Origin of the sequence: Imperialibacter sp., assembly GCF_040222385.1 — a bacterium.
GTDB lineage: Bacteria > Bacteroidota > Bacteroidia > Cytophagales > Cyclobacteriaceae > Imperialibacter.
This window is the reverse complement of the sequence record NZ_JAVKDF010000027.1, coordinates 230686-288356: the sequence shown is the minus strand read 5'-3', so window position 1 is coordinate 288356 and position 57671 is coordinate 230686. Positions and strand designations below refer to the sequence as shown.

The window sequence follows — 57671 nt, the reverse complement described above, 5'->3', positions numbered from 1 at the left end:
AGCCCATAACGGTGACATTACAGTAAGTTCAACACACGGTAGGGGAACGACTTTTCAAATCAAAATCCCAGTGGTTCATGAAAAATAGGCCAAAGCTGTTGTTGGTAGAGGATGACCCAAGCCTGGGCTTCGTGCTAAAGGACAATCTGGAGCAAGGTGGCTATGAGGTGGTTCATGCCACAAACGGGCTGGATGCTCAGCAATTTTTTAAAGCCAACACTTTCGACCTATGCCTTCTGGACATTATGCTGCCAAAAGTAGACGGGTTCACATTGGCAAAAAGCATCCGGGCGACCAATTCATCCGTTCCAATCCTTTTCATCACAGCCCGCTCGCTTCAGGAAGACAAGCTGAAGGGCTTCTCCATTGGAGCAGATGATTACATCACCAAGCCATTCAGTATGGAGGAGTTGCTTTTTCGTGTCGCTGTGTTTGTTAAAAGAACCACGCCTACCGAAGAAAGGCCAACTTCTCAGCAGCTAGGCATTGGCGAGTATACACTCGACACCGACACGCTCCGCTTGCGATTCAAAGACGGTGAGACCAAGCTAACCCGAAGAGAAAACGACTTGCTTTTCATGCTGGTGTGTCGCAAAAATCAGCTGGTGAAAAGAGACGAAATTCTTTTACAGCTCTGGGGCGACGACGACTATTTTGCCGGAAGAAGCCTTGACGTATTTGTATCACGTCTCAGAAAGTATCTCCGACACGATCCGAATGTTCAAATTGAGAACCATCACAGCGTCGGCTTTCAGCTTAGAGTAAAATAAAAGCGCAGCGGCTACTTTTTCACTGTTGGCAGGATCAATTTGGAAGTATTCTTACCACCCACATAGACTTTATTGACAGCCGGAATCAGGTTTGTTTCTGTGGCAATATTAGTTCCTGTGTTCGGGTTCGGGTCGTAATGCGGAAAGCTGCTGCTGGTAATGTACAGCCTGATACGGTGTCCCGCCTTGAACAAATTAGCCGTCGCCATGTTGTCGATAGATATTGGGTAAACCTTCTCCGGCTCCATCAACACCTGCTTGTCAAACCCTTCCCGGTAGCGCATCCTTAAATAGCCCGCATCCAGCCCACTCAGGTTAATTGACTTGCCGTCGGGATAGACATCGCAAAGCACTATATGAAAATCAGTGTCTTTAGCCGATGAGCTAACCGCCAACGCAGCCTCCACCAGGCCGATTACTTCGATGTCCTCCTGCAAAACTTCAGAGGTAAACACCAACACATCCTCCCGGGCTTCGATTGCTCTTTGGTCGAAGGGATAGCTTTTTTCGAAACTTTTATCATACACGGGATTATTTGGATCAAAGGTGTAAGACATGGCTTTCGCCCTTTTTGACGGCTGCAATACAAGTTCACCACTTTTGTTGTTGGCACCGGCGACCAAATAAAACGTGGTGCTTTCGATATTGGGTACGGGCCAGTCGCTAAACGTTTTCCATTCATTAGCGCCCATCACAAAAACACTCACAGGGTCAGGCATGGGAGCCTCCTCTTCTTTTAATTGAATGGTGAACCAGTCGATCAAAACCCTGTCGAAGTCAAAGCCAGCCGACGGCCCAAAGCTGACTTCTCCGAAATCTGTCTTCCTCACGGTTACCGACGTGTGGTTCCATGGGCCAAGAATCAGTGTGGTTTGTTCTCTGGCTACCTCGGTAGCGGCTTTTGTTTTCATTTCCTGAAAAGCCTGAATAGCACCTAGGGGCCCATAGGCAGCATCGTACCAGCCACTGAGAAGCAAAGCAGGTGCCTGCATTTTCTCAAAGTCTTTTTCTACCGAGGCAAAGTCCCACCAGTCTGATTTGTCAGGGTGCGAGAGCCAATCGTAATAATATGGGGCGTACTTCTGAAGCAAGGGCATTTCAGCCAGAGGCCTGTACTTGTACCATTGATCCCGGTCTTTCGCCCACGGTTCGTAGGCGTCGTTATCCAGCCAAGGGCCAGAGGTGTCATTGGCTTTTTTACGAAGGTCAGGGACTATGAACGGCATAAACCAGTCGAGCCAAACAAGAGAAAAGGCTCCGCCGAAATAATAAAAATAGTGGCTATTGATAGGGGTCATGTCGGGTGCCGCAGCTTTAAGCGCCCCGGGTGCCTCTGACAATGACAACCACTGAACAATGCCCGGGTAGGAGCCCCCATAGGTGCCGACTCTTCCGTTCACATAGGGCTGTTTGCCCACCCATTCTATTAAATCATAGCCATCGGGCCGCTCCTGATGATAAGCTCTGAATTCCCCCTCGCTCCCGAAACGCCCCCTAACGTCCACCAGAAAGACGGCAAACCCTTCTTTTGCTGCAGCAAGCGGAAACATGGCGTAACCATCATACTCATCTTTGCCATAGGGCGTCCTGTACACAATGGCGGGAAACCTGCCTTCTCCTGCTGGCTTATACAGAATAGCCTCCAGGTTGACTCCGTCCCTCATGGGAATTTTGACCACTTCTCGTTGAATGTTCCATGCTTGTGGCTGAGCCACCAGTGGGATTGCCAAAAAACTGAGAAGAAAAGAAAAGATCAATTTTTTCATCGCACAACGGGTTAAAGTCATGTCAAGTAAATCATTGAAACCGGAAACGAAAAATGATATTTGACTCGTTGGGAAAAAATAGAGCATAAAAAAAGCCCTCTGCGAGGGCTTCTTCATTTCACAAGGGTGGAAGACCGGGTTCGAACCGGCGACCTCCTGAACCACAATCAGGCGCTCTAACCAGCTGAGCTACAACCACCATGTAATTTTGGGACTGCAAAGTTAATGGCATTCATCAATTTTGCAAAGCACTTAGTCCCTTGTAAATAATAATCTTTCACCTTTTTTAGTTTCATCCAATTGGCCTTTGTGATAGGCTCTGTGCCCCGAAACAAGGACAGTGTCAATTTTTGAATGAAAAATTTGCCCTTCAAAAGGCGACCATCCACATTTGGCCAGGATATTTGATTTCTCCACCATCCAGGTTGAGCTAGTATCGGCAATCACCAAATCAGCAAAATAGCCCTCTCTGATAAAGCCCCTCTTTTCTATTTGAAACAAAATAGCTGGGTTGTGGCACATTTTTTCCACCAGCCGCTCCATGCTTATTTTACCCTCCCGGTGCTTTTCAAGCATGGCCACGAGCGAATGTTGAATCAACGGCCCCCCGGAAGGTGCATTGAAATAACTATTTTGTTTCTCTTCCCAGGTGTGGGGCGCATGATCAGTAGCCACCACGTCGATTCTGTCTTCCAACAAAGCTTTCCATATCTGTTCCCTGTCGCTTGCCTTTTTCACAGCCGGGTTCCACTTAATAAGTGTTCCTTTACTCGCATAGTCTTCATCCGAAAACCAAAGGTGGTGAACGCATGCCTCAGCCGTTATCCTTTTTTTTGCCAGAGGAATTGAATTGTCGAATAGCGCCGTTTCCTTTCCCGTAGAAATATGCAGGATGTGTAGCTTGGTGCCGTGCTTCTTTGCCAAGCCAACTGCCATGGATGAAGAGAGATAGCAAGCTTCTTCACTCCGAATGAGAGGGTGGCATTCAATAGGCACATCTTCACCATACTTATTCCTGAATATTTCGGTGTTAGCTTTGATAGTGGCTTCGTCTTCGCAGTGCGTGGCTATGAGCATGTCTACCTTGCTGAAAAGTCCTTCCAGCACCTTCTCATTGTCTACCAACATATTACCTGTGGAAGAACCCATGAACACCTTGACGCCGCACACATTCTTTTGATTTGTTTTCAATACTTCCTCCAGGTTGTCGTTGCTGGCTCCCATGAAAAAAGAGTAGTTAGCCAGAGATGTTTGCCGGGCAATTTCATATTTGTCCTCCAGCAGCTGCTGAGTCAATGCATTGGGCACTGTGTTCGGCATTTCCATAAATGATGTGACTCCGCCGGCCACAGCCGCCCTGGCCTCTGTATAAATGGTAGCCTTATGAGTGAGTCCCGGCTCACGAAAATGCACCTGGTCATCGATTACCCCAGGCAACAGGTATTTGCCGTCGGCATCTATCACCTCGTCAGCGTCATCGGTCAGGTGCGAACCTATCTTTTCGATATACTGCCCCTTCACCAACACATCTGCGGCACGTACCTTGCCTTCGTTCACTATATTTGCATTTACAATCAGCTTCGTCTTCATAGGATGGACTATTTGATGTGCAAATTTACATTTATATACCCAAACAGGGGGCTCTGGCATGATAGATAACAAAAATTTTATGGAGGAGTCGGCTGGCTTCGAATCGTTCAAGCTGAATAAGCAGCTCCTGAACGCTATCGCCGATTTGGGTTATAAATCGCCCACTCCTATTCAGGCCAAGGCCATTCCTGTGGCGAACGCAGGCCACGACCTCTTCGGAATAGCGCAGACGGGCACGGGCAAAACAGCGGCCTACCTGATTCCCATTCTATTGAAAATCAAGTATGCGCAAGGCAACGACCCGAGAGCACTCATTCTGGCACCCACCCGGGAGCTTGTAATGCAAATCGAGGAGAATGCCCGAAAGCTGGCTACCTACACCGACCTTCGGGTAGTGGGCCTCTATGGGGGAAAAGGGCCAAAGCTTCAGATCGAAGAGTTGAAAAAAGGTGTGGACTTGATCGTGGCCACCCCCGGTCGGTTCACCGAGCTTTATCACGCAGAGGCAATTCATCCACGCCAAATTAAAACACTCGTGCTGGATGAAGCTGACCGAATGATGGACATGGGCTTTATGCCGCAGATAAGGAAGATACTGGAGGTGATTCCCGTCAAGAGGCAAAACATGTTGTTTTCTGCCACCATGCCCGAAAAAGTAGTGAAGCTCTCAGAGGAGTTTCTGGAGTTTCCTCAAACAGTTGAAGTAGCCCCTCAGTCGAGTACGCTCGAAACAATTGAACAGCGGGTGTATCTCATACCTAACTTCAAGACGAAGATTCACATGCTCAACTGGTTTCTGCATCAAACAGAAGCCATCGACAAAGTCATCATATTCACCAAAACAAAAGACACTGCCAACAACCTTTATAAATTTATACACCGAAAAATCAATCCATCTGTAAAGGTGATTCATGGCAACAAAGACCAGAATGCCAGAATCAACTCTTTTGAGGCCTTTAAAGCTGGCGACAGCAAAATCCTGGTAGCTACGGATGTGAGCTCACGAGGCCTCGACGTGAGCATGGTGAGCCATGTTATCAATTTTGATGTGCCTGTGCTGTACGAAGATTATGTGCACAGGATAGGACGAACAGGGCGAATTTACAAGGCAGGCTCAGCCTGGACTTTTGTTAACCCTGCTGAAGAATATCACCTTCGAAAAATAGAAGAGCTTATCCGAAAACAAATTCCCGTACACCGCTTGCCGAAAGATTTGATCATTGAAGAAACCCCTTTCGAAGAGCAGCAAGACATGGCCAGGGAAGTGGATCATCAGAAAAGAAAAGATGACCCGGATTTCAAAGGTGCCTTTCATGACAAGAAGCATCCGAAAGGTCAATTTAAGAAGCCAACACCCAAAAAGAACAAAAGGAAAAAACGTTGATCTGTGAATCTACAGAATTCATCGAAGAATTTGGGTGGTTCATCTAATCGAAAATTTTGTTTGAGGTGAAAAGCATACATTTGATACAGAAAGATGGATAAGTCTTTCTTTCCATAGCTGGTTGAAAAGATCTTGGGGGATGTGGCTTTGCCGATCCCTCAAGTTGTTTCTAGACCACACTAAAAAGGCCCTTGAACTGAAGTTCAAGGGCCTTTTTCTTTTTTGGTGCACTAAGTGATCCTAAGTAACGGGTGTGGCGAAGGGGGCCGTTTAATCGAGAAAACACCAATATGCACAAACTTAAAGTTATAGCTAACGAGTAGGTCAACAGACTATGGAAAAGAGTAATTAGTTGACTATATTTAGTCAGTGTGCATTCAATTTCAGCTTTTTAAAAATTTGCATGGGTACCCCTATCTATAAAATATTACAGTATATCAATGAAAATGATGGTGTTGTGCCGTCCGGACAGTTGGTAGCTTTCGCTAAGGAAATTAAACTCGATTTTTCTGAATTCAGTAGAATAATGGATGATCTCAAAGCCAATGGATTAATTAAAGATGCTGGCATAGATTTCAAAGAGCAAAACGGAGATATTTTGTTCTCTGGAAGAATGCCTGAGTTTATTTACTTAACAGCCGACGGTAAGGCTCTTGTAGCAGCCACAAAAAACAAGACGTCCACCAAAGTCAAAACGAATCTCAGCCAACCATTACTGCAAAACATCTTTTACCCAGTGCTTGCCACCATTTTAGGGGGCATTTTACTCTTCTTCATCATGAAAATGCTTGGACTCAATCCAACCTAATCCGCTCCTCCCTGTTCGCCACTTCCCAGGCTGTAAAGAAAACCAGCTTTGTGATAGCGGTCATCTTGTCGAACGCTATTTTCTCGATCGTGTCTGTGGGACGGTGGTAATCAGCGTGCACACCATTAAAATAGAAAATGATCGGCACGTTGTTCTTGGCGAAGTTGTAGTGGTCGGAGCGATAATAGAACCTGTTCGGATCGTTCTCATCATTATAGGTATAGTCCAGCGCAAGGTTGGTGTAATCTTTATTGGCCTTTTCGGAAAGCAGATGCAGGTCTTGCGACAACTTGTCCGAACCGATCACATAGATATAATTCTCATTGTCTAAATGAGCATCATCTACCCTGCCTATCATGTCGATGTTCAAATTGACAACGGTTTGGCTGAGCGGCAGCGCCGGATGATCAGTATAGTATTCCGACCCTAGAAGGCCTTTCTCCTCACCTGTCACTGTCATAAATAAAATGCTTCTCCGGGGGCCATTTCCTTTCTTTTTTGCCTCGCTAAATGCTTGCGCAATTTCCAACACGGCACTCGTGCCCGATCCGTCATCGTCAGCGCCATGGTAGATAACACCATCTCTTTTTCCAAGGTGGTCGTAGTGGGCCGTTACCACCAGCACCTCCGCCTTCTTATCCGTTCCCTCAAGAAATCCGAGTACGTTTTCTGTCATTACCTCTTCAGTAGTTCTTTCTGCCTTGAAGCTAATGCTGGCCTTTGGAGCCTCTGGGCCAGCGGCACTCTTCATGAGTTCGTCAACAGGCGAGCCAAAGACAGCCTTTGCCGCATCGGGGGAAACAATAAAAACAAAAGGGCCTTCACTACTGCTACGACCTTCGCTACTGAGGCCTAGTCGTGAGGCAGTAATGTAATTTTTGTACCGATCAACGGCGGCCTTGAACTGAGTATCCGACTCGCCACCAAAAACAACAAAGCCTTTAATGTCAGCGTCTGCAAACTGCATGCTTATGGCTCGCCATGACCTGCCGTCCTCTGCTCGCACAGCAACAATTTTATTCTTAAAAGCCCCACTCTGGATGACGCCAGCCGCCTGTGCCAAATCTCCGATAAAAACGACTTCAGCGGTTACTTCTTCAGCAGTACTGGCAGCCCCAAAATATAACATATCGGTTCCGTTCTCCAGTTTGGTGCCACCTGCCCTTACGTAAACATCGGTCCATTGAGATTTTTGCAGAGGGAAACGCTGAAAGTAAGATTTTGAATCCGCTTCAGGCACAATTGGCTGTAGTCCGTACTGCTTGAACTGGCCTGCAATAAAAGCTGCTGCTTTTCGCTGACCTTCTGTGGCAGTTTCCCTACCCTCCAGGCTGTCGGAAGTTAAGACTTCGAGACGGGCATAAAGGTCTTCCTTGGTGATGGTCTTCGAGGTTTTTATCGCCTTTTTATCCTGAGCAAACGCTGCACAGCTAATAACCACGGCGAGCACAAGTAATGAAAATTTCTGAATCATGATTGCTTTGGGTTAACCGGGGCAATTTTATTCTTTTCGTGTAAACCTCCCACACCAATTCCACATTTTATTTGAAAACCGGAACAAAATATCTTCACATTAAATTATACCTTTGCAGTCAGAAATAAGGTTCATATCACTACACATTTTCAGGGGGTAACTTAATGAAGATCAACGTTAACCAAAGGGTTAGTTTTGAGAGTCGCCATCACGGCAAAGATGATCAAGAGCTGGCCACAATGCTTCAAACTGTTGGAGTGTCGTCTATTGATGAATTAATTGACCAAACTGTTCCAAAAAAGATACGGCTGGAGCGGCCGCTGCAACTTCCGACGCCAAGAAATGAATATCAGTTCCTGAACGAGTTCAAGCAACTTGCAGCAGGTAACAAGGTGTTCAAGAGCTATATCGGGATGGGTTACCACAACTGCGTGGTGCCTGCAGTTATCCAGCGAAATATCCTTGAAAACCCAGGCTGGTACACAGCCTACACCCCCTACCAGGCAGAGATCGCTCAGGGGCGTTTGGAAGCACTTATCAACTTCCAAACCGTGGTATCTGATTTGACAGGTATGGAAATCGCCAACGCCTCCTTACTCGACGAAGGCACAGCCGCCGCCGAAGCCATGACTATGCTGCATGAGCTAAGGAAAAAATCGAGAAAAGACGCTCACAAATTCTTTGTGGATGAAAACACCTTTCCACAAACCATTGACCTACTTGTCACAAGGGCTGAGCCTTTAAACATCGAGCTGGTTATTGCTCCTTTTTCTTCTTTCGACGTCACCGACACTTCGTTCTACGGTGCTTTGCTTCAGTATCCGGATGCCAACGGCGAGGTAAAAGACCTGAAGCCTTTCATAGCCTCAGCTAAGGAGAGCGACCTCATGATTGCTGTAGCTGCTGACCTTTTGAGCCTCACTCTGTTGACTTCTCCGGGAGAAATGGGTGCTGACGTGGTAGTCGGAAACAGCCAGCGCTTTGGCGTTCCGATGGGTTACGGCGGGCCGCATGCCGCCTTCTTTGCTACAAAAGACGAATACAAAAGACAGATACCCGGAAGAATCATCGGAGTATCAGTTGATAAGGAAGGCAACAAAGCTTACCGAATGGCTCTCCAAACCAGAGAGCAACACATTAGAAGAGAAAAAGCTACTTCCAATATTTGCACGGCACAGGTGCTTCTGGCCGTTATGGCTGGCATGTATGCCGTGTATCACGGCCCACATGGCCTGAAAGAAATCGCCGCAAGAGTTAATGGTTTGGCGAGACTACTGAATGCTGGTCTGGCTCACCTTGGTTTCAAGCAGCTGAATGCCGAGTTTTTTGACACACTTAAAGTAGAGGCGGCCGGGAAAAAAGAAGCGATCAAGTCCCTCGCTGAATCCAAGGGGGTAAACCTTAGGTACTTCTCTTCCGATCATGTTGGTATCTCGCTGGACGAAACCACTCAGCTTGAAGACCTGAAAGTCGTTTTCTCAATTTTTAGCGAAATAGCAGGCAAACCAACTTCCGGATTTGACCTTGAGGGCCAGTCGAGCAGTGTGGATGTCAGCTTCTCTTCGCCTCTGGAACGCAAAAGCGACTATCTGACTCATCAGATTTTCAATGTGCACCACACGGAGCACGAGCTGCTTCGCTACATGAAATGGCTTGAAAACAAGGATCTTTCTCTGGTGCATTCCATGATTTCCCTTGGCTCGTGCACAATGAAGCTTAATGCCACATCGGAAATGATTCCGGTAACGTGGGCCGAGTTTGGGAACATTCACCCATTTGCTCCGGCAAGCCAGGTAAAAGGCTATCAGCAGCTGGTAAACGAGCTTTCGGACTGGCTAAAAGAGATCACTGGCTTTGCGGCAGTTTCTTTGCAACCAAATTCTGGCGCACAGGGAGAGTATGCCGGTTTAATGGTAATAAGGGCTTATCATCAGAACAGGGGCGACAACCACCGCAACGTGGCGCTTATTCCTTCGTCAGCGCATGGCACCAACCCAGCCAGTGCAGTAATGGCAGGTATGCAAGTGGTGATCGTAGCTTGCGACGAAAAAGGAAATATCGACCTCAACGACCTTCAAACCAAAGCCGAAAAACACAAAGACAATCTGTCGGCGCTGATGGTTACTTATCCGTCCACTCACGGTGTGTTTGAAGAGGAAATCATAGATATCTGTGACATTATCCATCAAAATGGTGGACAGGTGTACATGGACGGCGCTAACATGAATGCCCAGGTTGGTTTGACCAGCCCGGCACGCATTGGCGCCGACGTTTGCCACCTCAACCTCCACAAGACATTTTGTATCCCTCACGGCGGCGGCGGACCCGGCATGGGGCCGATTGGTGTTGGGGCTCACCTGGCCCCCTTCCTTCCCGGCAACCCGGTAGTAAAGGCAGGCGGAGACAAAGCCATTACCTCCATTTCATCGGCACCCTACGGTAGCGCCAGCATCCTCACCATATCGTACGCTTACATTGCTATGATGGGAAGTGAAGGATTGACCAACGCAACGAAAATGGCGATTCTTAACGCCAACTATATCAAGGAGCGATTGAAGGGCGATTACAAAATTCTTTACACCGGAAAAAATGGCCGGTGCGCTCACGAAATGATTGTGGATTGCAGAGAGTTTAAGCAGTTTGGAGTGGAAGTGGAAGACCTCGCAAAAAGGCTGATGGACTACGGCTTCCATGCGCCTACCATGTCGTTCCCGGTGCCCGGTACCATGATGATTGAACCAACAGAGAGTGAGTCAATTATTGAGCTGGACAGGTTCTGCAATGCAATGCTCAGCATAAGGGAAGAAGTGAGGGAAGTAGAAAAAGGTCTGGCAGACCGTGAGATCAACGTGCTGAAAAATGCGCCACACACCCAGAAAGTAGCACTGGCCGAAGCATGGCAGCTACCGTACAGCAGGGAAAAGGCAGTATTTCCACTTGAATATGTCAAAAACAGCAAATTCTGGCCAAGCGTGAGCAGGATTGACAACGCCTATGGCGATAGAAACCTTTTCTGCAGCTGCATTCCAATTTCAGAGTTTTCGGAAACTCTGGCAGAAGCCTAAGGAACGGAAAAGGGAGTTAATCGCTCCCTTTTTTCATTTGGCAGGTCAATTGAAAACAAGGAGCAGTTGCCGAAAAAAGCTAAAAATTGTGTAATCTTGTTAGCCTGTTAATGTCAAGCATATTTTTTATAGTGCCTTCATTGAAGGGTAACATATTGTTGAAATACTAATCTCAGTAAAGATTATGGCGTCTCAAAAGGATCTTTTAGAAAAATGGTCCAGCCGCATAAAGGCAGAAAAACTTGATGAAACAATTGCAGTAGTTAAGAACGCCCTGGCTGGCTATAAAAGATTCCCAAAATCTGTTAGAGTAGCCTACTACCTCCATGGCTCTCACCTCAATGGCACCAATACTCAATACAATACCCCGGTTGACGTAGCGATTGAGCTGACCTCAATAACAGGCTCCAGCAAAAGCAACGAAGACCCTTTTGCAGGAAAAGGCCTTAGCTACAAAAGCTTCAGAGAAAACATCCTTGAAAGCATGCAAAATGCTTTTGGCGAAGGGTCGGTGCAGGATGGAGACAACGCCATTCATATCATTGGCTCTCCTAATCGCCTCCCCGTCAATGTGCTGGTATGCTTCAAATACAAGCTGTTTATCAAGCACGGAAGAGATGAAGTAGAAAAACTGGGTGTGGCGTTTTACACGAAAAAAGGGAAAGAGCTCATCATTAATTTTCCAAAGCAGCACAATGCTTACGAGGCAGTGAAGGAAAGCGGCTCACAGGGCCAGTTTCTTGCTACCGTAAGGGTTTTCAAAAACATCAGAGACCGGCTGGTGCAGATGGGCCATATGGACGAGAACAGAACTCCATCCTATTTCCTCGAAAGCTTTATCTGCAATGCCCCTACTGGCATGTTCACCAAAGACTATATTTCTTCCATCGCCAACTTGCTAGACTTCTGGAAGAAAAATGCCTGGAGGAATTATATCACCATTGACGGCTTCAGGTCTCTTTGGGGCGACTCACCGCAATCGTGGAATGTTGAGGATGCAAAGTTCTTTTTGGAAGCCATTCGCAAAGTGGGCAAAGACCCCGCTTTCTGGCAGTCAGGCACTGATGCTTGATTGACTCTTATTTGAAGTAATTCTCCCACCATTTCTGAAAAACATATAAGGCCCACGTGGTAGCATGCGCATCTCCCGGGTTGTTGCTGTGCAGTTGTTGCCTAAGCAAAACTAGCTGCTGAGGGCAGAAAATTCCCTGCTCGTTTAACTTATCTTCATTAAAAACAATGCTGTCCAGCGTGCTTTTCATCTCGTTTTGCATCCATTTTAGCAGGGGCACTTCAAAGCCTTTTTTGGGACGATTGTAAAGCTTCTGAGGAAGAAAATCTTTAAATGCATCCTGCAAAATCCTTTTCCTTGTGCCGTTGTGAATCTTAAAACTTTCGGGTAGCCCAAAAGCAAAGTCCACCACTCTGTGATCCAAAAATGGCACTCTTACTTCCAGCGCATTCGCCATCGACATCCGGTCAACCTTCGTCAGCATGTCGTCAGGCAATACTAGCTGGGTATCTGCCAAAAGAAAGCTGTTTAGCGAAGAGGATTTGTGCAGCGGAAGCAACCAATCTCCCTTATGTCCAAGGTAAGTATCCATAACAAGTTCTTCCTTTGCTGACTGGCTCAGGTAGCCCAGCGCCTGACTTTCTGCCATATAGCTGGCCCACCGCCAATACCTGTCTTCGGCAGATAGCTTAAGCCCTTCCCCGTATTTACTCAGCTGCCTTACCTTGTTTCCTAAAACCGACGACCTTGACGCAGGGAGACTTTTCCACAGTGGGAGTAGGCGCTTTGCCATGACATTCGAAAAACTCGAGTTAACGCTTTTTTGCCAGGCCAGGTGCTTGTTGTAGCCCCCAAAGAGCTCATCAGCTCCATCGCCGGAAAGCGCCACTGTTACGTGCTTTCTGGTCTCTTCACTAAGTATGTACACCGGCAATGCCGACGAGTCTGCAAATGGCTCGTCGATATAACTGATCATGCCATCCAAATGATTAAGCAGGTCATCGTTTGACAGCTTGAAAACATGGTGCTGAGTGTTGAAATGCCTGGCCACCAACTCAGCGTACTCCGTTTCATCAAAAAAAGGGTCGTCCTTGTATCCAATGGAGAAGGAATGAATGCCAGGATGCAGTTTCGAGGCAATGCCTGCAATGACAGAAGAGTCGGTACCTCCGCTAAGAAATGTGCCAAGAGGAACGTCCGCCACCAGCCTCTGTTTTACGGCACCGGTGAGAAGCTCCCTCAGCTCCCTTTGCTTGTCGGAATAGCTATGACGCCCAACAGTTCTACTTGCCTCGAATGGAACCTTGTACCACTGCTCAACCGTCACCTCATTCTTTTTACACTCGATGAAATGCCCAGGGGGTAACTTATGGACGCCTTTGAGGATAGTCAACGGAGCTGGAATATAATTGAGCTGAAGATACGTAAGCAACGATTCGAATGATAGCTCTTTCTGAATACCATAGCGCATAATGGCCTTCATTTCTGAGGCAAAAATCAGCTTGTCCTCGTCGTGGTAGTAATAAAGCGGCTTGATGCCCAACCTGTCTCTGGCGATAAATAGAGAGCCGTCAACTACATCAAATATGGCGAAAGAAAAAAAACCGTTCAGGTGGTTCAGTGCCTTTTTGCCAAATAATATATACAGCTGAAGAAGCACTTCGGTGTCACTTTCGGTTTGGAACGACACTCCTTTTTCCTGCAGGCCTTTCCTTAGCTGCTTGTAGTTAAATATTTCCCCGTTAAATACGATTTGATATCGGCCGGAGGCATCCGACATCGGCTGGTGAGCGCTTTCAGAGACGTCGATAATACTCAAACGACGGTGCCCCAGCCCAACAAAATGGTCGTAAAAGAGCCCCTGATTATCTGGCCCTCTTTTGGCGAGCGATTCAGTTGCGGCGGCCAGGTGAATCATATTGATCCGCCCGACCTCATTAAATGCCTTAATTCCTGTTATCCCGCACATTATTTGAGCCTCTTTTCAAATGTTTGTGTAATTTTAAAGTAATTCAACGGTTCTGAAAATTCGTCAGATAAATATGTCCAAGTTAAGGCCCTCTTTTGTTCTTTTCATTTTTTCCTTTCTTATTCTCACGGGCTGTGCTGGCTCCAAAAAATCCAGAGCAAAAAAGGTAGATGTCATTATTCAATCTGCCAGGTCATACACTGGAACCCCCTATAAATACGGCGGCACCACCCGGAGCGGCATCGACTGCTCAGGGCTAATTCTCCGTTCGTTCGAGTCAGCAAACATTCAGGTGCCCAGAACATCCAATGCGCAGAGCAAAATGGGCCGAAAAGTTTCGCTGAATGACCTGGAAGAAGGAGATCTCATTTTCTTCGCCATGGGCAAAAGGAAAAGAAAAATCACTCACGTTGGTATGGTGACTGACGTCAGGGGCAAAACCGACATCCGCTTTATTCATGCCTCAACAAAACTTGGCGTGATGGAAACGAACCTAAAATCCGACTATTATTGGAAAAGGATAGTGCAAGCCCGCCGACCTTTTTGAGAATACAATTTCTTTCCTATTTTTGCAGTCCCCAATTCAAGACTTCAGTGTGAGCCTGCTCGTTGCGGTTCGATATTTCTTCTTTGGTGTTTTAATGGGGCATTAGCTCAGCTGGCTAGAGCGCTTGCATGGCATGCAAGAGGTCATCGGTTCGACTCCGATATGCTCCACTTCGATATTTAACTCAAGAGGAAGGCGCAAGTCTTCCTTTTTTTGTCCATCTTCCTTTCTAATTGTGTTCACAATTACGCCAGCTATTACTTCAGTTCATTTTTTGGAACAAGAATCCACCTCATTTAGTAGTTTTTAGCGACTACACTGCTAATAAAATTGAAGCTTATAGCTAAACAATTGAAAAATAGGTATTTTAATTTCCAGAAACACGTAAGAGATGGCAAAGCTCAAGAACATTATCAAACAACTCTCCGATAAAGACTATCAGGCTATTTATAACAGCCTCAATGAAAGTGCGGCCGAAAAATCGGCCTCGTTGCTCAAGGGCATTAGAGAACGAAGCCTTGGCGACAACAAGATCATGGAGGAGTTGGGTGTCAACCCCAATGCGTACTATACGCTGCGCTCACGACTAAACCAGAAAATTGAAGAGTATCTGGTGGAGCAAATGGAAAACCCCCGTACTGATATTCTTAAAAAGGTAGCTAACGTGAACGACGTTGTGTTCACCAAGAAACGAGCCATTGCCCTTGCCACGCTAAAGAAACTGGAGAAAGAGCTAATAGACTACGATTTGTCGTCGGAGCTAACGGTCGTTTACAAATATCTCAAGCGCCTGCACATGCACTCGCCAGAGCAGTTTAGTTACTCTCAGCTCTATAACAAACACGTCGCCTTTATGCTTGCCACCGACAAGGCTGAAGATATTCTGGCAGATTATTTTAAAAATTATGGCGACTACTACCTTACCGGAGATGAGACGTCAAAGCTGGGACTTAGTTACTTGCTCAGAGAGCTTACCAATGTGAGTGCACTTCATGATTCGCACAGGCTATATGTGTACAAGTCGGCGGTAAATATTTTTCACAGACTTTTTGTGGACGACAAGGAAAGTGAACTTAATCAGGATGAAGAGGCTATTGAGGATGTTCTCAAAAAAGTAGAAAGCTACTTCTCGGTATATACCCTTGATTCTATCTACCACCATTTATCGCTTTTGTTCGACTACCTAAAACTGGAGTATTATACTCACTATCAACTTTATAAAAAGTCAGAAGAATTTTTCGATGAAGTGAACGATGCAGTGGCAACGCTTCTGATGAACTATCCCACGTTCACTTTTTCTTCTCAGCTGCTCATTACAAAGCTGCGAAGAAGCATCCGTCTGAAAATAGAGGACACGTTGGAAGAGGAGAACCAGCTTCAGTTTTCGGAATATGAGCCAAATCCTCTCAACGTACCCGCCTATATTACCTATGTCACTTACCGGGCCCTGAGCTGCTACTATGCCGGCAACTATGACGAGGCGGCTAAATGGATCAACAATTTTCTCAACGAAGTAAGTCTTAAGAAGTACCCGCTTGCCCAGCTTGAAATCAAATCGGTGCTGGCCCTGCAGTACTGTATGATGGGCGACTATGATTTATTCAGTCAGCTAATGAATAGCGTTCAAAGACAGGTGAGACTAATGGGCAAAGAAAACATTGACCACGTCGTTATCTTCAACAAGATTCTGAAAGTAGCTACCAGCGAAGCAAAAAAACAGAAGGCAGATAAGATTTCGGTATTGGCGAGGAAATTCAATTCCTCCAATATTTCAGTTTATGCGCCAACCACGCTCATTAGAATGGATGAAAAATTCATAAACGATCTCAGTTCTGTGTCCGTGGTCTAGAACTTTATCTTCTCGAGCGTATCCTGTGTCAGGGGTTTGTTGATATATTTTTTAACGTAGTTGTACTTCTTCGATTTGTTTACGTCCTGAGGGTTGATTGACGAAGTAAGCATAACGATATTGCAAATATCCTTCGTCTCCACTCTGAACTTTTCAAACTCATCCAAAAATTGGAATCCGTCCATCAGCGGCATATCGATGTCGAGAAAAATGATTTGAGGGAGAATGGAATGCCCTGCCGCACCAAGCTTTTCTATATTTCTTAAAAACTCTATGGCGCTCTTGGCACCGGTGTGCACATAAATATTTTCAGATAACGTTGATGCCTCAATCATCTTTTGATTGATCAAATTATCGATCTCATTGTCATCAATAAGCATCACTGCTTTGAATCTGGGGGCTACAGTCACTGCCATATTAAGTTATTAGTTGGTGCCATAGCCTGAGGTAAAAGGGCTAAGACACCAAATGTTACTAATTTTTTGGTAAAATACACTGCTAAAGATCAAATTTTATCCCTTGAGCCAAAGGTAATTTTGCGCTGTAGTTGATTGTGTTGGTCTGACGGCGCATATAGGCTTTCCATGCGTCGGAGCCCGACTCCCTGCCGCCACCTGTTTCTTTCTCTCCGCCGAAGGCTCCTCCTATTTCAGCTCCAGAGGTCCCAATGTTGACATTGGCGATGCCACAGTCACTTCCCGCCTGTGACAAAAACTGCTCCGCTTCCAGCAGATTATCTGTGAGAATTGCGGAAGAAAGGCCCTGGGGCACACCGTTTTGAAGAGTGATGGCATCAGCGACATCACCAGAATATTTAATCAAATACAAGATTGGAGCAAAGGTTTCGTGCTGAACAATTTTGAACGTATTCTTTACTTCGAAAATGGCTGGCTTCACGTAACAACCCGACTCATAGCCAGCGCCTGAAAGAACGCCACCTTCAACGATGGTTTTGCCACCTTCCTTTTCTACCTCTCTGATGGCGCTCAAGTAATTTTCAACGGCGAGTTTATCTATAAGCGGGCCAACATGATTTTTCTCACTCAGCGGATTCCCTATTTTCAGTTGAGAGTACGCCTTAGTCAACCTGGTCTTCATTTCATCAAAAATACTATCGTGCACAATGAGCCTTCTGGTGGTTGTGCATCTTTGCCCTGCGGTGCCCACAGCTCCAAACACGGCTGCGATAATAGCCACGTCCAAATTAGCATGCTGCGAAACAATGATGGCATTATTACCGCCTAGCTCCAGCAGAGACCTGCCTAGTCTTCTACCTACAGCTTCGCTCACCTTCTTGCCCATGCGGGTAGAGCCGGTGGCAGAAACCAAAGGCACTCTTGCGTCGTTGGAGAGAAGCTCGCCAATTTTATAGTCGCCGATAACGAGGCTGCTGATGCCTTCTGGTAAATTATTTCTTTCGAACACTTTCGCCGCTATCTTCTGACAGGCAATAGCTGTGATCGGGGTTTTTTCTGAAGGCTTCCAAACGCAGACATCGCCACATACCCAGGCCAACATAGTGTTCCAACTCCACACGGCCACTGGAAAATTGAAAGCCGAAATGATGCCTACAATACCCATTGGGTGCCACTGCTCATACATGCGGTGGCCAGGTCTTTCGGAATGCATACTCAATCCATACAGCTGACGAGAAAGGCCCACGGCAAAATCGCAGATGTCGATCATTTCCTGCACTTCACCATAACCCTCTTGCAAGGATTTACCCATTTCGTAGGAAACCAGTTTGCCAAGGTGCTCTTTATTTCTCCGCAGCTCGTCACCGATTTGCCTTACAATTTCTCCACGCTGAGGTGCTGGCACAAGTCTCCAACTTTTGAATGCCTCCTCAGCCTTTTTTATCACCTGCTCATAGGTTGCTGCCGTCGCAGACTCCACAGAGGCAATCAACATTCCGTCCGCCGGAGAAAAGCTTTCTATCACCTCTCCACCGGAGGCAATCCAGCTTTTGCCGGTTGAGGATCCGGCATTTTTATTTTCAATCCCAAGCTTTTCAATAGCTTCGGCAATTCCGTAAGTATCTTCAATTGTGACCATTTTTGAAATTATTAGGGGGTTAATGGAACCGCAAAATTGCTAACATTTAGGGCGTTTTCAAAATAATACTAGCTGGGAAACTGAACGGTAATGATGCCCGACTTTCTATTGCCTTTGGGATAAGTCTTTTCCGTGTATTCCACACGACCATTGTTGTCAACCGTAATAACTGTAGTGCAGCAGGTACCATAACTTTCAGTCTGAATGCACATAGCCGACAGCTGTTTTTCCCAGTCAGCTGAAACCCCGGTAGCGGGCAACTGCTCATCCGGCGCCAGCTCCCCATCGCCCATCCATTCGATCATTTCAGCGGCGCTGGGATGATCCTTTTTCAAGGTGGCTTCAAAGTAGCCCTTTGCCTTTTGCACTTTTGGCCACGGTGTGTCGAGAAAAGCATTGGAAAGCCCATACATACCAGGCTTCACCTGTATCAACTCTTTTTGAATATTGTTAAAGTAATGTAGCTCCCTGCTTTCAAGCGTAAGCAAGTTGAATCCGTTGAAAAGATCAAGCTGCCCCTTTACACCCTCATAAAACGACGGCGACGACTGGCTACCGGTAAGAAAGCCCTTCGTTAGGCTCCCCCTCGAAGGAGCTGATCCCTTTATATTGGAGAGGCCTCTGTGGTTGGTAATCGCCGTAAGTCGGCCAGATCGATGCATGCCCATCCATGTGCCCCCCTCTTTCAAATCACGACCGCCAAGGAGATCCGGGTTGTCGTGCCAATAGCCAAGCGGAGCAGTGGGCCGCTGGTAAAATTCGTCCCTGTTGGCCACCAAAATCAGCTGATAGTTGGGATGGTGTTTCCAGGCAAAGGTGATCAGGCACATATTATTGTTATTGCTTTCAAATTCACAATACTAAAACAACTCCTCCAATCAATGATGAATTTGAGAAATAGGTTCCGTTACTTAGTTTGCGTCGCAAGAAAATAGCCATGAACAAAAAGTGGAAGATTTGGGTGGATACCGGCGGCACCTTTACCGATTGCCTGGCAGAAACACCCGAAGGCGAGATAAAAAGAGTGAAAGTGCTCAGCAGCAGCAAGCTGAGGGGAAAAGTTATTGAGCAGGTGGCTGAAAATGCTTTTCGTGTTGATGCAACGTTTACTGTCGATAAAGATATTTTAAAGGGCTACAAAATAAGGGTTCTCGGCCAAAGCTTCCTCAGTAATTCCATCGCCCAATTCGACCCCAACAACCTTACGGTTACTCTGGTCAATTCTTTGCCGACCAGGCTGACTTTTCCCTGCGATTTCGAGCTGGATGGTGGCGAAGAAGCTCCGGTGCTGGCTGCCCGATTAATCACCGAAACAGCATTAGACCACGCACTCCCGCCCATGGATATGCGGCTGGGCACTACCCGGGGAACAAACGCCCTGCTGGAAAAAAAGGGAGCAAACACCGCCTGGCTGGTAACCAAGGGGCTCAAAGACTTGATTCGCATCGGCACACAACAGCGGCCCGATATCTTTGCCTTAAAAATCGAAAAGCCAGAACCGCTTTATTCAACCGTTTTTGAGATAGATGAAAGAATAGATGCACAAGGAAACGTGTTGGTCACTATAAATTCCAGCGAGGTTGAACGTGCCATTGAAAAAATAAAAGAACAGGGCATTCTGTCTGTCGCCGTCTCTTTTCTTAATTCATTCAAGAACCAAGCCCATGAATTAGAAGTGCTCGACCTGTGCAAAAAAGCCGGACTAACGTATGTCTCTATTTCGTCTCAGCTTTTCCCTGCTATCAAGTTGCTCCCCAGGGCCGAAACAGCGGTGGCCGACGCTTACCTGAACCCCATTCTCTCCTCTTACCTGACGGGTGTTTCCAATAGACTCTCCGATGACAGCTCACTGAAAGTGATGACCAGTGCGGGTGGCCTCATCAGCGCCAACGATTTTCACGCAAAAGACAGCTTGCTTAGCGGCCCGGCTGGAGGAGTGGTGGGTGCTGCCGAAATTGCAAAAGTATGTGGTGAGAAAAACATCCTGACCCTCGACATGGGCGGCACCAGCACCGACGTGAGCCGGTATGCTGGTAAACCCGACTACCGCTTCGAATGTGAAGTGGGCCAGGCAAAAATCGCCTCTCCTTCGGTGGCTGTGGAAACCGTGGCAGCAGGTGGCGGTTCCATCTGCTCGTTTGATGGCCATAAGCTAGCCGTGGGCCCCGAAAGTGCCGGTGCCCAACCTGGGCCGGCCTGCTACGGTGCCGGCGGGCCCCTCACCGTAACAGACGTCAATCTACTGCTAGGTAGGGTGGATGAGGAAAAGTTTGGCGTTCCGGTGCAAAAAGGAGAGTCAACGAAACGGCTGGAAGAGCAGCTCAACGAAATAAAAAACCAAACCGAAAACCTTCCGGAAGCCAACAGCCTGCTAGAAGGCTACCTGCAAATTGCTAACGAGCGGATGGCAGAGGCCATTAGAAACATCTCCACAAGAAAAGGATACGACCCGGCCGAGCATGCGCTTCTGGCTTTTGGTGGGGCTGGTGGACAGCATGCCTGTGCCATTGCTGAATTGCTTGGCATGAAAAAAATCATTGTGCCGTTCGATGCCGGACTGCTGAGTGCCTACGGCATTGGCAAGGCCGTTGAGGAGCGAATGGTCACTCAACAAGTATTGAAACCGCTCGATGATTTGAAGAATGATTTCGAAACGATCGTCGCCACGGCAGCCGACGATGCCTGTTCGATGCTCAGAAACGAAGGAATTCTGGCCTCAGAAATCACATTTGTGGCCGCCTATCTGCGCTTTTCTGGGCAAGATGCTGTGATAGAAGTTGAAGCTGAAAAATATAGTGGCCTGCATGCTGCCTTCAAAGGCAAGTATGAAGAGCTGTTTGGTCATTGGGTAGAAAACCGGGCCATAGAGGTGGAGTCAATAAAGGTGAAAGTTTCTGCGCTGAGGACAGGTGACCACGCTGGCGCAGAACAAGTAATAGTACATCCTGCGCAATCGCTAAGAACCAAAGAAATAACGCACCAGGGTAAACAACTACCGGCCCAACTATACGACTGGGAAACCTTGTCTCCGGGAGCGAAAATTGAAGGCCCCGCTCTACTAGCTTCAAAAACTTCAACCACATGGATCGCCCCGGGCTGGCAAGCCAATGTAGGGCACGAGCTCAATGTCATTTTAGATTTGACAGAAGCCTCTTCCTCAGGTCTCAACGAGGTACACGAAACCGTAGCACTCGAGCTGTTTACCAATAGGTTTCGGGGCATTGCCGAAGAAATGGGTGCGCTGCTCATGCGTACGGCGTTTTCTGTGAACATCAAAGAACGCCTCGATTTTTCCTGCGCCCTTCTTGATCCAAAAGGGGAGCTGGTGGTCAATGCACCCCACATCCCCGTGCATTTGGGGGGGCTGGGACTATGCGTGCGCAAGGTGTTGGAAGTGCTGCCTCTTGGCCTTGGCGATGTGGCAGTCACCAATCACCCCGGCTTCGGTGGCTCACACCTGCCCGACATCACGTTGATTGCACCTGTTTTTGAGGGAACGAAACTATTGGGCTATGTGGCCAATCGGGCCCATCATGCGGAGCTGGGAGGCAAAAGACCAGGCTCAATGCCGCCCGATGCAAAGAATTTGGCAGAAGAGGGAGTTGTCATCAACCCCATGCTATTGATCCAAAAGGGAGAAGCACGATGGTCCGACATAGAAAAGGTGCTTACAGCGCACAGCCACCCCACCAGGGCCGTGGCAGAGAATATGGCCGATTTGAATGCGGCATTGTCGTCAATTAAGGCTGGCCAAAGTGCCTTGCTTTCGCTCTGCCAGAAAGAAGGAGCCGAAAAAGTGCTGCATTATATGCAGCGGCTCAAAGACTATTCCAACGAAAAGCTCTGGAGCCAATTGCAAAAGCTTCCGGGCAACGAGTTTGAAGCTACAGAAAAACTGGACGATGGAAGCCCATTGAAAGTAAAACTACAGAGGACAAACGACAAGCTAACGGTTGACTTTACTGGTTCGTCAAGGGTGCATCCGGGCAATCTGAATGCGACGCCCGCCATTGTACGCAGTGCGGTGATTTATGTACTTCGTCTCCTCATCTCGGAAAACATTCCACTCAATGAGGGCATCATGAAGCAAGTGGAAATTATTCTCCCCGAAGGCTTGCTCAACCCGCCTTTTCCAGCCGACTCTTCGCAGTGCCCAGCGGTCGTTGGAGGAAACACAGAAGTAAGCCAGCGCTTGGTAGACACCCTGATCAAAGCGCTGAAACTTTCCGCTTGCAGTCAGGGAACGATGAACAATCTGCTGTTTGGCAACAAAAGCTTCGGCTACTACGAAACCATCTGCGGAGGCACGGGTGCCGGGCCAGGTTTCAACGGTGCCGATGCCCTTCACCACCACATGACCAATACCCGCATCACTGATCCCGAGATCATGGAATGGAGGTATCCTGTACATGTCGAAGAATTTTCTATCCGAAAAGGATCGGGAGGGCCCGGCAAATGGAAAGGCGGCGACGGCATTGTAAGAAAACTTCGCTTTACCGAGGCCGTTGAGCTCACCCTCCTCACTCAGCACAGGGTAGAGGCGCCTTATGGCTTGGAGGGAGGCGAACCTGGAGCAACAGGAAAACAGTTTGTTGAAAAAAGCAATGGTTCAGTCGTTGACCTCAAGGGTGTTGACGAAATGGATTTGCAAGCAGGAGATGCCATTGTCATTGAAACGCCAGGAGGCGGAGGGTGGGGCTCATAGGCAGTGATTGCTGTCTGAGCGTCATTGACTTGCTATTGCTTTTGTGCTATTTTTATGGAAAATAATGCAAAACATACTTTTCCCATGCAACTACTCAAATCATTTTTCGCAATCGGCCTTCTTATTTTTTCTCATCAGGCATTTAGCCAGTGCAATCCCTATTTCAACTATAATGAGGGGGCGGTGATAGAAAGAACCTATTTCAATAAAAAAGGGAAAGAAGTTTCTCAAGATAAGACGGAGATTCTGTCTGTGACCGGCTCTGGCAACAACCAAACTATCAAGGCCCGGGTGACCATGTACGACAAAAAGAAAGAGCTAAGCAACAATGAAATTGAGATGGCTTGTGAAGATGGCGTTTTTAAAATGGACATGAGAAACTTTATGCCGCAGGGAATGGAGGGCATGGAAGACGTGCAGATTGCATTTGAGGGAGACCAACTCACCATTCCCTCTGACCTGAAAGCAGGACAGTCGCTGAACGACCTAACCTTTGTGGTGAAAATCATTTCAGACAATCCAGCCATGAAAGCCATGGCCACCAACACCACGGTGTCGGTCAAGAACCGAAAGGTAGTGGGCAAAGAGAAAATAACCACGGCAGCAGGCACGTACGATTGCTTCAAAATGACCTACGACTCAGAGTCTACCATGTCGATCATGGGCATGAAAAGAACGATGAACTCATCGAGCGTTGAGTACCTGAGTGAAGGCGCAGGAATGGTGAAAAGCGAATCCTACGATGAAAAAGGTAATTTGAACAGCTATGTGGAGTTGAGTTCGTTTAAAAAGTAGCAGTCCCTCCGCATCTCATCTATAGCATTTATAAATAGACCTGTATGCCATATATTGGGGCTGATCTATCTATACCTCTCTTTTGAAAAAGAAGCTCCTTAACATTCTCTTCTGGTCGGTCATCTCAGCCGCTTTCATCGGTCCGGGAACAATTACCACCGCCTCGCTCGCAGGAGCATCCCATGGTGTGTCCCTGCTTTGGGCCTTGCTCTTTTCTACATTGGCCTGTATGGTGCTTCAGGAAGGAGCCGCCCGCATTACAATTGCCTCTGGACTTACTATAGGGGAGGCTGTCACGCTGACTTTTGGCAACCAACCATGGATGAAGTGGCTCCTCGCAGGAGCCGTGATTTTTGGTTGCGCTGCCTACGAGGCAGGCAATATTGTCGGGGCTATTTCAGGGGCGGGGCTGTTGTTTCCGCTGCCACCATGGGTTTTTACCCTGGCCATTACCGGTATTGCCACCGTTCTTTTGTGGGGAGGCTCTGCCGGTTCTATTGCCAAATCGCTGGGTGCGCTGGTGGCAGTAATGGGTGCAGCCTTTCTGTATACTTCCTTTTTCATTGACGAATCTCCGCTAGCCATCACCAAAGGTCTCTTTGTTCCACAAATTCCCGCCGACGATATTTTGCTGGTCATTGGCCTGGTAGGCACCACTATTGTGCCGTACAACCTGTTTCTAGGCTCAGGCCTGGGCAAATGCCAGCAATTGGGTGAAATGAGGTTAGGCCTCATCATTGCGATTGGCCTGGGTGGCATTGTCTCCATGGCTGTGTTGCTCTCTGGCACTTTGTCGCCGCTTCCTTTTTCCTTCGAAGGAATGGCCACGGTGCTGGAAAAAGCAGTGGGCCTTCCCGGCAAATACCTGTTTGCCATAGGCTTGTTTGCCGCCGGGTTCACGAGCACCATTACCGCTCCGCTAGCTTCAGCCATTACCGCACAAAGCATTTGGGGGAAGGGAGAAAAGAATTGGGAAGCCACAGGAACAAACTACAGGCTCGTGTGGGGCAGCATACTCATCGTTGGCCTGGTGTTTGGGTTGCTCGGTTTACGCCCCGTACCCGTTATCCTGCTAGCACAGGCCATCAACGGCGTACTGCTTCCAGTGGCAGCTACGGGGCTCCTGCTAGTGCTTAACAATAACAGACTCATGGTTCATCACACCAACGGTGCGTTTTCCAACTTAGCTGGCCTGTTCATCGTTGGTGTTACACTGTTCCTTGGCATTCATCAGGTGGCCAGGGCAATTTTTATGGCTATTGGCTATCAGAGCAGCTTCGATAGCCTTTACTTTGCATCGATTTCCCTGCTGGCGCTTTTGCCTCTTTTTTGGCTGGGAATTCGTATTTTCAGACGGTAAGGTCGATAAGCCAAGAGATTATAGTTCGGATTGTATCAATGACAATTCACGGTCGTTCAGGGAAACCTGCTTAGGGAATGAGGGCGCACACGGCATGGGTAATATGCACTAAACGAAATTGGAGCGTAACCCTATTTCTCCACCACCACTCTCCCCGCTTGAACCACAAGCTCTACCTTTCTCAAGTCGCTGATATTTTTGGATGGATCACCTTCCACGGCAACAAGGTCTGCCACCAGGCCTTTTTGAATTTTTCCAACCTTATCGTCTATACCAAATACCTTGGCATTGAGCGACGTGGCCGACTGCAAACAAGCAATGGCACTCATGCCATATTCGTTCATCAGCTCCAGCTCATACACATTGTTGCCATGCGAGAAAACACCCACATCACCACCAAAAAGGATGTCGATGCCTGAAGTAAGTGCCAAAGTCATTGAAGCCTTCTTCTTCTCGATTCTGTCGGTATCTGCATCCGTTCCTTTCTTCCAGCCACCATAGGAAGCAATGGCCTCAACAGCCCCCAAAGTTGGGCAAAGGGCCACGCCATGTTCCTTCATCAGCTTTACAATTTCTTCGTCAAGATCATCGCCGTGCTCTATCGTTTTTACACCCGCCAAAATCGCTCTTCTCATGCCTTCCTTGGTGGATGCATGTGCTACTACCTGTCTACCGCTGCTTTCGGCCACTTCTACTATCAGCTTCAACTCGCCTAAAGTAAAAGTAGGAGCCGCAGTGTTGTTCAACCCCCACCTGTAGTCGGCGTACACTTTGATCAGGTCAGCACCTTTGCCAATCTGATCCCGCACCACTTTTATCAAATCATCGTGGCCATCGGCAGTTTCTGCGCCTAGTGGCACATTTACTCCATCGTGAAAGCTTTTTGGCCCATAGCTGCCAGTGGCCACAATCGCCGGGCCAGCTACCAATAAAGTGGGCCCTTGAATAACACCTTTTTCCAGGGCTGTTCTCAAGCCAACATCCGCATAGCCAGCACCCTCACTGCCCAAGTCTCGCATGGTGGTGATACCTGCCTCCAGCGATTTTTGAAGGTGCACCGTACCTCTGGCTACTCTCTCCGCTATTGGTTCTTTCAGCACCTGGTCGTTCCAGGAAACTTCATTGTATGGATGCAACAGAATATGGGAATGTCCCTCTATCAAACCCGGAAGCACGGTCTGGCCTGGTAGCGTTATCGTTTTGGTGTTTTTTCCTGCCTTTGCGCCACTTTCAGGCCCTACGTAGGCCACCTTGCCGTTTTCCACAAGCACTACCGTTCCGGCTGTCAGCATTTTTTCACCGTCAAAAACCCGGTCTGGCTTGAGCAGCAAAGACTGTGCATGCGAAACACCTGCGTTGAGGCAAAGGACTGCCATCAAATAGAAAACGACTTTGAAGTATTTTTGGAGCAACATCTGAGATTGGGCTTGGTAAGTTTTTCGTCCAATATTGCAATCCCTTTGATAAAAAGGAAAGATTAGGAGCCGACATTAATGAGTATAATTACCACCATGGAGAAAACAGTGATTATCGGTAGCCGAAACCCGGTAAAAATTCAGTGCGTAAAGAATGCTTTCGAAAAGGCATTCCCCGGAGAGAGTTTCACCTTCGAAGGAATCGATGCGGCCTCAAATGTTTCTGACCAGCCCATGACAGATGAGGAAACCTATCGGGGAGCATTTAACAGAGCTACGAATGCAAAGGCAAGTCACCCAAAAGGACATTTTTGGGTGGGCATAGAAGGCGGCATTTCAGATGCCGCCGGCCTGATGGAAGCTTTTGCCTGGATCGTCATTCTTTCACCTGACCATACATCGAGAGCACGAACAGCTACTTTTCCGCTGCCCGACAAAGTAGCGCAGCTCGTTCGGCAAGGGCTGGAGCTGGGCGTAGCCGACGACCAGGTTTTTGGGAGAAGTAATTCAAAACAAAAAGATGGAGCAGTGGGCCTGTTGACTCATGGGCAAATCGACAGAACGCAGTATTACGCTCATGCCATGACTTTGGCTTTGGTGCCGTTTATCAACGAGGAGTTTTTTCCCTAGTCTAAAGCTTCCTCACTCAACAATTTCATGATCAAAGCCACATTTTTTTGATTGCCTGCCTTATCCAGCAGTTTTTTCAGCTCTGGCTCTTTTTTCTCCACACCAGCCAAAGAAACGATTTGCTTTACTTCTCCTTCAGAGTACACCTCGCCAAGCAGCTTGCGGAGGTCTTTTTGCTCGGGCAAGCCAAATAGCTCTATTTCATCGATAGCAGAAAGTACTACCTCTCTGCCCAGTTTCTTGCACGAGTCCAGTGGGTGATAGGTAGAGGGTGCATCCCGGAGCGCCCAGCTGCTGTAGTCAATTTTGAGGTCGTGGATTTGCTTGATTTTTGGATCATTGGCCCCAAATGTTCTTGAAAACAGGGAAACAGCAGAAGCCTTCCATGCTTCCAAATCGAACTGCTTCTCGTTGAGCTTGTCTTCCAGTTTTTTGAAGACGGCTATCAGCTTCTTTTTATCCATACATTAAGGTACAACCAATTACCCATAAATCTCATTCAACAGTCCCGCTAATCGAACACCGGCCTGCACAAGCCTCAATTTTACTGCATCAATATTGTCGAAGTTGTATCGGTAAGAAAGCGACATGTCCTCTGGCAAGTTGTACACCTGCTTTCTCAGGCCCATCGATTCGTAAGCCCATTCCGTCGTTACACTTTTTTGCCATCTAGCTACCGTTGCTTTGTCGTCGGTATGTACCCAGTCGGCAAATTCAGTATAGCTCAGCTGCTGACCATCAATCATGTCGCTGTCCCACACTCTGTGCAAATTGGAGCTTTCCCAAAAGTACTTCAGCTTCACATCGTTGCCGCCCCGGTCATTTCCATTCCCCACATGCAGCGGCTGGTGAATATCGCCCACCAGGTGTGCCAGCATTTTTAAAGCAAAGGCCTCATCCACATCTGTAAACTGCTTGCTTTTCAATTCCTTTTTTAGTCTTTCAATGGTAGCTATCACATCTCCTTCCTGGGGGGTGCCAACCTGTTCGTAAGTCTGGCCCTCGGGAATCGTACAGTAGTGCCAGGAATCCATGTGCTTGTAGGTTGGGTCGGATTTAATAAAATCCATATAGTTACTCACCATGGCCAGGCTTTCTCCACCAAGTATTTTTTCGATGTTGGCTTTTGTCTTTTTGGTAAGATGACGCTCCGCCACAAGTCCAACGACCCTGTGGCCTGTTTGGCCCCACAACAGCACATTCGATGTGGTGTTTACTGCCTGAGCTGAAAATGTTAGCATCAGGAGAAGAGTGAGAGGAAGAAATTTTCTTTTCATGGTATCGGTAGTTGAACTCCACAAAAATAGAAACCAGCACCTTTAGGATGTCAGGTACTGGAATAAATTACTGTTAAAAAAAGAAAGGGCATGCCCCAGAGGTACATGCCCAATCACCAACCTAACCTATCTATGAAACCACTATGGAATTGTGATTCAGTATTATTAACAAACATTTCGGCTTTTGGTTCTCCTGATAGTTGAACGAAGCGCAACAAATATTCTTGTAGGTTCATTTCAATATCTGTGCCAAAGAGACTCTCCTAGAGGAAAAACAAGAAAAACAGGAAGAGAAACATCCAAAGGCCATCCATGAAATGCCAGTAGGTTACCAGCAAGTTAAGTTGAAGCTTTCGAAACGAGTTAGTGAAATACACCAGCGAGTGAACCGGATTACTCGATTTTCTGATCAGCAGGACATAGCAATAGGCCAGGTAGACAATGCCGGCACTCATGTGCAAAATATGAAGGCCCGAAAGGGCATATAAATAGACAATGGCACCCCTCACCGCATTGCTGGCTTCCTGATTCATCAGCTCATTCCACCCAAAAAACTGCGAAAATGAAAACGCAAAGGCAAGCACAAGAGTGAACAGCAGCGACTTTTTTAGCTCTTTTGTCTTCTCTTTTTCAAAGTATTCTACTGCCCGGCCAATGGTAAAGCTTGATCCAAACAAAATGAGTGTACTGATAATAAAGGCTTTCGGAAACTCTATTTTGGCCGCCTTATCAACCAAAGTGCCTGAGGCGGTGTATGTCATTAGAAGAAAAAAGAATATCAAAATACTGCCGAAAATCCCTATCAGTAGCAGCATTTTATAGGGGTGCATCTTCTCCAGCTCGTTGAGCGGGAATGAACTGGTCGGTGCTTTTGTTTTCTTATAGGAATTTGCCATGCTAGCTCCGTAATTTGTAATTAAACATTTTGTTTGGGCCTTGGTTCAACATTTTTCGATGAATAATCATAAAATGATCTTCGGTTATTCGTTATATAACGCTCCATCACCATAATATCCGTACTTTTGCCCACCAAAAAATGTTCTTAAGTTGAAAGTTTCTGACTTCCTGTCAATTTATAAGCAAGATAGTTTTGTAAAGACCCTGGCTGAAAGCTTCAAGCAAAAAGGTGGTGGGGCCTTTCAGGTGAAAGGGCTTGTTGGTAGTCTCGATGCCGTTGTGCCCGCTGCTGTGTTCTCGATGGACAGGCAATGCCATGTGTTTGTTATGCACGAAAAAGAGGAAGCTGCCTACTTTTTTAACGACATGCAAAACTTGTTTGGCGAAAGGGAAGTACTCTTTTTCCCCACTTCCTACAAGCGCCCTTACCAGTTTGACGAGACCGAAAATGCCAATATTCTTCTACGAGCTGACGTGCTGAACAAGCTCAACCACAGAAGTGGCAAGGGAGAAATAATAGTTACCTATCCGGAAGCACTTACTGAAAAGGTGATCAATAAGCGGGCACTGACAGAAAATACATTTAATGCCAAAGTCGGCGACAAGGTAGATGTAGACTTCATCGCCGAACTGCTCATGACCTACGACTTTGAGCGAACCGACTTTGTGTATGAAGCCGGTCAATACGCAGTAAGAGGTGGTATTATCGATATATATTCTTACGCCGGGGAGCTGCCCTATCGCATGGAGCTTTTTGGGGACGAAATCGAAAGCATTAGAACTTTCGACCCAAACACACAGCTGTCGCAAGATTCGGTCAATTCCATCAGCATCATTCCCAATGTGCAAACCAGGCTTTTGCAGGAAAAAAGGCAGTCATTTCTGGAGTTTGTGCCAAAAGAGACCCGTTTCTGGATAAAGGATCTGCAACTACTCTACGATCAGCTCGACAGTTACTTCACCAAGGCTTCTGCAAGCTTTGACGTGCTGATGAAGGAAAGCGGCAACACGAAAATTGTGCTGGAGCCCGCCGACCTGTTCGAAAATGCTGCGACCATCAAGTCTCACATTTTCTCCTTCCCGATGATCGAGTTTGGGAGCCGGTTTTATCTGGAAAATGCTACGACCTTCCAATATGAAGCGGAGCCCCAGCCACCATTTCACAAGAACTTCGAAATGATGGTGGAGAACCTGAACCAGCGTCAGCTTCAAGGATATAACCTGTTTATTGCCGCCGAGTCGGAAAAGCAAATCGAGCGCCTGGACACAATTTTTCAGGAACTGGATCCCACGATGCGGTTTGAAGGTTTTTTGGCGGGATTACGTGAAGGGTTTGTCGACAAGCAGATAAAACTGCTGTGCTATACGGATCATCAACTTTTTGATCGCTTTCACAAATATAAAACCCGGGAAAAGCACACCAAGTCGAAAGCGCTCACCATCAAAGAACTTAAGTCGCTGCAGCCTGGCGACTACGTGGTGCATATCGACTACGGTGTAGGCCGGTTCGCAGGCCTGGACACAGTGGATGTAGGCGGAAAGAAACAGGAAGCGCTTCGGATTGTGTATCGGGACAATGACCTGCTGTACGTAAGCGTGCATTCCCTGCACAAAATTTCCCGGTATGCCGGCAAAGAGGGGCAGCCCCCGCCGATCAACAAGCTCGGCACTCAGGATTGGGACATCAAGAAAAAGAAAGTAAAGAAGCGGGTAAAAGACATCGCCAAAGACCTGATCAGCCTTTATGCCAAGCGAAAAGCGACACCGGGATATGCCTTTCCTCCCGACAATTTTCTTCAGGCCGAACTGGAATCTTCATTCATTTATCAGGACACACCTGACCAGGCACTTGCGACAGCAGACGTGAAAAAAGACATGGAGCTGCCTCACCCGATGGACAGGCTGGTGTGCGGTGATGTTGGTTTTGGAAAAACAGAAGTGGCCATTCGTGCTGCTTTTAAAACTGCGAGCAACGGAAAGCAGGTAGCAGTGCTGGTGCCAACCACCATTTTGGCCATGCAGCACTACCGAACATTTAAGGAAAGGCTTGCCAATTTTCCGCTCGATATAGAATACATCAACCGGTTCCGTACCACAAAGGAGATAAAGGATATCCTTCAGAGGGTCAAAGAAGGAAAAATTGATATTCTGATAGGTACCCACCGGATTGTGAATAAAGACGTAGAATTTAAAGACTTGGGATTACTGGTCATTGACGAAGAGCAGAAGTTCGGAGTAAAAATCAAAGAAAAGCTCAAGGAATCGAAGGTGAATGTAGACAGCCTGACTTTGACCGCAACTCCCATACCAAGAACGCTCCACTTCTCCATGATGGGTGCCAGAGATCTAAGTATTATTGCCACCCCACCACCCAACCGGCAACCGGTAACAACCGAGCTGCACGAATTCAACGAAAGTGTGATTAGAGACGCCATTAGTTTCGAGTTGAGAAGGGGCGGCCAGGTATTTTTTGTGCACAACAGGGTCAGCGATATTGACCAGATAGCCAGTATCGTTTTGAGGCTGGTGCCAGACGCACGAATAGGTATAGCTCATGGACAAATGGACGGGCCCAAGCTGGAAAAAGTAATGATGCGATTTATCGAGGGCGAATTCGACGTGCTGGTGTCAACCAACATTATCGAAAGTGGCCTTGATATCCCTAACGCCAACACCATCATCATCAACCGGGCGCATATGTTTGGTCTTTCCGACCTGCACCAGATGAGAGGAAGGGTAGGCCGCTCTAACAAGAAGGCATTTTGTCTACTGCTTTCGGGTGCTTCGTCAGGCTTGACAGCTGAAGCCCGTAAGAGGCTGGTGACATTAGAAGAGTTTTCAGAATTAGGTGATGGCTTCAAAGTGGCCATGCGAGACCTTGATATCCGGGGAGCAGGAGATTTGCTGGGCGGAGAACAAAGCGGTTTTATCTCTGATCTCGGCTTTGAGATGTATCACAAAATCCTCGACGAAACCATTCAGGAGCTCAAAATTGAGGACTACAGCGACCTGTTCGCAGAAGACCTCAAGAAGGCGGTTGAGGCTGTGGCCACCGATTGTGTGATAGAAACTGACCTCGAAATTCTCATCCCCGAGTCATACGTCAACAATATTTCAGAGCGGCTCAGCCTTTATTCTCACCTCGACAGCGTGGAGTCGGAGGAAGGGTTGGCGAAATTCAGCGCCGATGTTAAAGATCGTTTCGGCCCCATTCCCGAAGAAGTAGAAGAGCTTATAAAAACGGTACGACTTCGCTGGCTGGCCAAAAAAGCCGGAATTGAGAAGCTCATATTAAAAGCTGAAGTGCTGAAGTGCTACTTTGTTTCGGGCGAAAATGAAGCCTATTTCAAGTCAGCTACCTTTGGCAAAGTATTGGAGTATGTGCAAAAGAATCCTAAGATCAGCCGGATGAGGGAGCACAAAGGACGACTCATTTTGAACCTCGAGCAGGTCAAGTCAGTAGACCTTGCAATCGGTTACCTGAAAAAAATGCTACAGGAAAATGAGGCGGCAGTAGCACAATAAAACGTCTGTTAGAGACATTATTTAGATAAATCCCTATATTGTCCTCTCTTTTTTTGAAAAAAACTTATTATAATTGAAATTTGTAGCTGATCGTTATTAAATATGCCCGATCTAGGCTACATTAGCTTTTTAAGTTCAAATAAACAGGTTATGAAAAATTTTATTAACATCTTATGTACCTCTGCTTTGGCTGTTGGGTTCTCCGCTTTTCTAGGCGGTTGCGGTTCCAGCACACCAACAAGTAGTAGTCCAGGCAGCCTGAGCTCAGCGACAGGAATGGAGTACAACGAGGAGGGTGGTTTTCAGGTGAGCGACTATGCCGGTCAGCCTGAGGGTCCTAATCTAGTTTTTATAGAAGGAGGTCGTACCGTTCTTGGGTCTTTCGAGGAAGATTTGATGAACAGACACGACAATGTTGAGAGAGCCGTAACAGTTGCTTCATTCTACATGGACGAAACTGAAATCGCCAACATTCACTGGTTGGAGTATCTCTACTACATTCGCCTTGACTCTTCAAGAGAATTTTATGAGTCTTCACTTCCCGACACAACTGTTTGGGCCAGAGACCTTGCTTACAATGATCCTTATGTAGATCACTACCTTCGTTACCCTGGTTTCAGGTACTACCCTGTTGTAGGTGTTAACTGGAAGCAAGCCAATGACTATTGCAACTGGAGAACCACAGTGGTTAACCTTAAGCTTGCGCAAGATGCCGGTCTTGAGGACGTAACTCTTGCAGAATCAGGAAGTGAAAGAATTCCTTTGGAAAGTGGTGTTGTGCTACCTAACTACCGTCTCCCAACCGAGGCTGAGTGGGAATATGCAGCTCAGGCACTTATTGGTGTTCAGTGGCTGGACGAAAACCAAACTCACCGCAGACTGTATCCATGGGATGGTCACTCATTGCGTAATCCTTATGGAAAGAAAATGGGTTACTTCCTGGCTAACTTCAAAAGAGGTCGTGGTGACTACGCTGGTATTGCCGGCAAGCTGAACGACGGCGCCATGATCACAACTTATATCTACGATTATCCACCGAACGAATTCGGTCTTTATAATATGTCAGGAAATGTTAACGAATGGGTATGGGACGTTTACCGCCCGCTTTCGTTCCAGGACTTTGACGACCTAAACCCTGTTCGTCGTGACGGTTACCTTGATGACGAAAAAGGTTATGACACTCAGAACTTCAACTCACTTGTTTCTGACAGAGTGAGAGTTTACAAAGGAGGTTCATGGGCTGACGTAGCTTACTGGATGTCGCCAGGAACCAGAAGATACCTGGAAGAAGATTCGTCAACTTCTACTATCGGTTTCCGTTGTGCGATGATTCGTGCCGGCACCAACTACTAAGACAAAACAAAATTATCGATATAAGAAAGCTCCGAAGTGTTCGGAGCTTTTTTTATTTGTGGGAAACTGCCAAAGCACAAATTCCTACCTCGTCAACCCCCGCACCGATCAGCACTGAGGCACAAGACGAAAGTGTCGAGCCGGTAGTAAGCACATCGTCAACAAGCAGTACCTTTTTCCCTTTTACACTCTCTGGGCTGGTAATCGCAAAAATGTTTTCCACATTCTGCCAGCGGTCTACCTTTTGCTTCTTGGTTTGCGTGCTGGTGAATTTAGACCTGACAAGTAACTCAGCGTCGACTGGTTTTTGCGTAGGGATTGAAAGTCCTTCGGCAATTGCCATGCTTTGATTGTAGCCTCTGATCCTCAGCTTTCTTTTGTGCAGAGGCACTGGAACAATCACATCAAAAGCCGAAAACTCTGGCCTCTCTAGTAGCTGGTTGCCATACCAAGCGCCGAGCATAACACCCAACTCTCGGTTTCCTTTGTATTTTAGTTGATGAAGAAGCTTCTGAGTAATGCCTGATTTCTTAAATGTCAAGAAAGCATCGACAAAGCTAATCTTTGACTCATACACAAATTTGTTTCCAAGTAGAGTATTTCGGATGGCTTCATCTACAATGGGCAGCTGATAACGGCAAGCTGTGCACAAATGATCCTCTCCCCGAACCAATAACTCACCGCATGAGATACAGTTTTCAGGAAATATCAAAGAAACAAAATCATTCCAAAGTTCATTTGCGATATTTGCCATGGGTAAAATATAGAAAAAAAAGTGCTCGCAAACACAACCTGTATTCCCCGTTTTCAAAAATACCCGGAGCATGAGAGTGACTCCTTTTATAACGCAGACAGATAGAACGTATGAGTAAAGTAGACGAATTCAATAACTACAGGGAAAAGATGAATGAGCGCATTCTTTCTTCTGATAACAAGCTTGTTAAAAGAATCTTTAACCTGGACACCAATGCCTTTAGCGAAGGGGCCATTGATGTAAAAAATAAAGAAATGCTGGGGCTTGCTTGTTCCATGGTGCTCAGGTGCGATGACTGTGTGCGCTATCATTTGGGCAAATGTTACGAACTTGGTTGCTCCGATAAGGAGATGGACGAGGTGTTCGGCATAGCCACACTTATTGGGGGCACGATAGTAATTCCACACCTTAGAAGGGCAGTTGAGTTTTGGGACGAATTAAAACTAACATCACAAAATGTTTAAAAAAGACCTGGACCTCGAGAGGGAGTGGCAGGCGCTACTTGGCAAACTAGAAAAAATGATTGGCAAAAAACCGGCTGACCTCAACGCCGTACTTTTTCTGATAGGTGTACAAGAACTGGGCAAGGGGCGAAGGACTTTTACCAAAGAGCAAAAGCAGGACTTAATGCACATTGCTATCTGCAAAGTACTGAGTTTCTCTGGCTTCTACGCCCTGGAGGGCATAGACGAGGACGGCTGGCCTCACTGGAAGATGATGAAAAAATTGCCACATTTTGACACTACAGAACAAGAAAAGCTACTAAAAATTCATGTTATTGAGTATTTTGAAAAAGAAAGTATATTTTAATGACAGGAATTATATCATATAATGTAAACGGAATTCGGTCGGCTGTTTCCAAAGGAATAACGCAGTGGTTAAAGGAGAAAGATCCGCAAATCGTTTGTTTTCAGGAACTTAAGGCCCACAAAGAGCAAATTCCCGTTTCCTTGTTCGAAGACCTCGGCTACCACTGCTACTGGTTTCCAGCAGTGAAAAAAGGCTATAGCGGTGTTGCCATTCTGTCAAAAATTAAACCCAAACATGTGGAGTACGGATCCGGCATTGATCAGTCGGACTATGAGGGCCGGGTGATCAGGGCAGATTTCCAGGACTACTCTATCATGAGTGTTTATATCCCTTCGGGTTCTTCCGGTGACGAGCGACAGGACTACAAAATGCAATGGTTGGGTGAGTTTACTGACTACATAAAAAAAGTAAAGGCCGACCATCCTAAACTCATTATTTCGGGGGACTATAATATTTGCCACAAGCCGATCGATATCCACGACCCTGTGTCCAACAAAAAGAGTTCTGGCTTTTTGCCGGAGGAACGTGAGTGGCTTAGCGAATTCATAGACACCGGCTTTGTGGACTCTTTCCGTCAATTCAACACAGCACCTCACCAGTATAGCTGGTGGACCTTCAGAGCCAATGCCAGAGCAAACAACAAGGGATGGCGGATTGATTACCACCTCGCCACTCAGGAGATGGCAGCAGACTTGGTACACGCCGAAATTTTGCCACAAGTGGTTCATTCTGACCATTGCCCGGTTGGACTTAGCATCAAATAACGGTTTTTTAGCAGCTTTCGACAGCGAAAGCAAGTCTATTCAAACAATTTTCCGTTTTTAACTACATTCTTTTCACGATATTCGTTATAACTAGTATCATACCCTTTGCGAATTGCAAATGGATGAAAAGAAGGAGGCCAAAATGAATACAGGAATTGACGCCGTCAAGAGGCAACTTCATGATTACAAAAAGAAATACTATACCGACAAGCTGGTTAAAGGGGTTCTCTACTTCCTTCTTGTAGGCCTTTGCCTTTTCTTGACGTTTACCGTATTAGAGTTCAATTTTCGCTTCGGTACGTGGATCAGGGGCTTTTTGTTGTTTTCTTTTGTCATTCTCACTTCTGGCATACTCCTGATTCGGATTATAAAGCCTCTGTGGGAGATTTACTCCGGAGGCAAAAACCTTGATGACGCCGAGGCAGCCCGTCAGATCGGGCGGTTTTTTCCCGAAGTGAAAGACAAACTTCTGAATGTACTGCAGCTCCAAAAAATTACCAATCAGGATGAAAGTCTTCTTTTAGCCAGCATAGACCAAAAAAGCCAGGAGCTCTCAACGATAAAGTTTGTCAATGCGATAAGAATTAATGCCAACCTTAGCTTTCTAAGGTATTTAGCCATTCCTGTAGGCATCACACTAATATTGCTTCTGCTGATTCCTCAGCTATTTACGGAAAGTGCCGCCCGGATCATTCAATACAATAAGACCTTTACCCCACCGCCACCGTTTACATTCAATCTCTTGAATGAGTCCCTGGACGGGTTTCGCAATGAGGATTTTCAATTGAAAATGAGCATTGAAGGAGATAACATCCCCGAAAATGTGTACCTGGAAAATAATGGCCGTCGAATCAAGTTAAACGAAAACGACGAAGGACTCTTTGAGTTTACCTTTCCGAAAATGCTTGTAAAGACCAACTTTAGGTTCGAAGCGGCAGGGTACTCAAGTGCTGAATATCAGATTACGCTACACAATCGGCCTCTTCTTAAAAACTTCAACGTCTTCCTTGACTTCCCTTCTTACACCGGCAAACAAGATGTTCTTTTGGAAAACATAGGCAATGTGGAAGTACCTGAGGGAAGCCAGATCAACTGGCAGTTCAGCACCACAGAAGCCGACAGCTTATGGCTAAAATTTGACAAAGACGAGGAGCCTGTAACATCACAAATATCTGACAATCAGCTATTTGATGTAGAAAAGACGTTTTTCAACCCACAATACTATGAAGTACAGCTAGCCAACAAATTCAGCAAAAATAAAGACAGAATCAGGTACCGGATCGAAGTGGTAAAAGACAAGGCACCTGAAATTCACGCAGAAATCTTCCAGGACACCACTCTTTTCAGCTTCATTGTGCTGGGCGGCTCGGTGAGCGACGACTATGGCCTCACCAAGCTAGCCATTAAGTACCAAACTCAGAATGCCAAGGAAGAGTCCCTGTTCAGCACGCTTCCGCTTCCTCTCGACAAAAAGCAATCGTCCCAGGGTTTTTATTACCAGTGGCGCATCGACAGCATGAATCTCAAGGAAGGAGAGACGCTTGCCTATTACGTAGAAGTAACTGACAATGATGAGGTTAATGGGCATAAATCGACACGCACAGGCCTCTATTACATGAAGGTGCCGACGAAAAAAGAGTTAAAGGAGTCGTTGGCAAAGGAAGCTCAGGGTGCCGAAAAACAGATTGACAAGAGCCTGGACCAGGCCAAAGAAATTCAGGATCAGATAAAAGAAATTGAAAACCGGCTGAAGACTAAGAAAAAGATGGACTGGCAGGATGAGAAGCTGATACAGGACTTGCTGGACAAAAAAGAGGAGCTGAGTGAAAACATAGAAAAGCTAAAAAACCAAAACAAAGACCTGAATGAGCGTAGAGAACGTTTTTCAGAAAGCAGCCCCAAGTTAAAGGATCAAATGGAGAAGCTTCAGTCGCTCATGGATGAACTGCTGGATGATGAAACTAAAAAACTCTACGACGAACTGAAAAAACTGCTGGAGGAAAAGTCGCAGCTGGGTGAGGTTCAGAAAATGATGAACCAGATAGAAAACAAAGAAGAAACCCTTGAAAAAGAACTAGAACGGGCCCTGGAGCTTTTCAACAAGATGAAATTTGACTTTAAGCTTGAAGAAATAGTTCAGGATTTGGAAGAAACAAGCAAGAAGCAGGAGGAATTAAGCGAGAAGACTGAAGATGCGGACAATTCTAAAGAAGACTTGATCAAAGAACAGCAGGACATTAAGGAAGAATTTCAGGAGGTCCAGAAAGACATGGAAGAGTTAAACGAGCTCAACCAGGAGCTCAACAACCCTGAAAGCATGCCGGATTTCAGTGAAGAGAAAGAAGAAGTGGAGAAGAACCAGGAGGAGTCTATTTCAAACCTGGAAGAGCAGAAGAGGAAAAAGGCATCTGATAACCAAAAGAAAAGTGCTGAGCAAATGAAGCAGATGGGCGAAAAGATGCAGCAAATGCAGAGCAACATGGAGATGGAAATGCTTGAGGAAAACCTCGACAATCTAAGAGACATAGTAGACAACCTCGTTAAGCTCTCATTCAGCCAGGAAACGCTTATGAACAACTTCAAAGAAGTAAATCAGAGTGATCCGAGGTTTCTCGAATTATCTCAGGAGCAATTAAAAATAAAGGACGATGCCATTATCGTTAAGGACAGCCTCCTTGCACTGGCCAACAGGGTTTTTCAAATTGCCTCCTTTGTAACAAGAGAGGTGAGTGCTCTCAACGAATACATGGATCAAAGCCTGGATGCGCTTAAAGACCGGAACAAATCTCTGGCGATCAGCAAGCAGCAATTCTCTATGACATCGATGAACAACCTCGCTTTATTGCTCGACGACGTACTTCAGCAAATGCAACAGCAAATGGCTGACGCTATGGGCTCACCTCAGAAAGGCAAAAAAGGGCAAAAGAAAAACATGCCGGGCCTGAGCGAGCTTCAGAGTGAACTCAGCAAGAAAATTAACGATCTCAAAAAAAGCGGAAAAACAGGCAGACAACTATCAGAAGAATTGGCTAAACTTGCTGCCGAGCAAGAAATGATTAGAAGAGAGCTCGAAGCCATGCAACAGAAGATGGGTGGCGACAAAGAAGGTGGGCCGGGCGGCCTGGAAGATGCTATCAAAAAGATGGAACAAACCGAAAGAGATCTTGTTAACAAACGACTGGCCAACATTAGCCAGGAGAGGCAAGAGGACATCGTAACTCGGCTTTTAGAAGCAGAAAACTCTGAAAGAGAAAGAGAACTTAGCAAGGAGAGGGAAGGAGAGGCCGCAAAAGATTTCGAAAGAAAGATACCGGCAGCTTTTGAGGAGTATAAGCAGCTAAAAGAAAAGGAAATTGAATTGCTTAAAACTGTTCCTCCTAAATTGAACCCTTATTACAAAAAAGAGGTAAATGAGTACTTTAAACGTATTGGCAGCAATTAACCCGCTTAGAAATGGATAATATCAAAATCGAGATTCCTTCTCTTCCTGAGAATATTAGAATCGTTGAGAGTTTTATCGACAACGCTAAAGAACGATTCAGTCTTGAAGATGATATCTATGGCAATATCATGATTGCTGTAACCGAAGCCGTAAACAATGCCATATTACATGGGAACGGAAAGGACGCTCACAAGAATGTGTTGCTGCAACTGTCATTACTCAATGAAAACCTTCAATTCACAGTTCAGGATGAAGGGATCGGCTTCGACTACCACCACCTGCCAGATCCCACTGCGCCAGAAAACCTCGAGAAGCCCGGAGGTAGAGGCATCTTCCTAATGAAGAACCTGTGTGACGAAGTTAAGTTCCACGAAGGCGGCAAAAAGGTAGACCTGATCTTTTACCTGGGCTAGGATGAAAATCACCTTCTTTAGTGAAGAGATAACTTTCAAACTAGCTTCTCCCAACAAAGTTCGTTCCTGGATTAAAGAAGTGATACGCTTGGAGAAGCATACCCTTGCAGAGGTTTCCTATGTATTCTGCTCCGACGACTACTTGCACAATATGAACGTGCAGTATCTCAATCACGATACACTTACTGACATCATTACTTTTGATAACTCAGAGGAAGAAGAACAGATCGAAGGTGATATATTCATCAGCATTGACCGTGTCAAAGAAAACGCCGCCCGACTAAATTTTCCTTTTGAGAACGAACTACATCGAGTTATGATCCATGGCATTCTTCATTTGTGTGGTTACAAAGACAAGGCAAGTTCAGAAAGGGAGCTTATGAGAAAAAAAGAAGATGCTTGTTTATCTTTGCTCCCGGATCAATAATGTTCCACGTGGAACATTCTTTCTTCTCACTCTGTTGCTAACACTAACAATACCTAGACGTTCCACGTGGAACATCAAAATATATGTTTCCTAAATACGATGTAATAGTAGTAGGGGCTGGACATGCTGGCTGTGAAGCCGCACATGCTGCAGCCACCATGGGTTCCAAAGTGCTGCTTGTGACTATGAACATGGGCACTATCGCTCAGATGTCTTGCAACCCTGCGATGGGTGGCGTAGCCAAAGGACAAATAGTGCGTGAAATAGATGCCCTGGGTGGCATGTCGGGTATTATCACCGACAAAACTATGATCCAGTTCAGGATGCTCAACAAGTCGAAAGGACCCGCAATGTGGAGCCCACGAGCTCAAAGCGACAGAATGAGGTTTGCGGAAGAATGGCGGCTTACATTGGAGCGCAACCCAAACGTAGACTTCTGGCAGGAAATGGTAGTAGGGTTGCTTGTCAAAGACGGAAAAGCCGTTGGTGTCAAAACAAGCTTGGGAATTGAGATAGAGTCAAGCGCAGTGGTACTTACGAACGGCACCTTTCTTAATGGCGTCATCCATATTGGAGAAAAGAAGTTTGGTGGGGGCCGTACCGGCGAGCATGCTGCCAAAGGAATTACTGAGCAGTTGCAAAGTCTCGGCTTTGAGTCAGGCAGAATGAAAACTGGCACACCCCCCCGGGTCGACGGCCGTAGCCTCAACTACGACGCCATGGAGGAACAAAAAGGAGATGCCGAACCTGGCAAGTTTTCGTATAGCGAAGAAACCACTCCTTTAGCAAATCAAGCCAGCTGCTATATCACCTACACCAACCCGGAAGTACACAGTATACTTGAGACTGGCTTTGAGAAGTCACCCATGTTCGCCGGACGGATAAAGGGTATTGGGCCACGCTATTGCCCTTCAATAGAAGATAAAATCAATCGGTTCTCAGAACGAGACCGCCACCAGATATTTGTTGAGCCCGAAGGATGGGACACCGTTGAGGTATATGTCAATGGCTTTTCCACCTCGCTACCAGAAGACGTTCAAATAACAGCACTAAGGAAAATACCCGGCTTTGAGAACGCCAGAATGTTCAGGCCTGGCTATGCCATCGAATACGACTACTTTCCACCTACACAACTCAATCTTACCCTAGAAACAAAGCTCATCCAGCATCTGTACTTTGCAGGACAAATCAACGGCACCACTGGCTACGAAGAGGCGGCATCGCAGGGGCTTATGGCGGGTATTAACGCCCACCTCAAAAACAACGAGAAACATGCTCTGATACTCACCAGGTCTGAAGCATATATTGGTGTACTCATTGACGACCTAATTAACAAAGGCACAGAAGAACCATACAGAATGTTTACCTCACGTGCGGAGTTTCGAATACTTCTGAGACAAGACAACGCAGACATAAGACTAACCGAGAAAGGCCATGCTATTGGTTTAGCCTCCGACCAACGCCTAACGGCAACGAAAGACAAAATTGCTCAGAGCAATCAAATACACGCAGTTCTGAAACAACTCAAATATACCCCAGAAGAAATAAACGAAGAGCTCACAACGATAGATACCGCTACGATAAAGGAAAAAACATCCGCCTACACACTTTTAAAGCGGCCACAAATTAACCTTTCTGAACTGCTCACATTGCATAGCAAAACCGCCGCTGCGTTAAAGCCATATACAAAAGAAGCCATAGAGCAGAGCGAGATAGAAATCAAATACGAAACCTACATTGTGAAAGAGAAAGAGCTAGCCGATAAAGTTCACTTACTGGAAAACCACAGGATAGATCCACTCTTTGACTACTACAAAATAACAGCCCTCTCTTCGGAGGCACGTGAAAAACTACTAAAAATCAAACCACACACGTTGGGGCAGGCTTCCAGAATAAGCGGCGTTAACCCAGCAGATATCTCAATACTAATGGTATACATGGGGAGGTAATTGGACATGTACGAACGAATAGACGAGTGCCCCATTTGCTCAAACACCGATTTAAGAAACAGCCTTATCTGCAAAGATCATCTTGTTTCTCAACAGAGTTTTGCTATCTCTACATGCACTTCGTGTGGTCTACTAATAACCAACCCACGACCCAACAAAGAAACCATCTCTCAGTTCTACGACTCAAGTAACTACCTATCACATAACAGTGACGGTAGCCTGATGAGCAGACTCTATTCATTAGCTCAACGTTATACGTTGTGGTACAAATTCAGATTGATCAAAAAAATAGCAAAACCTGGCAGCAGACTTCTGGATTACGGCTGTGGTGTTGGCCAGTTTATGCAATACATGGAATCAAACAAATACCAGGTCAGGGGAGTAGAACCATCGGAGGTAGGTCTATCCAAAGCGATGAGTAAACAACTATCAGTTTACCGAAACCTGGCATCGGTTAAAGAGGCAGAAGCAAAATTTGAAGTAATCACTTTGTGGCACGTTCTTGAGCATGTGCATGAACTGAACGTCACAATAAAACAGCTAAAAAAGCTGTTGAGCAAAAGCGGGTATTTGGTTGTAGCGGTTCCAAACACCAAGAGCTGGGATGCACAACACTATAAAGAAAACTGGGCGGCTTACGATGTACCTCGTCATCTATTTCATTTCGATGACGAAAATATCAAAATGCTGCTAAAATCAAACAGACTTTCTTTCGTTAAAAAAGCACCACTATATCTTGATTCCTTCTATATCAGCCTATTATCAGAAACGCACGTCAACAGCAGCAATAAAATCATGAAGTCCACCATAAATGGTTGTAAATCAAATATTTACGGAGCCAGGACAAGTCAATACAGCAGTATGATCTACATTTTCCAAAAGAAATGAAAAATATACTTCTTTCAGCTTTTCTTGCTGTATATGCATTTGTCCTTTACACCTCATGTGCCAGCCAGCAACCCGTAACCGGAGGAGCAAAAGACACTATTCCTCCCACTCTTCTGGAATCGTATCCCATTAACAAGTCTCTCAACTTTAAAGATCAGAAAATTACCCTGGTCTTTGATGAGTTCATTAAGGAAGACCAAATCAAAACTAAACTTATCATTACCCCGGATGATCAAAACAAATTTGATGTACTCATAAAAAAAACAAGCTTAACACTAGAGTTCGAAAACCCATTTGCTGACAGCACCACCTACACGTTAAATTTTAACAGCACTATTTCAGACATCACCGAAAACAACGATGCCGAAAATATCATACTGGCATTTAGCACCACCACCTACATTGACTCGCTGTCAATCACCGGTAGCATAATCGATCTGATGACCCAGGAACCTCTGAAAGAAATAACCGTGGCACTCTACCAGGCGAAAGACACAACGGACATATTTAACAAGCGACCTCTTTATTTTGCAAAAACAGCAGAGGACGGAACCTATTCCATAGAGAATCTTAAAAACGGGAGTTACAGAATTTATGCCTTTCAGGACAAGAACAAAAACAACTTATGTGAATCGAATGATGAGCCGCATGGATTCATTGCAGACACACTGGCTCTAACACAAAATATTGACTCCCTTGTCATCCCCATTATCCGGAACGATGTAAGGCCGCTCGCCCAGCTCAACTCCCGCACTTCGGGAATCTACTTCGAAAGCCGCTACAATAAACCACTTAAAGATTTCAGTGTGCAAATCCTGGATTCATTGAAACTTCCCAACTGGACAATTGAAGCCAACCTCACAACAGACGGCAGAGGCATAGTATTCTATCCAGTCTCCAACCCAAAAAAGGACAGCCTGCAGATAGCCATCACCTCCATAGACAGTACCTACAACCAAACCATAGACACCGCCTACTTAAAGTTTACGTCAAGTAAGCGAACCATACCGCCATTCACATTCACCACCATTCCTGCTAAGGACGAACAGATACTTGAGAAAACAACCTTTACTTTATCGTTTACTAAGCCGGTGGCGACACACTACATCGCCGACTCAATGAGGGTTTCTATAGACACCCTTGTTCAGCACCCGATCAGGATAGACACCATCATATGGAATAGTCACAAAACCAGAGCAACCGTCAACACGCAAATTGACAAGAAAATAGTACCCAACGCAAAACTTCGTTACGAGCACCTAACTGACTCCTTAAAATCCGATACGTCATCGATCGACTTTAAGCGCTACAACAAAATCAAAAACTTACTAGATAAAGTAGAAGATAACTACACCCGAGTTAAACTGCCAAAAGGAACCTTTTTTTCAGTAGATGGCGACACTTCATACACAGAAAACATACCACTGAGGTTTATAAACAGCGAGGAAAGAGGAATAATAAGAGGCAATATTATAACGGATCAAACCCACTACACTCTTCAACTCGTAACCAACAAATACAAAGTAGTTTTCTCGCAACCAGGCACGCCTAGTTTCGAATTCAAGAATGTCCCTCCGGGCGACTACACCTTCCGAGTCCTAATCGATGATAATAAAGACGGCGTATGGTCAACCGGAAACAGTCTTAAACGAATAGAACCTGAGAGTGTGTACATATATCCCGAATTCTTCAACGTTAGGCAAAACTGGACACAGGAAAATATTGAGCTTACCTTCTAGTGGAAAACTCAGCTTAGCCTGTGTTTAACTACCCAAGTTCTCCACAACCAGAATCAAGTCAAGCGCAACAATCAAGGCCATTTTCAAACAAGCAGCTTTATACACATTTCAGTTACCGGTTACCAACACAGTCCCGGAATAAAGATACCCACACACCCAAACCCCCACCTATCAACAAACTCACTCCATTTGCTTATCACATCCGTTTCAATGTTAACATATTGTTTGAAACTCCACTTGAATCAACAATTAACTCATGCTAATTTTCTTATCCACAAATCCACAGACTTAATAATACTCTTCAATTAATCTTTTAAAAAATTAGTTATATATATTAGAAAACAGAAAATGTGGATAAATGACTAAACGACTGATAATAGTAGCCATGCTGACCCTCGTTGCGCCGGCTTTAAGTTTTGCCCAGGACAACGCTAAAATAGATCTGGCCAATGAATATTTGGGCCAGGGCGATGTTGATAAGGCCCTTGATCTTTATAAAGACCTGGTGAAGGATTTCAGAAATATCCCTTTTGTTCATAATAATTACCTGGCGCTCCTGATCAACCTTGAAAACTACAAGGAAGCAGAAGACTACGTAGAGAAACAAATTAAGCGAGATGAGGGCAACTTAATCTATAAGATTGACCTGGGCATGGTATATCAGGCGGCCGGGAAGACCGATAAAGCCAATAGCCAATTTGAGTCGGTGATAGCAGGCATAAAAGGGGATAACTACAAGCTTCGGATTACAGCCCAAACTTTTATCTCGAAGCAGCTCAGAGAGTATGCTCTCAAAACTTACCTGGCAGGAAGGCAATCGTCTGGCAATCAGTATGCTTATTCTATTGAGTTGGCAAATATCTATCGCCTGCTCAACAACAGGGAGCAAATGATGGAAGAGTATCTCAACTTTGCCATTCAAAATCCCAACAATATCAACTACGTCAGGAATATTCTGCAGAACCTCCTCACAGAACCGGAAGATTTGGAAGCGCTGGAAACTATTCTTATCCAGAAGGTGCAAAAGAGTCCTAATGATATTATTTATGGCGAGTTGCTTATCTGGACAGAACTTCAGCAGAAAAACTTTTTTGGTGCGTTTACACAAGCCAGAGCTATTGATCGCCGGGAGAAAGGCGAGGGGTCGAGAGTGCTCGAAATTGGTATTATTGCAATTGACAACGGAGCATTTGAAGATGCTGAAGATATTTTCTCATGGATTATTCAAACATATCCTTCGTCTTCCAATTATGTGCTGGCAAGAAGGATGTTGATAAAAGCCAGGGAAGGAAAAGTTAAAAACACTTATCCGGTTGACACCACCGCCATCAGAACTTTGATTGCCGACTATGATAATCTTATCAAAGATTCGGGGCTGAACAGCAACACCCTGGAAGCGCTCAGAAGCAAGGCTTTGTTATATGCTTTTTATCTCGATGAAAAGGATCAGGCAATTTCTACGCTAAAAGACATTATCAATTTTCCGAGGGCTCAGCCGCAATTGGTTTCCAGTTGCAAACTCGATCTTGGGGATATTTATCTCCTGATAGGAGAGCCGTGGGAATCAACGCTACTCTATTCGCAGGTGGAGAAAGACAGCAAAGAAAGCCTGGTTGGCTATGAAGCAAAACTCAAGAATGCGAAGCTTAATTACTACAATGGTGATTTTGAACTTGCGAAAGCCCACCTCGATATCTTGAAACTTGCGACTTCCCGGGAAATCTCAAATGACGCCATGGCCCTTAGCTTGTTGATTCAGGACAATACACTTATGGATACCACGGAGCGGGCAATGAAGAAATTTGCCGCTGTTGATTTGATGCTTTTCCAAAACAAGAAAATTGAAGCCCTACAGGGGTTTGACTCGTTGCTTAGCCAATTTCCTAACCATAGAATTACAGATGAGGTTTGGTACAAAATGGCACAAATCAATCAGGAGTTGGGGCATCCGGAAGTAGCCATTGCACTTCTTGACAAGGTACTTGCCAGCTACCCTACAGATATCCTTGGAGATGATGCGCTATTTCTAAAGGGCAAAATTATCGACAAGCAGCTAGGGAACAAGCAACTTGCCATGGAAGCTTTTCAAGCACTGCTTACGACCTACCCGGGAAGTATTTACACCGCCGAGGCCCGCAAAAGATTCCGGGAGCTTCGGGGTGACCTCAATCAATAAATACACTTTTCTAACTTGATCAAATGCTGGGCAAAAATAGTATGCATGCATAACAAATTTTGCTATATTTGATATACTCCCGTTATCCCTTAAGAATGAAGAGAGAAGACACCATTGACTATAATATTAAAGTAGCATGGCATAGCATTGCCAGGATGTATAACCAGGCAGGCCAAAATGATGGCATTACCACATCGATTGGATTTGTGTTGCTCAATATAGAAAGCGAAGAGGGCACCCCGGCCACCAAGATAGCTCCTCTTATGGGGCTGGAAGCAAGGAGTCTCACAAGGATGCTCAAAAATATGGAAGAGCGGGAGCTCATCTACAAAATGCCTGACCCCAACGATGGCAGGTCGGTTCGGATATTTTTAACTGAGAAGGGAAAATATCAGAAGACTCTCTCAAAAAGGGTGGTTATAGCATTCAACGAAATGGTGATCGATCAGGTCGACCCTGAAAAGCTCAAGGTATTCTTTGACGTCATCACACAGATCAATCAACTCATAGAGGATAAACAACTGATCCATACTTACATTAACGAAGAGAAAATTTATGAACAGAGTTATTAAAAAGGTGGCAGTTCTTGGCTCAGGTGTAATGGGCTCAAGGATCGCATGTCACTTTGCGAACATTGGTGTTCAGGTTCTGCTTTTAGACATCGTTCCGAAAGAACTTTCGGATGATGAGAAAAAGAAAGGCTTAACAATGGAGCATCCACTTGTTCGTAACCGGATTGTAAACACCGCCCTCCAAACTGCAATTTTTTCAAAGCCAGCTCCCCTTTTTGACTCCAAGAAAGCGAGCCTGGTAAAAACAGGGAATTTTGACGACGACATGAAATCTATTGCCGAATGTGATTGGGTAATGGAGGTTGTGGTTGAAAATCTCGACATCAAGAAGAAGGTGTACGATCAGGTGGAAAAATTCCGTAAGCCTGGCACCTTAGTTACTTCCAACACGTCGGGTATTCCAATCCACCTAATGGCTGAAGGAAGAAGCGATGACTTCAGGAAGCATTTTGCCGGAACCCACTTTTTCAACCCGCCTCGTTATTTGAGGTTGCTGGAAATCATTCCTACTCCAGCCACAGACCAAAAGGTGGTGGACTTCCTTATGCACTATGGCGATTTGTACCTTGGTAAGGAAACCGTGCTATGCAAGGACACGCCGGCATTCATTGCCAATCGGATAGGGGTCTACTCTTTAATGTCTGGGATGCATGTAGTGGAAAAAATGGGATTGACAGTCGGTGAAGTTGATCGAATGACCGGCCCCGTTATCGGCCGGGCAAAATCGGCCACCTTCCGAACCATGGATGTGGTAGGCCTCGACACGACAGTTAATGTATCGAGAAATTTGTTGCAGGGCTTGCCAAAAGACGAGTCGAAGGCCACCTTCAAACTACCGAAAATTGTAGAAGAGCTTTACAACAAAAAATGGTGGGGCGACAAAACAAAACAAGGCTTCTTCAAAAAGACGGTCAACGAAAAAGGCGAGAAGGAAATTCTCGAGTTGAACCTGAAGACATTTGAATATGGGTCAAGAACCAAGGCTTCCTTTAAATCCCTGGAAGAAGTAAAAGACATTGAAAGTGTAAAGGAGCGTTTACCAAAGTTGATCAATGCTTCTGATAAAGCCGGTGAGTTTTATAGGGCAACCTTCTATGATGTGTTCAGGTATTGCTCCATGAGAATTCCGGAAATTGCCGACGAGCTTTACAAAATCGATCAGGCTGTCTGCGCTGGTTTTGCGTGGGAGCTCGGCCCTTTTGAAACATGGGATTTGGTAGGTGTAAAAGCGACTGCCGAAAAGATGAAAACCGCTGGAATGGAAGTAGCTCCATGGGTTCATGACATGCTGGCGGCCGGCAATACCTCTTTCTACAAATTTGAAAAAGGCCAGAAACTTTATTACGACATTCCCTCAAAAGCATACAAACCTATCCCCGGAAAAGAAGGACTCATTATCCTTGATGCCTTCAAAGAAAAAGGGATTGTTTGGGAAAATGCTGGCGCTACACTCTATGACATTGGCGATGGCATTCTGGATCTGGAATTTCACACAAAAATGAATTCTCTCGGTCAGGAAGTAATTGAGGGAATTAATCTCGCTATTGCAAAAGCAGAGGAGAACTACCGGGGCCTGGTGATAGGCAATGAAGGGGCGAACTTTTCAGCTGGTGCCAACCTCGCCATGCTATTCATGTATGCCTCCGACCAAGAGTTTGACGAAATCGATTTAATGATCCGCCAGTTTCAAACCACCATGATGCGGGCCCGCTTTTCTTCCGTGCCTGTAATCTCAGCCCCTTCGGGCATGGCGCTGGGTGGAGGCTGCGAGCTTTCACTTCATTGTGACGCTATTCAGGCACAAGCCGAAACGTACATAGGCCTTGTGGAATTTGGCGTAGGTTTGATTCCGGCGGGCGGCGGCACAAAAGAAATGACACTCCGGGCCAGCGACTCGTATGCCCCTGGCGATCCGGAGCTGAATCATTTGCAGGAATATTTTATGACCATCGCTACAGCCAAAGTGGCCACCTCGGCACACGAAGGCAAGGCATTGGGTTATATCAAACCGTCGGACGAAATCACGCTGAACCGGGCCCGCCTTTTGGCTGATGCAAAAGGGAAAGCCATCGAACTCTCGGAAGCTGGTTATACTCAGCCTCTGGAGAGAAAGGATATCAAAGTACATGGTCAATCGTCACTGGCTTTGTTCGAAGCAGGCATAACTGGTATGCTGTACGGAAAATATATTTCGGAGCACGATGCCCTGATTGCCAGAAAACTTGGCTACATCATGAGTGGCGGAGATCTTTCATCGCCGACGGAAGTGTCGGAGCAATACCTGCTTGATTTGGAAAGGGAGGCATTCCTTAGCCTGACCGGCGAGCCGAAAACGGTGGAGAGAATTCACAGCATTTTGTTCAAAGGGAAACCCTTGAGGAACTAAGTTTTGTTAACCAGATAAAGACTACAATTATGAATGCATACATAGTGGCCGGCTACAGAACGGCAGTTGGAAAGTCAAAAAAAGGGGGCTTTCGCTTTACCCGCCCCGACGACCTGGCAGCAGATGTCATCAAACACCTGGTTGCTTCGGTTCCGGGCTTTGATGCCAAAAGGGTAGACGACCTTATCGTAGGAAACGCTGTGCCCGAAGCCGAGCAAGGCATGCAAATGGGCAGAATGATTTCATTGCTGGCTTTGCCGATGGAAGTGCCCGGCATGATAGTGAATCGGTATTGTGGCTCAGGCCTGGAGGCGATAAGCATTGCTGCTGCAAGAATTCACGCCGGAACAGCAGAGTGCATTATTGCAGGCGGTACCGAATCGATGTCGATGGTGCCAATGATGGGGTATAAAACCGCACTCAACTGGAAAATAGCCCACGAAAACCCAGACTATTATATCAGCATGGGCTTAACGGCCGAGGAAGTATCAAAAGACTACAACATCAGCCGGGAAGACGCCGACGAATTTTCTTATCACTCTCATCAGAAAGCCATCAAGGCAATAAAGGAGGGAAAATTCAAAGATGAGATAGTGCCGATCAATGTTCACGAAACATATGTGGACAAAGACGGTAAGAAAAAGACGAGAGACTTTGTGGTAGATACCGACGAGGGGCCAAGAGAAGATACTAGTCTCGAAGTGCTTGCAAAACTAAAGCCTGTTTTCAGAATGGGGGGAAAGGTAACTGCGGGTAACTCTTCACAAACTTCTGATGGCGCTGCTTTTGTGATGGTGTTGTCAGAAAAAATGGTGCAGGAATACAATCTGAAGCCTATTGCCAGAATGTTGGCCTATACAGCAGCTGGCGTGGAACCAAGAATAATGGGGATAGGGCCGGTGGCCGCAGTGCCAAAGGCGTTGAAACAAGCTGGCCTGAAAATGGCAGACATTGACTTGATTGAATTGAATGAGGCTTTTGCAGCTCAGGCATTGGCTGTTGCCAAAAACCTGGATTTCGACATGTCGAAATTAAATGTGAATGGTGGTGCTGTAGCGCTTGGTCATCCGCTAGGTTGCACCGGCGCCAAACTGTCAGTTCAGATTTTCAATGAATTGAGAAGGCAGAAGAAAAAATATGGTATGGTCACCGCCTGCGTAGGCGGTGGACAGGGCGTAGCTGGTATTTTCGAGTTACTTAACTGATCATCAAAGACTCTTTGAGAGAAACGATTAAAGCATTGGCATTTGTCAATGCTTTTTCATTTATCGCCTCAAGAGATCGAACTTGTATAAGACGGTTACAAAATTCATTTTATCTTTACAAAATAGGAGCAGAAAAGACGTCAAGCATATAGTTATTGAGGAAACCTTCTTCCGATAAAGAAGAAAATATCTACAATCCATATTGATGTTGTTACTGATTTGTAAATGTGGACACTCTTACAGCGGACTCTATTAAACAGCACTTTCTTGATAATATTTAATCCATGAAAAACTATTCCACCGGAGAATCAGAGGCCAGGCTTAGCGCCATTTTTGATCATGCCATTGATGGAATAGTCACGATTGACGAAAAGGGAATTGTTGAGTCGATGAACCCGGCTGCGGCCCGGCTGTTTGGCTATGAACCAGTGGAAGTACTAGGTCAGAATATTAAAATGTTAATGCCTGAACCAGATAGAAGCCGACACGACACTTACCTGGAAAACTACCGGACGACGGGCGTAAAGAAAATAATTGGGATAGGTAGGGAGGTGAGCGGAAAGAGGAAAGATGGATCTAAATTTCCTCTTTACTTAAGTGTTACGGAAATTCAATTTGAGGGAAAAACGATTTTCACAGGTATCATTCACGATATCACAGAGCTGAAGTTATCACGGGAAAAACTGCGGAGATACGCCGCCGAGCTTGAGAGAAGTAATAGGGAGCTACAAGATTTTGCTTATGTATCGTCGCATGATTTACAGGAGCCCTTAAGAAAAATACAGGCTTTTGGCGACAGACTTCTTCATAAAGAAGCTCCAAACTTGTCGGAGCAAGGGCAAGACTATTTGGCTAGAATGCTGAACGCCGCCGGCCGAATGCAGCGGCTTATTAATGATCTTTTGTCTTTCTCGAGAATATCATCAAAGACCCGAGAATTTGTACCGGTTGATCTGAATCAGGTTTTGGCAGAAGTGCTCACCGACCTTGAGCTGCTCATAGAACAAACAGAAACTAGAGTAGAGGCTTCCGACTTGCCCACTATAGACGGAGATTATACTCAGTTAGCACAGGTTTTTCAAAACTTGATTTCAAATGCCATCAAGTTTGTGAAAGATGGTGAAAAGCCAAGAATAAAGATCTCGGCCAGGGCTGTTCAGGAGCAGGCCCACCTGACGGCTACCCCTGGAGACGAGACTGTTGAAATCACCTTCCAGGACAACGGAACGGGCTTTGATCAAAAATATGCGGATCGAATTTTTCATATTTTTCAACGGCTGGAGGGTCAAAAGTTCGAAGGCTCCGGAATAGGCTTGGCCATTTGCAAGCGAGTGGCTAACCGACATGGCGGAGACATCGTAGCAATAGGCACACCAGGAGTAGGTTCTACGTTTATTCTAACTCTATCAAAAAGACAAACCAGACATGAGAACTAAAACCTCAAAAAACAATACAATACTTATCCTGATTGCCGAAGATGACCCGGAGGACAGGCTGCTGGCTAAAGAAGCAATTGATGAAAACGGTTTGGTTAGCCGGGTAGAGTTTGTTGAAAATGGCGTCCAGTTGATGGACTATCTTTTTAACCGCCCCCCGTATACCGACAAAGAAAAGTTTCCAACCCCCGGACTTATCATTTTGGACCTCAACATGCCCAAGAAAGATGGCCGGGAGGCCTTGAAAGAAATAAAATCGAGTAAGCTGCTTAAATCTCTCCCCGTTGTAGTACTGTCCACTTCTAAGGCAGACGAAGACATCATGCAGACATACGACTTGGGGGTGAATTCTTTCATCACTAAGCCGGTTACGTTCAAGGCGCTGGTCGAGATTATGGATACATTGTGCCACTACTGGTTTGAAATCGTAGAACTTCCCGCAAACCATGACTAATTATCAGCATCGGTCATCGACAAGTATACTTCTGATAGACGATGATGAGGAAGACTTTCTAATCACCAGGGATATCATAGCCGATTTTCCGTCCGGGGCATACACTTTGGCGTGGGAGCCTGATTTTGAAAAGGCAAAAGTGAAAATTCTTCAAAATGAGCACGAAGCCTATTTGGTCGATTTCAGGCTTGGTGCTGAAAGCGGTCTTGACCTCATTCGGTATTCTTTGGAGAAGGGAATTATGGGGCCGTTCATTTTACTAACCGGCCAGGGCGACCTGCAAATTGACGAAGAGGCCAGAAGGCTTGGAGCTGTCGATTATATGGTCAAAGGGTCGATTAATCCAGATCAGCTGGAACGCTCGATAAGGTACGGCATTCAGCACGTTCTCAATCTGAACGAAATAAAGGAGCTGAATCAACAATTGGAAAGAAGAGTGATGGAAAGGACTCGTGATTTGGCGAGAGCGAATGAAAGACTTTCCTATTCCAATGAGTCACTTCAAAAAGAAGTAGACGAACGAAAACAGGCTGAAAAGGCACTTAGAAAAAGCCAGAAAATATACAGCGCCATAGCCAGTAATTTTCCAGATGGAATGCTGTGTGTGTTAGATAAGGATTTAAGGTTCCTCCTTGTAGATGGGAAAGCCGAAGAGCCTGAAATGGGTAATAAGCAGGATTGGATTGGGTCGTATGCCAGTTCGATGACTTTTATCGACCAAAAAGAAACCTTTATTAGAAACTTGAAAAAGGTAATTGAAGGTGTGCCATTGAATATGGAAGTGACGGTAGCCAACGGCGAAAGGGAGTATCAGATCAATGCCGTCCCTTTGTTCGATGACGAAGAGAAAATACAGAACCTATTGATTGTTTGTAAAAACATTACCGAAAGGAAAAGAGCAGAGAAGGAAGTACTCAGGGCATTGAATCAGGAAAAGGAGCTCAATGAACTCAAGAGCAGGTTTGTCACAACAGCGTCTCATGAATTCAGAACACCACTAAGCACTATCCTTTCTTCAGTGTCTCTAATAGGCCGTTATATTTCAGATTCGGATCAAAAGGAAAAAATAGACAAACACGTCCATCGTATCAAATCTTCTGTAAATAACCTGACATATATTCTAAACGACTTTTTGTCTTTGGGAAAATTGGAGGAAGGGAAAACGACATTTAACCCTGTATCATTTGATTTGGAGCAAATGATTAGTGAGGTGATTTCTCAGATAAGCCCTACTTTAAAGGAAGAACAGGAGATACTTCTGAGTATATCGGAAGGTACATTTGGAGAAATCTACGTTGATGAGCAAATGACTAAGAATATCTTGATCAATTTGCTCAACAATGCGTCGAAATATTCTGGAGAAAGGCAAAAAATTCACCTAGGTTTGAGTAGAGAGAATGGGCTCCTGAAAATCACGGTTAAAGATGAGGGAATTGGCATTCCGAAGAAGGATCAGCAACATCTTTTCGATAGGTTTTTCAGGGCCAACAATGCCATCAACATACAGGGAACAGGCCTGGGGCTCAATATTGTCAAGAAATATATTGAACTAATGAACGGACATATTGAATTTAGCAGTGAAGAAAATAAGGGCACCGAATTCAGGGTGGCGATACCGATAACACAACCTAGCTATGACTAAAATATTGCTTATTGAGGACAATATGGAAATGCGGGAGAATACCGCTGAGATTCTTGAGCTCTCCAATTATGAGGTGATAACAGCAGCCAATGGTAAGGAGGGAATCGAAAAGGCTAAGAAGGAATTACCACATCTGATCATTTGTGACATCATGATGCCTGAGCTGGATGGTTATGGTGTGCTTCGTGTTTTAGGGAAATTACCTGAGACAGCCGGCATCCCTTTTATATTTCTCACCGCCAAATCTGAAAAAGAGGATTTCAGAAAAGGAATGAGTATGGGTGCCGACGACTATCTGACTAAGCCTTTTGACGATGTGGAGTTGCTGGATATCATAGAACTGCGGCTTCGCAAAAACCAGATTGCCAGAAAGGAGTATTCCAACGATGTGGATGGCATTGCAGATTTTATGAATGATGCAAAGGCGTTAAATGAATTGAGCCATTTGTCGGCCGACCGAACCATCAGAAAATTTAAGAAGAAAGAAATAATCTTTTACGAAGGGAATCTGCCACACGGGCTCTTTTTTGTCAACAGTGGAAAAGCTAAGACATACAAAACCAACGACGATGGCAAAGAGTACATCACTGGCCTTTTTAAAGAGGGTGATTTTATCGGATACATCGATCTTTTGCAGAACTCTAACTACACAGAGTCGGCCATGGCCATGGAGGATTCCGAAATTTGCCTTATCCCAAAGCAAGACTTCTACAAACTGCTGAACAACAACCGTGATGTTTCCATCAGGTTCATTAAAATGATTTCCAACAATTTGGTGGAAATGGAGGAAAGAATCCTGAAGCTTGCCTACAACTCGGTCAGAAAAAGAGTGGCTGAGGCTCTGGTGATGCTGGAAGATAAGTTCAAAGAAAAGAACGAAGGAGAAGAATTCAATATGAACATTCCCCGGGAAGATCTCGCCAATATTGTTGGCACAGCACCTGAGTCTGTCATCAGAACCCTCTCTGATTTCAAAGATGAAAAGCTGATAGAAATTAAAGGAAGCAATATCAAAATCATCAACTCCACTGGGTTGAGGAAAATGCGAAACTAGTCAGGCTTATGCTACCACAGATTAACGGAGGTCTTTTCCAAATGGCGTTAAGGCCAGAGAAGCCAATTTCATATGTTGGGTAGCAAACGGTATCCCAATGATGGTGATGAACATTAGCAGCCCAAAAACCAAATGAGTGACTGCTACGCAAAGACCTCCAGTGACAAGCCAGACCACATTCATGATCACAGCCAGGCAACCGGAGTTACTTTCGGTAGTAACCACTTTTTGCCCGAAAGGACTGAGGGCTAGTATGCCGATTTTAAAGCATTGAAAACCAAATGGGATGCCTACGATAGTGAGACAAAGAGCAATGCCTCCAATTACGTAGCCGAAAAACAGGAAGATGCCTCCTCCAAAAATAATCCAGAGCAAATTTCCGAGGGTGTTCATAAAGTTGATAGTGGTGAGATAAAAATGGCAGCCACCGCTTCCAGGTGCCAAACTGGCGACTAAAAAAACAGCTACTCCCAGGTAATAATCTTAGCTTTAATTACATCATTTGCCCAACTCTATAGACGTAGACCTTTGTTACTTGTTGCAAATGGAATGTTCTTTTCAAGAATAAATTTTCTCCCCCCTCTATTGCCCCGCAAGAGCTGACGAAAGACTTCGCCATCCAAAGCAGCGTCTTAAAGAAAGAAAACCCGGAGCAATGACCCCGGGCTTCCATTTTTTTAAAATCTAAAATGTCTACTCTACTTCGACAATCATCTCCACTTCGATAGCAATGTTGTTTGGCAGTGAGCCCATCCCAACTGCGGCACGAGCATGTTTGCCTCTGTCTCCAAACACTGCCACCATCAGATCAGAGTAGCCATTGACTACTTTGGGCTGATCGGTAAAGTCAGAGGCACAGTTGACCATGCCCAACACTTTCACAATGCGCTTCACTTTTCTTAAGTCGCCAAGTTCTGCTTTCAATACCGAAAGCTGGCTAATGGCAGTAAGCCTTCCAGCCTCATAACCCTCTTCAATAGTTAAATCAACGCCCACTTTCCCGGTGATGTAGCTCCCATCAGGTTTCGACGGACCCTTGCCGGCAAGGAAAACCAGATTTCCCGTACGGACGGCATTCACATAGTTGGCCACCGGTGCCGAAGGAGTTGATAACTCGATGCCGAGCTCTTTTAGTTTTGCTTCCGGATCATAATCCGAAGGAGCGCTAACCTGAGCTTTCAGTGTGTCAGCACCTTCTTTTGTGTTGGAAGTACCCGGCGAGCAGGCAGTCATAAGCCCCAGAAATCCTATAAACAATAGCTTTTTCATATCATTTACATTAGTTGATAATCAATTATTGACCCACAAAGAAAA

46 protein-coding genes and 2 tRNA genes (2 of these 48 only partly in view) are annotated in these 57671 nt (G+C 45.8%); 32 read left to right on the top strand and 16 right to left on the bottom strand.

Annotation, left to right across the window (positions count from 1 at the left end; all coding sequences use genetic code 11):
- Both RIG68_RS14180 and RIG68_RS14175 read left to right on the top strand, forming a co-directional pair.
- Positions 1–88, top strand: partial view of a sensor histidine kinase gene (locus tag RIG68_RS14180; protein WP_350123344.1) — the final stretch only. It extends 1181 nt beyond the left edge of the window; 88 of the gene's 1269 nt are visible here — the last part of the coding sequence; the start codon falls outside the window, past its left edge; its stop codon occupies positions 86–88.
- A complete protein-coding gene (locus RIG68_RS14175) occupies positions 78–770 on the top strand; it encodes a response regulator transcription factor (RefSeq protein ID WP_350123341.1) in 693 nt (230 codons plus the stop codon). Before RIG68_RS14180 ends, RIG68_RS14175 begins: the two co-directional genes overlap by 11 nt.
- Before the next feature lie 11 nt (positions 771–781).
- On the opposite strand, the gene RIG68_RS14170 is transcribed toward RIG68_RS14175, so the two are convergent.
- From RIG68_RS14170 to RIG68_RS14160, 3 genes are all read right to left on the bottom strand, one after another.
- Positions 782–2536, bottom strand: a complete 1755-nt coding sequence (locus tag RIG68_RS14170; protein ID WP_350123339.1) for a CocE/NonD family hydrolase — start codon at positions 2534–2536, stop codon at positions 782–784.
- A gap of 124 nt (positions 2537–2660) precedes the next feature.
- Positions 2661–2736, bottom strand: a tRNA-His gene (locus tag RIG68_RS14165).
- A gap of 52 nt (positions 2737–2788) precedes the next feature.
- Positions 2789–4126, bottom strand: a complete 1338-nt coding sequence (locus RIG68_RS14160) for a dihydroorotase (RefSeq protein ID WP_350123337.1) — start codon at positions 4124–4126, stop codon at positions 2789–2791.
- Between the two features lie 58 nt (positions 4127–4184).
- On the opposite strand from RIG68_RS14160, the gene RIG68_RS14155 reads away from it, so the two are divergent.
- Positions 4185–5510 (top strand): DEAD/DEAH box helicase, encoded by a 1326-nt coding sequence (locus RIG68_RS14155; protein WP_350123334.1) that lies wholly within the window; start codon positions 4185–4187, stop codon positions 5508–5510.
- 403 nt (positions 5511–5913) lie between these two features.
- Complete coding sequence (locus tag RIG68_RS14150) at positions 5914–6318, top strand: hypothetical protein (RefSeq protein WP_350123331.1); 405 nt, start codon at positions 5914–5916, stop codon at positions 6316–6318.
- On the opposite strand, the gene RIG68_RS14145 is transcribed toward RIG68_RS14150, so the two are convergent.
- Positions 6305–7792: a M28 family peptidase gene (locus tag RIG68_RS14145; RefSeq protein WP_350123328.1), complete on the bottom strand. Its 1488-nt coding sequence runs from the start codon at positions 7790–7792 to the stop codon at positions 6305–6307. The genes RIG68_RS14150 and RIG68_RS14145 overlap by 14 nt on opposite strands.
- Positions 7793–7956: 164 nt before the next feature.
- Here RIG68_RS14145 and gcvP point away from each other — a divergent pair, with 164 nt between their 5' ends.
- A complete protein-coding gene (gene gcvP / locus RIG68_RS14140; protein WP_350123325.1) occupies positions 7957–10857 on the top strand; it encodes an aminomethyl-transferring glycine dehydrogenase in 2901 nt (966 codons plus the stop codon).
- Between the two features lie 184 nt (positions 10858–11041).
- On the top strand, positions 11042–11929 hold the full coding sequence (locus tag RIG68_RS14135) for a nucleotidyltransferase-like protein (RefSeq protein ID WP_350072532.1): 888 nt from the start codon (positions 11042–11044) through the stop codon (positions 11927–11929).
- 7 nt (positions 11930–11936) lie between these two features.
- On the opposite strand, the gene asnB is transcribed toward RIG68_RS14135, so the two are convergent.
- On the bottom strand, positions 11937–13838 hold the full coding sequence (gene asnB, locus RIG68_RS14130) for an asparagine synthase (glutamine-hydrolyzing) (protein WP_350123322.1): 1902 nt from the start codon (positions 13836–13838) through the stop codon (positions 11937–11939).
- Between the two features lie 73 nt (positions 13839–13911).
- Between asnB and RIG68_RS14125 the strand changes: the two genes are divergently transcribed.
- From RIG68_RS14125 to RIG68_RS14115, 3 genes are all read left to right on the top strand, one after another.
- Positions 13912–14385: a C40 family peptidase gene (locus RIG68_RS14125; protein ID WP_350123319.1), complete on the top strand. Its 474-nt coding sequence runs from the start codon at positions 13912–13914 to the stop codon at positions 14383–14385.
- A gap of 96 nt (positions 14386–14481) precedes the next feature.
- Positions 14482–14555 (top strand) — tRNA-Ala (locus RIG68_RS14120).
- Between the two features lie 221 nt (positions 14556–14776).
- On the top strand, positions 14777–16234 hold the full coding sequence (locus RIG68_RS14115) for a hypothetical protein (protein ID WP_339784317.1): 1458 nt from the start codon (positions 14777–14779) through the stop codon (positions 16232–16234).
- Here RIG68_RS14115 and RIG68_RS14110 read toward each other — a convergent pair.
- The 3 genes from RIG68_RS14110 to RIG68_RS14100 all read right to left on the bottom strand — a co-directional run bounded on the left by RIG68_RS14110 (position 16231) and on the right by RIG68_RS14100 (position 19119).
- Positions 16231–16650, bottom strand: coding sequence for a response regulator (locus RIG68_RS14110; RefSeq protein ID WP_226940619.1), 420 nt, complete (start codon positions 16648–16650; stop codon positions 16231–16233). The genes RIG68_RS14115 and RIG68_RS14110 overlap by 4 nt on opposite strands.
- A gap of 82 nt (positions 16651–16732) precedes the next feature.
- The gene (amaB, locus tag RIG68_RS14105; RefSeq protein ID WP_350123316.1) at positions 16733–18289 is read right to left on the bottom strand and encodes an L-piperidine-6-carboxylate dehydrogenase; all 1557 of its coding nucleotides are present in this window, start codon (positions 18287–18289) and stop codon (positions 16733–16735) included.
- Positions 18290–18357: 68 nt separating this feature from the next.
- Positions 18358–19119 carry an NRDE family protein gene (locus RIG68_RS14100; protein WP_350123313.1) on the bottom strand — a complete coding sequence of 254 codons (762 nt, stop codon included), beginning with the start codon at positions 19117–19119 and terminating at the stop codon, positions 18358–18360.
- Positions 19120–19226: 107 nt separating this feature from the next.
- On the opposite strand from RIG68_RS14100, the gene RIG68_RS14095 reads away from it, so the two are divergent.
- From RIG68_RS14095 to RIG68_RS14085, 3 genes are all read left to right on the top strand, one after another.
- Positions 19227–22994, top strand: coding sequence for a hydantoinase B/oxoprolinase family protein (locus RIG68_RS14095; RefSeq protein WP_350123310.1), 3768 nt, complete (start codon positions 19227–19229; stop codon positions 22992–22994).
- Between the two features lie 84 nt (positions 22995–23078).
- Positions 23079–23789 carry a TapB family protein gene (locus tag RIG68_RS14090; protein WP_350123307.1) on the top strand — a complete coding sequence of 237 codons (711 nt, stop codon included), beginning with the start codon at positions 23079–23081 and terminating at the stop codon, positions 23787–23789.
- Positions 23790–23871: 82 nt separating this feature from the next.
- Positions 23872–25149: an NRAMP family divalent metal transporter gene (locus RIG68_RS14085; protein WP_350123304.1), complete on the top strand. Its 1278-nt coding sequence runs from the start codon at positions 23872–23874 to the stop codon at positions 25147–25149.
- A gap of 131 nt (positions 25150–25280) precedes the next feature.
- Here RIG68_RS14085 and RIG68_RS14080 read toward each other — a convergent pair whose 3' ends face one another.
- Positions 25281–26564, bottom strand: a complete 1284-nt coding sequence (locus RIG68_RS14080) for a metal-dependent hydrolase family protein (RefSeq protein ID WP_350123301.1) — start codon at positions 26562–26564, stop codon at positions 25281–25283.
- 78 nt (positions 26565–26642) lie between these two features.
- Between RIG68_RS14080 and yjjX the strand changes: the two genes are divergently transcribed.
- Positions 26643–27194 carry an inosine/xanthosine triphosphatase gene (gene yjjX / locus RIG68_RS14075; protein ID WP_350123298.1) on the top strand — a complete coding sequence of 184 codons (552 nt, stop codon included), beginning with the start codon at positions 26643–26645 and terminating at the stop codon, positions 27192–27194.
- On the opposite strand, the gene RIG68_RS14070 is transcribed toward yjjX, so the two are convergent.
- The 3 genes from RIG68_RS14070 to RIG68_RS14060 form a co-directional block, all read right to left on the bottom strand.
- Positions 27191–27658: a hypothetical protein gene (locus tag RIG68_RS14070; RefSeq protein WP_350123295.1), complete on the bottom strand. Its 468-nt coding sequence runs from the start codon at positions 27656–27658 to the stop codon at positions 27191–27193. The two genes, yjjX and RIG68_RS14070, sit on opposite strands and share 4 nt — an antisense overlap.
- Before the next feature lie 18 nt (positions 27659–27676).
- Positions 27677–28471 carry a S1/P1 nuclease gene (locus RIG68_RS14065; RefSeq protein ID WP_350123292.1) on the bottom strand — a complete coding sequence of 265 codons (795 nt, stop codon included), beginning with the start codon at positions 28469–28471 and terminating at the stop codon, positions 27677–27679.
- 263 nt (positions 28472–28734) lie between these two features.
- Positions 28735–29367 (bottom strand): cytochrome c oxidase subunit 3, encoded by a 633-nt coding sequence (locus RIG68_RS14060; protein ID WP_350123289.1) that lies wholly within the window; start codon positions 29365–29367, stop codon positions 28735–28737.
- A gap of 151 nt (positions 29368–29518) precedes the next feature.
- Between RIG68_RS14060 and mfd the strand changes: the two genes are divergently transcribed.
- A complete protein-coding gene (mfd, locus tag RIG68_RS14055; RefSeq protein ID WP_350123286.1) occupies positions 29519–32893 on the top strand; it encodes a transcription-repair coupling factor in 3375 nt (1124 codons plus the stop codon).
- Between the two features lie 150 nt (positions 32894–33043).
- Entirely contained in the window at positions 33044–34246 is a 1203-nt protein-coding gene (gene gldJ / locus RIG68_RS14050) for a gliding motility lipoprotein GldJ (protein WP_350123284.1), read from the top strand.
- A gap of 52 nt (positions 34247–34298) precedes the next feature.
- Here the strand turns inward: gldJ and RIG68_RS14045 are convergent, their stop codons facing one another.
- Positions 34299–35000: a ComF family protein gene (locus RIG68_RS14045; protein WP_350123281.1), complete on the bottom strand. Its 702-nt coding sequence runs from the start codon at positions 34998–35000 to the stop codon at positions 34299–34301.
- A gap of 110 nt (positions 35001–35110) precedes the next feature.
- Here RIG68_RS14045 and RIG68_RS14040 point away from each other — a divergent pair, with 110 nt between their 5' ends.
- The 17 genes from RIG68_RS14040 (at position 35111) to RIG68_RS13960 (ending at position 56357) form a co-directional block, all read left to right on the top strand.
- A complete protein-coding gene (locus RIG68_RS14040) occupies positions 35111–35464 on the top strand; it encodes a carboxymuconolactone decarboxylase family protein (protein WP_152001414.1) in 354 nt (117 codons plus the stop codon).
- Complete coding sequence (locus RIG68_RS14035) at positions 35457–35810, top strand: hypothetical protein (RefSeq protein ID WP_350123278.1); 354 nt, start codon at positions 35457–35459, stop codon at positions 35808–35810. Before RIG68_RS14040 ends, RIG68_RS14035 begins: the two co-directional genes overlap by 8 nt.
- Positions 35810–36574 carry an exodeoxyribonuclease III gene (locus RIG68_RS14030; protein ID WP_152001416.1) on the top strand — a complete coding sequence of 255 codons (765 nt, stop codon included), beginning with the start codon at positions 35810–35812 and terminating at the stop codon, positions 36572–36574. Before RIG68_RS14035 ends, RIG68_RS14030 begins: the two co-directional genes overlap by 1 nt.
- Before the next feature lie 142 nt (positions 36575–36716).
- Positions 36717–40016: a DUF4175 family protein gene (locus RIG68_RS14025; RefSeq protein ID WP_350123275.1), complete on the top strand. Its 3300-nt coding sequence runs from the start codon at positions 36717–36719 to the stop codon at positions 40014–40016.
- Positions 40017–40027: 11 nt separating this feature from the next.
- Positions 40028–40429 carry an ATP-binding protein gene (locus RIG68_RS14020; RefSeq protein WP_152001417.1) on the top strand — a complete coding sequence of 134 codons (402 nt, stop codon included), beginning with the start codon at positions 40028–40030 and terminating at the stop codon, positions 40427–40429.
- A 1-nt stretch (position 40430) separates the two neighbouring features.
- Complete coding sequence (ybeY, locus tag RIG68_RS14015) at positions 40431–40856, top strand: rRNA maturation RNase YbeY (RefSeq protein WP_350123272.1); 426 nt, start codon at positions 40431–40433, stop codon at positions 40854–40856.
- Positions 40857–40939: 83 nt separating this feature from the next.
- Positions 40940–42805, top strand: a complete 1866-nt coding sequence (gene mnmG, locus RIG68_RS14010) for a tRNA uridine-5-carboxymethylaminomethyl(34) synthesis enzyme MnmG (RefSeq protein WP_350123269.1) — start codon at positions 40940–40942, stop codon at positions 42803–42805.
- Positions 42806–43027: 222 nt separating this feature from the next.
- Positions 43028–43693, top strand: a complete 666-nt coding sequence (locus tag RIG68_RS14005; RefSeq protein ID WP_350123266.1) for a class I SAM-dependent methyltransferase — start codon at positions 43028–43030, stop codon at positions 43691–43693.
- Complete coding sequence (locus RIG68_RS14000; protein ID WP_350123263.1) at positions 43690–45432, top strand: Ig-like domain-containing domain; 1743 nt, start codon at positions 43690–43692, stop codon at positions 45430–45432. The genes RIG68_RS14005 and RIG68_RS14000 overlap by 4 nt, the downstream gene beginning before the upstream one ends.
- A gap of 358 nt (positions 45433–45790) precedes the next feature.
- On the top strand, positions 45791–47608 hold the full coding sequence (locus RIG68_RS13995) for a tetratricopeptide repeat protein (protein WP_350123260.1): 1818 nt from the start codon (positions 45791–45793) through the stop codon (positions 47606–47608).
- A 95-nt stretch (positions 47609–47703) separates the two neighbouring features.
- Positions 47704–48180 (top strand): MarR family winged helix-turn-helix transcriptional regulator, encoded by a 477-nt coding sequence (locus tag RIG68_RS13990; protein ID WP_350072480.1) that lies wholly within the window; start codon positions 47704–47706, stop codon positions 48178–48180.
- Positions 48164–50566 carry a 3-hydroxyacyl-CoA dehydrogenase/enoyl-CoA hydratase family protein gene (locus RIG68_RS13985; protein ID WP_350123257.1) on the top strand — a complete coding sequence of 801 codons (2403 nt, stop codon included), beginning with the start codon at positions 48164–48166 and terminating at the stop codon, positions 50564–50566. Before RIG68_RS13990 ends, RIG68_RS13985 begins: the two co-directional genes overlap by 17 nt.
- 29 nt (positions 50567–50595) lie before the next feature.
- Complete coding sequence (locus RIG68_RS13980) at positions 50596–51771, top strand: acetyl-CoA C-acyltransferase (RefSeq protein WP_350123254.1); 1176 nt, start codon at positions 50596–50598, stop codon at positions 51769–51771.
- 284 nt (positions 51772–52055) lie between these two features.
- A complete protein-coding gene (locus tag RIG68_RS13975; protein ID WP_350123251.1) occupies positions 52056–53207 on the top strand; it encodes a sensor histidine kinase in 1152 nt (383 codons plus the stop codon).
- Positions 53197–53661, top strand: a complete 465-nt coding sequence (locus RIG68_RS13970) for a response regulator (protein ID WP_350123248.1) — start codon at positions 53197–53199, stop codon at positions 53659–53661. The genes RIG68_RS13975 and RIG68_RS13970 overlap by 11 nt, the downstream gene beginning before the upstream one ends.
- Positions 53654–55303, top strand: coding sequence for a sensor histidine kinase (locus RIG68_RS13965; protein WP_350123245.1), 1650 nt, complete (start codon positions 53654–53656; stop codon positions 55301–55303). The genes RIG68_RS13970 and RIG68_RS13965 overlap by 8 nt, the downstream gene beginning before the upstream one ends.
- Complete coding sequence (locus RIG68_RS13960; RefSeq protein ID WP_350123242.1) at positions 55296–56357, top strand: response regulator; 1062 nt, start codon at positions 55296–55298, stop codon at positions 56355–56357. Before RIG68_RS13965 ends, RIG68_RS13960 begins: the two co-directional genes overlap by 8 nt.
- A 21-nt stretch (positions 56358–56378) precedes the next feature.
- Here RIG68_RS13960 and RIG68_RS13955 read toward each other — a convergent pair whose 3' ends face one another.
- From RIG68_RS13955 to RIG68_RS13945, 3 genes are all read right to left on the bottom strand, one after another.
- Complete coding sequence (locus tag RIG68_RS13955; RefSeq protein ID WP_350123239.1) at positions 56379–56750, bottom strand: YccF domain-containing protein; 372 nt, start codon at positions 56748–56750, stop codon at positions 56379–56381.
- A gap of 300 nt (positions 56751–57050) precedes the next feature.
- Positions 57051–57626 carry a RidA family protein gene (locus RIG68_RS13950; protein ID WP_350123236.1) on the bottom strand — a complete coding sequence of 192 codons (576 nt, stop codon included), beginning with the start codon at positions 57624–57626 and terminating at the stop codon, positions 57051–57053.
- 25 nt (positions 57627–57651) lie between these two features.
- Positions 57652–57671 carry the 3' end of a M14 family zinc carboxypeptidase gene (locus tag RIG68_RS13945; protein ID WP_350123233.1) on the bottom strand. It continues 2497 nt past the right edge of the window, so only the last 20 of its 2517 coding nucleotides appear in the window; its start codon lies beyond the right edge, outside the window; it ends in the stop codon at positions 57652–57654.

Bases quoted from the DNA above. Each gene is read 5' to 3' on its own strand.
- RIG68_RS14135 (WP_350072532.1), top strand. From the start codon at position 11,042: ATGGCGTCTCAAAAGGATCTTTTAGAAAAATGGTCCAGCCGCATAAAG.
- RIG68_RS14060 (WP_350123289.1), bottom strand. From the start codon at position 29,367: ATGGCAAATTCCTATAAGAAAACAAAAGCACCGACCAGTTCATTCCCG.
- RIG68_RS14150 (WP_350123331.1), top strand. From the start codon at position 5,914: ATGGGTACCCCTATCTATAAAATATTACAGTATATCAATGAAAATGAT.
- RIG68_RS14110 (WP_226940619.1), bottom strand. From the start codon at position 16,650: ATGGCAGTGACTGTAGCCCCCAGATTCAAAGCAGTGATGCTTATTGAT.
- RIG68_RS13985 (WP_350123257.1), top strand. From the start codon at position 48,164: ATGAACAGAGTTATTAAAAAGGTGGCAGTTCTTGGCTCAGGTGTAATG.
- RIG68_RS14065 (WP_350123292.1), bottom strand. From the start codon at position 28,471: ATGAAAAGAAAATTTCTTCCTCTCACTCTTCTCCTGATGCTAACATTT.
- RIG68_RS14045 (WP_350123281.1), bottom strand. From the start codon at position 35,000: ATGGCAAATATCGCAAATGAACTTTGGAATGATTTTGTTTCTTTGATA.
- RIG68_RS14095 (WP_350123310.1), top strand. From the start codon at position 19,227: ATGAACAAAAAGTGGAAGATTTGGGTGGATACCGGCGGCACCTTTACC.
- RIG68_RS14025 (WP_350123275.1), top strand. From the start codon at position 36,717: ATGAATACAGGAATTGACGCCGTCAAGAGGCAACTTCATGATTACAAA.
- RIG68_RS14000 (WP_350123263.1), top strand. From the start codon at position 43,690: ATGAAAAATATACTTCTTTCAGCTTTTCTTGCTGTATATGCATTTGTC.
- RIG68_RS14170 (WP_350123339.1), bottom strand. From the start codon at position 2,536: ATGAAAAAATTGATCTTTTCTTTTCTTCTCAGTTTTTTGGCAATCCCA.
- asnB (WP_350123322.1), bottom strand. From the start codon at position 13,838: ATGTGCGGGATAACAGGAATTAAGGCATTTAATGAGGTCGGGCGGATC.
- RIG68_RS14155 (WP_350123334.1), top strand. From the start codon at position 4,185: ATGATAGATAACAAAAATTTTATGGAGGAGTCGGCTGGCTTCGAATCG.
- yjjX (WP_350123298.1), top strand. From the start codon at position 26,643: ATGAGTATAATTACCACCATGGAGAAAACAGTGATTATCGGTAGCCGA.
- gcvP (WP_350123325.1), top strand. From the start codon at position 7,957: ATGAAGATCAACGTTAACCAAAGGGTTAGTTTTGAGAGTCGCCATCAC.
- RIG68_RS13965 (WP_350123245.1), top strand. From the start codon at position 53,654: ATGACTAATTATCAGCATCGGTCATCGACAAGTATACTTCTGATAGAC.
- RIG68_RS14125 (WP_350123319.1), top strand. From the start codon at position 13,912: ATGTCCAAGTTAAGGCCCTCTTTTGTTCTTTTCATTTTTTCCTTTCTT.
- amaB (WP_350123316.1), bottom strand. From the start codon at position 18,289: ATGGTCACAATTGAAGATACTTACGGAATTGCCGAAGCTATTGAAAAG.
- RIG68_RS14080 (WP_350123301.1), bottom strand. From the start codon at position 26,564: ATGTTGCTCCAAAAATACTTCAAAGTCGTTTTCTATTTGATGGCAGTC.
- RIG68_RS14090 (WP_350123307.1), top strand. From the start codon at position 23,079: ATGCAACTACTCAAATCATTTTTCGCAATCGGCCTTCTTATTTTTTCT.
- RIG68_RS14115 (WP_339784317.1), top strand. From the start codon at position 14,777: ATGGCAAAGCTCAAGAACATTATCAAACAACTCTCCGATAAAGACTAT.
- RIG68_RS13950 (WP_350123236.1), bottom strand. From the start codon at position 57,626: ATGAAAAAGCTATTGTTTATAGGATTTCTGGGGCTTATGACTGCCTGC.
- gldJ (WP_350123284.1), top strand. From the start codon at position 33,044: ATGAAAAATTTTATTAACATCTTATGTACCTCTGCTTTGGCTGTTGGG.
- RIG68_RS14175 (WP_350123341.1), top strand. From the start codon at position 78: ATGAAAAATAGGCCAAAGCTGTTGTTGGTAGAGGATGACCCAAGCCTG.
- RIG68_RS14020 (WP_152001417.1), top strand. From the start codon at position 40,028: ATGGATAATATCAAAATCGAGATTCCTTCTCTTCCTGAGAATATTAGA.
- RIG68_RS14035 (WP_350123278.1), top strand. From the start codon at position 35,457: ATGTTTAAAAAAGACCTGGACCTCGAGAGGGAGTGGCAGGCGCTACTT.
- RIG68_RS13970 (WP_350123248.1), top strand. From the start codon at position 53,197: ATGAGAACTAAAACCTCAAAAAACAATACAATACTTATCCTGATTGCC.
- RIG68_RS13975 (WP_350123251.1), top strand. From the start codon at position 52,056: ATGAAAAACTATTCCACCGGAGAATCAGAGGCCAGGCTTAGCGCCATT.
- RIG68_RS14145 (WP_350123328.1), bottom strand. From the start codon at position 7,792: ATGATTCAGAAATTTTCATTACTTGTGCTCGCCGTGGTTATTAGCTGT.
- RIG68_RS13990 (WP_350072480.1), top strand. From the start codon at position 47,704: ATGAAGAGAGAAGACACCATTGACTATAATATTAAAGTAGCATGGCAT.
- RIG68_RS14005 (WP_350123266.1), top strand. From the start codon at position 43,028: ATGAGCAGACTCTATTCATTAGCTCAACGTTATACGTTGTGGTACAAA.
- RIG68_RS14040 (WP_152001414.1), top strand. From the start codon at position 35,111: ATGAGTAAAGTAGACGAATTCAATAACTACAGGGAAAAGATGAATGAG.
- RIG68_RS13980 (WP_350123254.1), top strand. From the start codon at position 50,596: ATGAATGCATACATAGTGGCCGGCTACAGAACGGCAGTTGGAAAGTCA.
- mnmG (WP_350123269.1), top strand. From the start codon at position 40,940: ATGTTTCCTAAATACGATGTAATAGTAGTAGGGGCTGGACATGCTGGC.
- RIG68_RS14100 (WP_350123313.1), bottom strand. From the start codon at position 19,119: ATGTGCCTGATCACCTTTGCCTGGAAACACCATCCCAACTATCAGCTG.
- RIG68_RS13995 (WP_350123260.1), top strand. From the start codon at position 45,791: ATGACTAAACGACTGATAATAGTAGCCATGCTGACCCTCGTTGCGCCG.
- ybeY (WP_350123272.1), top strand. From the start codon at position 40,431: ATGAAAATCACCTTCTTTAGTGAAGAGATAACTTTCAAACTAGCTTCT.
- RIG68_RS14030 (WP_152001416.1), top strand. From the start codon at position 35,810: ATGACAGGAATTATATCATATAATGTAAACGGAATTCGGTCGGCTGTT.
- RIG68_RS13955 (WP_350123239.1), bottom strand. From the start codon at position 56,750: ATGAACACCCTCGGAAATTTGCTCTGGATTATTTTTGGAGGAGGCATC.
- RIG68_RS13960 (WP_350123242.1), top strand. From the start codon at position 55,296: ATGACTAAAATATTGCTTATTGAGGACAATATGGAAATGCGGGAGAAT.
- RIG68_RS14070 (WP_350123295.1), bottom strand. From the start codon at position 27,658: ATGGATAAAAAGAAGCTGATAGCCGTCTTCAAAAAACTGGAAGACAAG.
- RIG68_RS14160 (WP_350123337.1), bottom strand. From the start codon at position 4,126: ATGAAGACGAAGCTGATTGTAAATGCAAATATAGTGAACGAAGGCAAG.